We start from the raw sequence: 55,882 nt of genomic DNA on the forward strand, positions 1-55,882 counted from the left end.
AGGCTCAGGCAGCGGTACGGCGGGTGTCGAACCCGTGCCGCCCGTGGCGGGACGGCCGCTGGTCGGGTACGCCCGTGACCGCGGGCCGACCCGCCGCAGGATCCAGCCAGACCTGCACGGTGGAGGGCTTTCCGTCGGGGCTCGACAGACCACCGTGGTCACGGCGGGTGAGCATGGCGACGTCCACGCTGAACTCGAAGAGCCGCCAGTCGACCCGGGGTGCGGCCCGGCCGATCGCGGCCACCAGCTCCACCCGCGCCGGGTCGGTCACCGGCTCGGCCCGGCCTGTCACGTACGCCTCGTCGTCGGTCTCCTCCGACGGGAACGAGTGGAGCGCGTAGCGGCCGTCGCGTTCGAGGTCACGACGCTTGGGCGAGTCGACGACGAAGCAGAAGAGCCCGCCGTCGGTGACCAGCGGGCAGACCGGGTGGACCCGGGGGCCGCCGTCGGCACGGACAGTGGCCAGGTAGCCGAAGCCCGGCCCGTACTGCTGGAGGAGAAGGCGGATCCCGTCGGCGAGTCGGGGCTCGTCGGCGGCGAATGCGGACCAGGATGCCATGCCGTAACCCTATCGAACAGGCGTTCTAAAATCAGTCCGACACGCAGGTGGAAAGGCCCCTCTTTGGCCGGGCTGCCGGTCCCGCCCGGACCGCACCGGGCCGAGGGCACGGGCGACGCGACCATCCCCGGGCCGGGGTAGACGGGCGACCACGCTGGGTCACCAGTTCGCCCTCAGGCCGCGGTACGCGGCAGCCTTGGTGAATCGTCTACGTCATCAGTTCGACAGCGGCCGGACCAGTATCTCGTCCCGCCCCGACGATCCGGGCGAGCAGCACCCTGGACACCTCCAGCCCACCCCACCGCCGCGCCTCGGCCCCGACGAGCCCGCCCCGCCCTCGTACCCCCTCGGCAGCCGGGGCGGGCGTCGACGGCCCGGCCGGCGGGTCGGGCCGGGACGCTCGATATGGTGGTCCGATGCTGCTCTCCGACCGGGACCTGGTCTCCGAGATCAAGGCGGGCGCGCTGGCGCTGGCGCCGTTCGAGCCGAGTCTGGTGCAGCCGTCCAGCATCGACGTGCGTCTCGACAAGCTGTTCCGGGTCTTCAACAACCACCTCTACACCCACATCGACCCGGCCGTGCAACAGGACGACCTGACGTCGATGGTCGAGGTGCCGGCGGGCGAGCCGTTCGTGCTGCACCCGGGTGAGTTCGTGCTCGCCTCCACGCTCGAGGTCATCTCGCTCGGCGACCAGCTCGCCGGCCGGCTGGAGGGCAAGTCGAGCCTGGGTCGGCTGGGCCTGCTCACCCACTCGACCGCCGGTTTCATCGATCCGGGCTTCTCCGGCCACGTCACGCTGGAGCTGTCGAACGTGGCCAACCTGCCGATCACGCTCTGGCCGGGCATGAAGATCGGCCAGCTCTGCATCTTCCGACTCTCCTCGCCGGCCGAGCACCCCTACGGCTCCGAGGTCTACGGGTCGCGCTACCAGGGTCAGCGCGGGCCGACCCAGAGCCGGTCCTGGCAGAACTGGCGCACCTGGCCGACCCGCTGAGCGCACCCTGACCGGGGGCACGCCACGTCCGGGCCCTGGCGGGGGCCCGGACGCGAGTGGGATCAGCCGGGGCGGCCGTAGCTGTGGACCGGTCCGTCGTCTACCCGCTTCATCTTGATCGGCTGACCTGACTGCGACGCGTGCACGACCCAGCCGTCCCCGACGTACATCCCGACGTGGTGCAGGTCGGCGTAGTAGAAGACCAGGTCGCCGGGGCGCAGGTCGGCCCGGCTCACCCGGTCGGTCACCTGGCGCTGCTGCCGGGCGTTGTGCGGCAGCGACACCCCGGCCTTCGACCAGGCGGCCATGGTGAGCCCGGAGCAGTCGAAGTTGTTCGGGCCGGCCGCACCCCACACGTACAGCTTGCCGATCTGGGCGCAGGCGAACTTGACTGCTGTGCCGGCCGGGCCACCGGGGTAGCCGGCCGGGCACGGGGCCGGGCGCAGCGGCCCGCCGCCGCCGTTGCCGTAGACCGTGAGGCGCAGCTTCTGCAACCTGTCGATCTCGGTGTTGATCTGCTTCTTCTTCGCCGCCAGCTGGGCTTCGGTACGGGTCAGCTGGACGACCATCTCGTCCAACGGCGCCTTGGTCGCGGCCAGTTCGTCGCGCAGTTCGGCGACGGCCCGCACCTCGCGCTGCTGGCGGCTGGCGAAGCGGTCCAGCAACCCCAGCTGCTCGACCACCTGGCTCGGGTCGTGGCTGCCCAGCAGGGCGTTGACAGTGGACATGTTCTCGCCCTTGTACGCCTGGACGGCGAGGCCGCTGACCTGGTTCATCGCCTGGTCGACCCGGCGCTGCAACGGCGCGATCCGCTTGCCGAGCGCGTCGGCCTGGCGGCGCTTGGCGGCGAGGTCGGCGCGGGTGGCGTTGTGTTGCTCGATGACGGGTTCGAGCTTGTTCCAGTCCTGGTCGATCTGTCGTTCGATCTCGGCGACCGAGGGGTCGGCGTGGACGGGCGTGGCGCCACCGGTCAGCACGACCAGGGCAGCGGTCAGGGCGGTGAGAGTCGTGGTGAAGCGGGACCAGCGTGGGCGCGGCGCGACCGTCTCCCGGACGACCTGGGTCGACCGGCGCGACGGTGGCCGCGGGGCATGGTGTGCCACCGAGCTCGGGGCTCCTTCTTCCTCGACCGCCTACCGGGTTAGCTGACGGGTTCGGGCGGGAAGGGAGCGCCCTACCGCGGTGGTCGCGGATTCACCCCGGCGTACCTGGGTCCCCGGCTCGCCCGGAGGCGACTCGGCGGTGCCGGCCGACGCCACCCCGGGTGGGGCGGACCTGATGCCGACCGACGATTGACCAGAGTAGAGACGGTCGTTATCGATCCGCAACCCGCCGGGCCGGCACACTCTCCGTCCGGAAGCACGCAACCCCCGGCCCGTCGGGGCCGGGGGTTGCGTCTGCGCTGGTCAGCCCGGTCGGCGGAAGCCTGCCACCGGCATGTAGTTGATGCTGGTCACCTGGACCGGCTTACCGGTCCGTGGGGCGTGCACCATCATGTCGTTGCCCAGGTAGAGGCCGACGTGGTGCAGGTCGCTGAAGAAGAAGACCAGGTCACCGGGGCGGGCCTCGGAGCGCGGGATGGCCTTGCCCTCGTTCCACTGGGCGCCGGTGAAGTGCGTGAGCGAGATGCCGGCCGCCTTGTAGGCGAACTGGGTGAGCCCGGAGCAGTCGAACGAGTTCGGCCCGGTGGCCCCCCAGACGTACGGGTCACCGACCTGCTGGCAGGCGACCTGGATCGCGGTACGGGCGGCGGAGCTGACCACGCCGTTGATCGTCGGGCAGCCGTTCACCTTGACCGTGGTCTTCGGCATAGACGCCTGGAGCCGCTTGATCTCAGCGTTGATCTTGGTCTTCTTGGTCGCGAGGTCCTTCTCCTGCTGCACCTCGGCGGCGATCAGGGTGTCGAGCTTCTGCTTCTCGGCGTCGTACTTGCGACGCACCACGAGCACGGCCTCGACCTCCTTGCGCTGCTCGGCGGCGAGGCGGTCCAGAATGGTCAGCTGCGCGGCGAGGGTGCCCGGCTTGCTGGTGGTGAGCAGCGCGCTCAACTCCTGCGAGGGGCCGGACTTGTAGTAGCGGGAGGCGAGGTCACCGACCCGGCCGAGGGCCAGCTCGCTCTGCAGGGCCAGCGGCTCGATCTTCTTCTGCAGTTCGGCCGACTTCTTGCGGTTGACCTTGAGCTGGGCCCGGACCTTGTTGTAGCTCTCGATGGTCGGTTCGAGCTGTTCCCACTGCTTGTCGAGGGCCGCCTCGATCTCCTCGGGTGTCGGCGCGGCATGCGCCGGCGCGACGAGCATCCCGGCACCGACGGCGACCGCCGCGACCACGGTGAGCAGGCGGCGGGCGACCCGCCCGAGGGCTGCCGGGCGGGCGGGCGACTGGCCCTGGACGTGACGGTGAGGGGGCATGGTTGCCACCGGCGTCGACTCCTTTGCAACCGACCGCCGGGTGTCTCGCTAAGGGGAAGAAGGAGACAGACATCCCACAGCGGCCGGTGCAACATTAGGGGCAGTAGCGGGATGGAATCAAGGCGGGTCGACACTCCATCACATGAGTGCAATCGCTTGCACACAAAGGGTGTTCGCTCAATTTCCAACTATCGCAGTCAATACATCGTCGAGGGTGACCACACCGAGGGGACGACGACCGTCGCTCACCAGCACCATGTGCCGCCGCTCGCGCCGCATCGCCAGCAGCAGATCGGCAAGCGTACGGTCCGGCGGCACCACCGCCAGCGGCCGGTAGACCTCGGCCGGCACCGGTGCCCGGCGGGACGCCCCGGCGTACCCGAGGACGTCCTTGACGTGCACGAAGCCCAACACCCGCCGGGAGGAACGCTGCACCACCGGGAACCGGGAACGGCCGGTGCTGGTCGCCAGCACCTCCAACGAGGCCGGTGAGACGTCCTCGGCCACCGTGGTCACCGTGGACCAGGGTTGCAGCGCGTCCGCCGCCGTCCGGTCGTGCAACGCCAACGCCCCGGTGATCCGGGCGTGCTCCTCGGCGTCGAGCAGCCCCTCGGTGCGGGCCTGGGCCACCAGACCGGCCAACTCCTCGGCGGTGAAGACCGTCTTGACCGCATCGGTGGCCTCCACCGCCCACAGCCGCAGCACCTGCCGGGCCGCCCACTTCATCGCCAGCAGCAACGGCTTGGTGGCCAGGCAGAACGCCAGCATCGCCGGCCCCAGCCAGAGCGCCGACGGCTCCGGGCCGGCCAGCGTGATGTTCTTCGGCACCATCTCGCCGACCACGGTGTGCAGGAAGACCACCACGCCCAGGGCGATCAGGAAGGAGACCGGATGCACCGCGCCCGCCGGCAGCAGCACCGCGTGGAAGACCGGTTCCAGCAGATGGGCCAGGGCCGGCTCGGCGATCGCGCCCAGCCCGAGCGAGCAGACCGTGATGCCGAGCTGCGCCCCGGCGATCATCAGCGGGATCTGGTTCATCGCCGACAACGCCCACCGGGCCCGCTTGGAGGTGGCGGCCAACGGCTCCACCACCGTACGACGGGACGCGATCAGCGCGAACTCGCTGCCCACGAAGAACGCGTTGCCGAGCAGCAGCACCACCGCGACCAACAACTCAGTCATCGTCGTGCGGCTCCTCGGGGCGGACCACCCGGACCTGCTCGATCCGGTGCCGCTCCACCTCGACGACGGTGAACTCGTAACCGTCCGCCCGGGTCGTCTCACCGGGCAGCGGGATGTGCCCCAGCCTGGCCATCAGGAAGCCCGCCAGCGTCTCGTACGGCCCGTCGGGGAACCGGAAGCCGGTCTGCTCGAACAGTTCGTCCTCCCGCAGCACCCCGTCGACCAGGACGGTCCGTTCCCCGCCCGGCACGGTCAGCCCGGTGTCGTGGGCCTCGTCCACGGTGGCCGGATCGAACTCGTCAGCGATCTCCCCGACCAACTCCTCGACCAGGTCCTCGACGGTCACCACCCCGTCGGTGCCGCCGTACTCGTCGACCACGATGGCCAGGTCGGCCCCGGCGGCCTTGAGCGCGGCCAGCACGCCGTCGAGGTCCAGGCTCTCCGGGACGTACACCGGCTCGCGGGCGACCGAGGCGACTGTGGTGCCGGCCCGCGCGGCCAGCGGCACACCGAGCGCGTCGGGTACGGCCGCGACCCCGGTGACCAGGTCGAGGGTCTCCTCGTAGACGGGGAAGCGGGTCCGGCCGGTCCGGCGGGACAGGTCCAGCAGCTCGGCGACGGTGGCGGTGGCCCGCAGCGCGATCACGTCCACCCGGGGGGTCATCGCCTCGGCGGCCCGCTTGTCGCCGAAGCGGATGGTGCGGCGCAGCAGCATGGCAGTGTCCGGCGGCAGCGCGCCGGCACGGGCCGAGATGGCCGCGAGCAGGCCCAGCTCCTCCGGGGAGCGGGCGCTGGCCAACTCCTCCTGAGGCTCCACCCCGAGCTGGCGGACCAGCCGGTTCGCCGAGTTGTTCAGCCCTCTGATCAGCCAGCCGAAGGCCCGGGAGAAGGCCCGCATCGGCCCGGCGGTGGCCAGTGCCGCCGGCATCGGTCGGGCCAGCGCCAGGTTCTTCGGCACCAGTTCACCGAAGAGCATCGAGAGCAGGGTGGCCAGCGCCAGGGCGAGCAGCGGGCCGAACCGGTCCGCGCCGCCCAGCGGGGCCAGCAGCGGGGTGAAGAGCCGGGACAGCGCGGGCTCGGCCAGGTAGCCGGTGAGCAGCGCGGTCAGGGTGATGCCGAGCTGCGCCCCGGAGAGCTGGAAGGAGAGTTCACGCACTGCACGGCGAACCGTGACGGCGGCGGCGTCGCCGGACTCCGCCCGCCTGTCGATCTCCGACCGGTCGACGGTGACCAGGGCGAACTCGGCCGCGACGAAGAACGCGTTGCCGGCGGTCAGCAGTACGAAGCCGACCAGGGGCAACAGCGTGCCGAGCAACACACCGTCGATGGGCATGATTGTTCCACGGCCGCGCCCGGCGGTCACCGGCGCGTGGCGCACGGTCACCACGGTCGCTGTCGGGCCGGCAACCGGATCCCGGCCGGGCCGGTGCCGGCCGGGATCGGGTCAGCGGGGCACGGTCTCAGCCGGCGGTCGGCGCGGTCTCCCTGGCACCCGGGGAGGCGTCCGGCCGGACCGAGCGGAGCAGCACGCTCGCCACGTCGACGACCTCGACCTGCTCGCCGGCCCCCTTGCCGTTGACCCCGTCGTTGAGCATCGTCGAGCAGAACGGGCAGCCGACGGCGACGGTCCGCGCCCCGGTGGACATGGCCTCCTCGACCCGGTCCACGTTGATCCGCTTGCCGATCTTCTCCTCCATCCACATCCGGGCGCCGCCGGCACCGCAGCAGAAGGAGCGCTCGCTGTTGCGCGGCATCTCGATCAGGCCGCTCCCGGCGGTGCCGCCGCCGTTGATGGCGCTGCCGAGCACCTCCCGCGGCGGAGCGAAGACCCGGTTGTGCCGGCCCAGGTAGCAGGGGTCGTGGTAGGTGACCCCACCGTCGACCGGCTGCACCGGGGTGAGCTTCCCGGTGCTGACCAGGTGGGCCAGGAGCTGGGTGTGGTGGACCACCTCGTAGTCGCCGCCGAGCTGGCCGTACTCGTTGCCCAGGGTGTTGAAGCAGTGCGGGCAGGTGGCGACGATCTTGCGGCGGGGCTGTTCCCGGCCCTCGAACGCCTCGTTCAGGGTCTCGACGTTCTGCTGGGCGAGCATCTGGAAGACGAACTCGTTGCCGATCCGGCGGGCCGGGTCACCGGTGCAGGTCTCGCCCTCGCCGAGGATGGCGAACTGCACGCCCGCCTCGTGCAGCAGGGTGGCGACCGCCCGGGTGGTCTTCTTGGCCCGGTCCTCGAACGCGCCGGCGCAGCCGACCCAGAACAGGTACTCGAAGTCGTCGACCTCGCCGACCCGGGGCACCTCGAAGTCCAGCCCCTTGGTCCAGTCCTCACGGGTGTTCTGCGGGGCACCCCACGGGTTGCCCTTGTTCTCCAGCTTGCGCAGCATGACCCCGGCCTCGGACGGGAAGCTCGACTCGATCAGCACCTGGTAGCGGCGCATGTCGACGATGTGGTCGACGTGCTCGATGTCGACCGGGCACTGCTCGACGCAGGCTCCGCAGGTGGTGCAGGACCACAGCACGTCCGGGTCGATCACGCCGCCTTCCTCGGCGGTGCCGATCAGCGGCTTGTCCGCCTCGGCGAGGGTGAGCACGTCGAGGTGTGCGAGCTGCGCCTGGGTGGCCTTCTCCTCGCCGGTGAGGTCCTTGCCACCACCGGCCAGCAGGTAGGGCGCCTTGGCGTACGCGTGGTCGCGGAGGCTGAGCACGAGCAGCTTGGGTGACAGGGGCTTGCCGGTGTTCCAGGCCGGGCACTGCGACTGGCAGCGACCGCACTCGGTGCAGGTGCTGAAGTCGAGCAGGCCCTTCCAGGAGAACTGCTCGACCTGCGCGACGCCGAACTGGTCTTTCTCCGGGTCGGCCTCCTCGAAGTCGAGCGGCTTGCCCTGGCTCGTCATCGGTCGCAGCGGGCCGAGCCCGGAGCCGGCGGGCCGGGCCGGCTCGCGCTTGAAGAAGATGTTGAAGAAGGCCAGGAAGCGGTGCCAGGCGACGCCCATCGTCACGTTCAGCGCGATGACGATCAGCCAGGTCATCGAGATGACGATCTTGACGAGGGCGGCGACGCTCACGCCGGCCGGCCAGGCCGGCAGCAGCGCGCCGACGGCGTGGCTGACCGGGGTGGCCCAGAGCGGGTACTCGAAGTGGTCGGTGGCGACCTTGAAGCCCCGGATCACGAAGCCCATGACCAGCACGGCGAGGACGACCGCCTCGACGAAGTAGCCCTGCCACATGGTCGAGCCGGTGAACCGGGAGCGCCCACCCGGACGGGTCGGCCGGTTGCGTACCCGGATCGCGATCAGCACCAGGATTCCGACCACGCCGAGCACCGCGATCACCTCGGTGACCAGGCCGTAGACGGCGAGGCCGCCGATCAGCGGCAGGCCACCGGTCGGCGAGACGACCTCGAAGTACGCCTCCAGCACGAGCAGCGACAGCACGATGAAGCCGACCATCACGAACCAGTGCGCGGCGCCCACCACGCCCCACCTGAGCATCCGGGTGTGGCCGGCCGTCTCGACCAGCATGGTCTTCGCCCGGGCGCCCTTGTCGGCGAACCGCTCCGGCGCGGGTTGCCCGAGCCGGATGACGGCCACCATCTTCCGCACCGCACGTACCGCGAGCCACACCGCCACGGCGGTGATGGCGGCGGCGAGGATCGTGGTGACGATCTGGACGCTGCCCATCGAGTCGGCCTCCCGGTCTGCTGCCTGTCGAGCGGCTCGGCGACCGGAGTGACCGGCTCAGGGCGGCGGGACCGGCGGGACGCCGCTGCCGCACCTGTGACCGGGCCGGTCGATGACCTCGCTCCGCTCGGTCATGCAGTGCAGCCTACCCGAAAGTTACTCAACGGTAACGTGAGTCTTCTCGCATCAGGCCACGCCGCCCTGCGGACACCATAGGTCCCCCCACGTCGAAGCGCCGGGCTGGGGCCGTACGGGGTGACCTGGGTCGTGTCGCGGAGCGCGCCGGAGCGCCCCGCTCAACGCCAGCGGGAAAGCAGGATCAGCGAGCCCACCATCGCGCCGAACCCGACCGCGAGGTTCCAGTAACCCCACGAGGCGACCGGGTACTCCTGCTCGGAGAGGTAGTAGACCACCAGCCAGCCGATGCCGCCGACGATCAACGCGACAGCGGTAGCCGGCAGCCACACCGGGCTAGGCTTGCGCGTCGCCGCCGTCGTCGTCGTCGGACGAACGTCCGTCGGCGGGGTGTACACCTTCTTCTTACGGACCTGAGACTTGGGCACGACGCTCTCCAGAGGGGTGACGACCTCGTCCGGCCTGACAACCGGGCGCGGGGGCGACGGTCCATGGCCAATAATGTTCGACAGTCAGCGTAGTCCGGAAGGCCGGTTCAGGCCATGAACGGGGTCGATCCGGTGCCCACGGTGACCGGAATCGGGCGGGTCGACGCGGTGTCGACGACCCGTTCCGCGTGGTGACGGGAGTCACCAGACGACGGGAGAGGAACGCGCGGTGGAGTACACATCCGGTGCGGCATCCTGGCAGAAGGCCCTGCGCCGGGCGGTCGCAGCCTTCCTGCCCCGACGCCCCCGGCAACGCCGGCCGGGCTGGTCGATCGGCGTACCGCTGATCGCCGCCGCGGCCGGACTGCTCTTCACCACCACGGCGAGCACGGCGGGCGGCACGGCCCTACGGGAGGACCGCCGGCCCCAGCTCACCCAGCTCATCGAGGACCGTCGGGAGCAGGTGGCCGCCAGTGAGCTGCGGGCCGCCCGGTTGCGGGCCGACGTGGAGGGCGAGACCGAGACCCTGGCCGACACCGACGCGCCGATCAAGGCGCAACGGGACCGCGCCCACGGCTTCCAGCAGTCCGCCGGCTTCACCGCGCTCACCGGCTCCGGGGTGACAGTCGAGCTGAACGACGCCCCCCGCCGCGGCGACGGCACCCTGCCCAAGGGCGCCACCAACGACGACCTCGTCGTCCATCAGGGTGACGTGCAGGCCGTGGTCAACGCGCTCTGGGCCGGCGGCGCGGAGGCCATGTCCATCATGAACGTCCGCGTGCTCTCCACCAGCGCGGTACGCTGCGTCGGTAACACCCTGCTGCTGCACGGCCGGGTGTACTCGCCACCTTTCAAGATCGTAGCAATCGGCGATCCCGCTGCCCTCCAGCAGGCCCTCGCCGGCTCGCAAGGAGTCGGGTTGTTCAAGCAGGCGGTCGATCACTACCAGCTCGGCTACTCCGAACACGTCGCCACGGTCACCGTGCCGGCGTTCGAGGACTCGACCGCGCTGCGATCGGCGACGGTGCCGCGATGACCGACCAGGGCGGGGACCCGCGCCGCAGCGACCCGGACGACGAACCGACCGCCTTCCTGCCCAGGATCGACCGGTCCACGTCGTCGTCGCCCCCCGCCCGCCCGGAGACCGCCCGCCCGGAGACCGCCCGCCCCGGGAGCGCCCGCCCGGAGACCGCCCGCCCCGGGAGCGCCCGCCCGGGGCCGACCGGCCCCTGGCCCGCGCCGGCACTGCCGTCGCGTCAGCCGCCGCCCGTCTGGCCGGGCCGCCCCACACCGGCGACGACCGAACGGCAGCAACCGGAAACGCCCCATCGCCAGCAACCGGCGACCGCCGAGCGGCAGCCACCGCAGCCGCCGGTCCGCCCCACACCGGCGTCGGCCGCGCACCAGCACGGTCCCGATTCCCCCGGTGCCGCCCCGCGTCCGGTGCCACCCGTCGAGACGGGACGGCTCCGGGCCGCCGCGCCGGACGGGACGCCGCGCCCGTCCGGCGCCGGAGGCGACCGCCACCCGGGGTCCGCTCCCGGGCCGGAGGTTCCGCGCGGGGGCGTACCCGAGGTTTCCCGTCGGGACGTACCCGGGAACGGGCCGGTGGAGCACGGCCGGCCGGCGCCGGCCGGCGGGCCGGACCGGGCGGCCGACCCGGCGGCGACCACGGTGCTCCCGGTGCTGCCGGCCCGACCGACCAACCCGGTGTGGGACTCCACCGCCCTGATGGGTGCGGTGCCGCCCGCACCCGAGGACGCCGGGGCCGGCGGCCCGAGCGAGCCACCGCCGCCGCCCCGGCGCGGCGAGCGGGTGGTGCAGCTGCGCCCGGAGCAGACCGGTGAGGGCTACAAGAGCGTCTACTCGGAGCTGACCCGGCCGACCTTCGGCTCCCGGCTGCGCACCGGCGTACGGGTCAGCGGCGAGCTGCTGATCACCTTCGGCCTGGTGGTGCTCCTCTTCGCCGGGTACGAGATCTGGGGCAAGTCCGCCCTCGTCGACGCCCATCAGAGCGACCTCAACCAGCAACTGGCCCAGGCGTGGGGCCCCACCGGCGACCCGACGGTCAGCCCGAGCGCGTCGGCCAGACCGGTGGCTCCGGCCGAGGGCAAGCCGATCGCCGGGCTCTACATCCCCAGCCTCGACAAGAACTGGGTCGTCGTCGAGGGCGTCACCCAGCAGGACATCAGGTACGCCCCCGGCCACTACCCGAAGAGCGCGCTCCCCGGCGAGGTGGGCAACTTCTCGGTGGCCGGTCACCGTAACCGGGCCACCTTCTGGCGGTTGGACGAGCTGGAGGTGGGCGACGCGATCATCCTGGAGGGCAAGCAGGACTGGTACGTCTACAAGGTGTACCAGTCCCGGATCGTCCGCCCCGACCAGGTCGAGGTGGTCGCGCCGGTGCCCGGCCAGCCGAACGCGAAGGCCACCCGCAAACTGCTCACCCTGACCACCTGCAACCCGAAGTTCGACAACTACCAGCGGCTGATCGTCCACGCCGAGTTCGACCGCGCGCAGCCCAAGTCCGAGGGCCCACCGCCGGAACTGCGAGGCTGACCACGGTGTACTCGTTCATCTGGCGAAAGCTGCCCTTCGGGCTGCCCGGCAAGCTGATCGGCTCGGTGCTGCTCGCCACCGCGACGGTGGCGCTGCTCTGGTACGTGGTCTTCCCCTGGGCCGAGCCGCTGCTGCCCTTCGACGACGTCCAGGTCACCCAGGACTCCGGCAACCCCGGCGGTGACTCCGCCGTCGACCCCGACGCGCCGGCCGGCGACGGACACGACCTGCCGTACGACACCGACCGGAACAACACCCCACCCGCCCCCTCCCCGGACCGGTGAGCCCATGCGTGTCCTCGTGATCGACAACTACGACTCCTTCGTCTTCAACCTCGTGCAGTACCTGGGTCAGCTCGGGGTCGAGTGCGAGGTCCGGCGCAACGACGAGATCGACGTCGCCGAGGTCGGCCGGGTCGGCGCGGCGGGTGTCCTGCTCTCGCCGGGGCCGGGCAGCCCGGACCGCGCCGGCATCTGCCTCGACGTCATCCGCCGGTACGCCGGCGAGCTGCCGATCTTCGGCGTCTGCCTCGGCCACCAGGCGATCGGCGAGGCGTTCGGTGCGACAGTCACCCGGGCGCCGGAGTTGCTGCACGGCAAGACCTCCGAGGTGCGCCACCACTCCGTCGGGGTGCTGGCCGGCCTGCCCGACCCGTTCACCGCCACCCGCTACCACTCGCTGGCGGTGCTGCCCGAGACGCTCCCCGACGAGCTGGAGGTCACCGGCTGGACGGAGTCCGGCGTGGTGATGGCGATGCGGCACCGGACCCTGCCGATCGAGGGGGTGCAGTTCCACCCGGAGTCGGTGCTCACCGAGGGCGGCCACCTGATGCTGGCGAACTGGGTAGCCGCCTGCGGCCACCGGGAAGCCCTGGAACGCGCCCCGGAGCTGGCCGCCGAGGTCGACGCCCGTCGCCGGGCCGCCTTCGCCACCGGCTGACCCCACCGCCGTACGACACAGGCCCGGTCCAGGTGGACCGGGCCTGCGCGTCACCTCGGGGTACGGGTCACTCGTCCTCGACCCGGAACGGCGGGGTGGGCAGCGGGAACCCGCCACCCGTACCGTCACCGGGCGGCGTGGTGGTCGGCACCGGCGTGGTCGGGGTCGGCGGGGTCGGTGACTCGGTGACCTCCGGCACGCTGACCACGATGGTGACCGTGGTGTTCTTCGCCTTCTTGGTGCCACCCTTCGGGTTCTGGCTCTGCACCTTGCCGGCCTCGTCCGCCGGCACCTCCGAACCGAGTTCGGCGTTCACCTTGAAGCCGGCGTTCTGCAGGGCCCGGGTGGCCTCCGTCTGGCTGAGGTCCTTGACGTTCGGCACCTCACGGACGTTGCCCTTGGAGACGGTCAGGGTCACCTCGGTGCCCTCCGGCACCTTCTCCCCCTCGGGCGGGGAGACGTCGAGGACGATGTCCTCGCTCTCCTCGCTGTCCTTCGTCACGACCTTGACGCGGAACTTGTCGTTCGTGAGGCGGGTCTCGGCGCTCTCGACCTTGCTGCCCTTGAGGCCGGTGGGGATGCTGACCTCGGGCTTGCCACCGCAGATGTTCACCGTCACCTGCCGGTTCTCCTCCAGCGCGGTGCCGGCCGGCGGGTCCTGCTTGGCGACCGTACCCACCTTGCAGGTGCTGTCGAAGACCTGGTCGCCGGTCGCCGGCACCAGACCGAGGTTGCGGATCTCGGTGAAGGCGGCGTCCTGCGTCTTGCCCGCCAGGTTGGGCACCGGGCTCGTCTTGGTCTCGTCTCCGGCACCGTTCATCAGCAGGGCCGCCACCAGGGCGATCACCGCCAGCACGCCGACCGCCGCGAACGCCGCGATCACCCAGGCCGAACTCTTGCGCCGCTGCGGGTCGCCGACCCGGGCCGGGATCTGCCGGGTCTGCTGACCGACCACCTGCGTCGGGTAGCCGGACGACGCCGCCGCCATCGGGGTCGTCTCGTCCTGGGTCATCACCGGGGTGGCCATCACCGGTCGACCGGCGGCGGCACGGAGCAGGTCGGCCCGCATCTCGCCGGCGCTCTGGTAGCGGTTGAGCGGGTTCTTCGACAGCGCCTTCAGCACGATCGCGTCGATAGCCGGGGTGACGTCCGGGTTGATGTCGCTCGGCGTCGGCGGGGCCTCCCGCACGTGCTGGTACGCCACGCTGACCGGGCTGTCGCCGACGAACGGCGGATGACCGCAGACCAGCTCGAACAGCACGCAACCGGCGGCGTACACGTCGGAGCGGGCGTCGACGGCCTCACCGCGCGCCTGCTCCGGGGAGAGGTACTGGGCCGTGCCGATCACCGCACTGGTCTGTGTCATCGTGGTGGCGCCGCTGGCCAGCGCGCGGGCGATGCCGAAGTCCATCACCTTGACCTGACCGGTCTGGGTGAGCATCACGTTGCCGGGCTTGATGTCCCGGTGGATGATCCCGTGCCGGTGGCTGAACTCCAGGGCCGCGCACATGTCGGCGCAGATCTCCAGCGCCCGGCGCGGCTGGAGCCGCCCCTCGACGCCGAGGACCTCCTTGAGGGTCCGCCCGTTCACGAACTCCATCACGATGAACGGGAGGGTCTCGCCGGTCGGGGCGGTCTCCTCGCCGGTGTCGTAGACGGCGACGATCGCCGGATGGTTGAGCGACGCGGCGTTCTGCGCCTCGCGGCGGAACCGCATCTGGAAGGTGGCGTCCCGGGCCAGGTCTGTCCGGAGCATCTTGATCGCGACGTCCCGACCGAGCCGGAGGTCCCGACCGCGGTGCACCTCGGCCATGCCGCCGTAACCGAGCAGCTCGCCGACCTGGTACCTGCCACCGAGCAGGCGGGCCTGGGCTGTCATCGCGTTCGTCGTCCTTCGCTCGTCGTCGTCTCGCCGGCACCTGGTCCGGGCCGTACCACCCGACGGTACGGTGTTCCGACCGGATCGTCGCGTCCGTGGGCACTCAGCGCGCCGGACGTCGTGCGCGGAGCCCCCGGATCACCGTTCAACAGGTTGTTCCGCGCACTGTAGGAGAGCACGCCCGAACAGACCAGGATCAGCACGGCCAGCAGGATGGCCAGGGTCACCATGCCGGACCGGGAACGGGGTGGCGGGGCGGGGGCCGGCAGCGGCTGCCGGGCGTACCCCATGGGTCGGTCGGACCGGAGCTGGGCCGGCGGGACGGACGCGGCACCCCGGGGCTGCTGGTAGGGGACCATCGGGGCGGCCTGGGCCGCCGGCCGCTGGACCTGCTGCGGATGCCGGGCCTGGACCGGTGGTCGGGCCTGACCGCTGGCCGGTGGTCGGGCCTGACCGGCGGCCGATGGACGGGCCTGCCCACCGGCGGGCGGGCGGTGCTGGTGGGACAGGGCGGCGGGCTGCTGTCGGGACGCGGCGGGTACCTGCGCGCGGGCCATCGGGCCGGCCGGGGAGGCCGGCGCCCCGGAGACCGGACCGCCGGAGACCGGACCGGGGTGTCCACCACCGCCCCGGGCCTGCTGGGAGAGGGCGAGCTTGGCCTGCCGGGCGACGGCGGCCAGGGCGGCGGCGCTCGGCCAGCGGTGACCGGGCTCCTTGGCCATGGCCCGCTCCACTATCGCCTTGACCTGCGGCGGAATGTCACCGGGCAGCGCCCGGGGAGTGTCCCGGACGTGCTTCATCGCGATCTCGAGAGGATTGTCACCCTCGAAGGGCCGCCGCCCGGCCAGACACTGGTAGGCCACGACGCCGAGCGCGTACACGTCGGACGCGGGGGTGGCGACCGCACCGGTGGCCTGCTCGGGGGAGATGTACGAGGCGGTGCCGAGCACCGACCCGGCGGCGGTGAGCTGGCCGACCAGCTCGGACCGGGCGATGCCGAAATCGGTGAGCACGAGCGTCCCGTTCGGCCGGACGAGCAGGTTGCCCGGCTTGACGTCCCGGTGCACGATGCCCTTCTCGTGCGCGGCGTGCAACGCGTCGGCGGCCTGGGCGAGCAGCGCCATCGTCCGGGCCGGGGTGAGCCGGCCGACCCGGCTGAGCGTCGACGACAGGGCGTCGCCCTCGACGTACTCCATCACCAGGAAGGCGATCTGCTGGTCGCTGCCGAAGTCGTAGACGTCGACCACGCCGGGGTGGTTGATGGTGGCCATGGTGCGCGCCTCGCCCCGGAACCGTTCGGCGAAGCCGGGCTCGTCGAGCAGCGCCGGGAGCAGGCTCTTCACCGCCACCGTACGGCCCAGCACCTGGTCGGTGCCGCGCCACACGTCACCCATGCCGCCGCTGGCGATCCGCTCGTCGAGGCGGTAGCGGTTGCCGAGCTGCACCCCGGGGCTGAGCATGTCAGCGGCCCCCCGCATCGGCGATGGCCGCCTGCATGATCTTGCCGCCGATCCGGGCGGCCTCGGCGCTGCCGCCGCTGCCCGCCTGCTCCAGCTCCACGCAGACCGCCGAGACGGCGTTGCCGTTCTTGTCCAGCGCGAAGCCGATGAACCAGCCGTGGTCGGGCCGGTCCGGAGCGGACTGCGCGGTGCCGGTCTTGCCACCGACGGTGTAGCCGTCGATGTCCGCCGAGCTGCCGGTGCCGTTCTTCACCACGCTGACCATCATGTCCCGCAGGTCGTCGGCGACCTGACCGCTGACCGGCTGACGCAGCTCCCGCGGCTGGGCGTTGTAGTAGCTGGTGGTGCGGTCCGGCCCGAGCAGCTGCTTGACCAGGTAAGGACGCATCTGCCGGCCCTTGTTGGCCACCGAGCCGGCGATCAGCGCCCCCTGGAGCGGGGTCATCCGGACGTTGTTCTGGCCGATCGACGACTGCGCGAGCGCGGCGGGGTCGGTGCCGCCGTCGGGGTTCTGCATGTCGCCGGTGCGGCTGGCCGCCACCGGCAGGCCCCCCTCGCCGAGCTGCCCGACGGTGAGGTCGTCCTGCTCGAAGCCGAACTGCCGGGCCTTCTCCTTCACCGTGTCCGCCCCGAGCCGCACACCGAGCTGGGCGAAACCGGTGTTGCACGACTCGGTGACCGCGTCCATCAGGGTGACCTGTGCCTCCGGGCAGATCGACGCGGCGGCGTTCTTGATCGGCGTGCCCGACGTCGGCGGGGTCCAGCTCGCCCCGGCCGGGATCTCGGTGTCCTTGCCGACCCCGTTCTCCAGAGCGGCGGCGGCCACCACGATCTTGAAGGTGGAGCCGGGCGGCAGGGTCTCCGACAGCGCCCGGTTCTTCAGCGGGCCGTCCGGGTCCTGCTCGTACTTGTTGTAGGCGGCCGACGCCACGTTGGTGTCGTGGTCGGCAAGCGGGTTCGGGTCGAAGCCGGGCATCGAGACGAGCGCCTGCACCGCACCGGTACGCGGGTCGATGGCGATCGCCGCGCCCTTCTTCACCCCGCTGCGGTTGTTGCGCAACTGCTCGAAGGCGGTGTCCTGGGCCCGCTTCGAGATGCTCAGCAGCACGTTGCCGCCGCTGGTCTCGTCGCCGGTGAACATGTCCTTGATCCGGTTGCCGAGCAGCGCGTCGCTGGTGCCGGCGAGGAAGTCGTTCTCCAGCCGCTCGATGCCGGTGTCGCCCAGGTTGACCGGCTTGTAGCCGAGCACGTGCGCGTACTTCGACCCGCCGGGGTAGCTGCGCTGGAACTTCAGCTTGCCGCCGGTCTCCTTGCTGGTGGCCACTGCGGTGCCGCCGGCCTCGATGTTGCCCCGCCGACGCTCGTACTCGGCCACCTGGACCCGACCGTTGTAGTCGCTGTTGCGGTATTCGTCTGCCTTGTAGGCCTGGATCCAGTTCAGGTTGGCGAAGAGCAGCCCGAACAGGACCATGACGACGACGCCGACGCGGCGCAGAGGCGCGTTCACGGGCGGATCACCTCCGTGGGAGCACCGTGCAGCTGTTCCGGCGGACCGCCACCGGGTCGGGCCGCCGGGCCGCCGCCCTGGTTGACCGGCCGCCGGGCGGCGTCGGAGATGCGCAGCAGCACCGCGATGAGCAGCCAGTTCGCCATCAGCGACGAGCCACCGGCGGAGAGGAACGGGGTGGTCTGGCCGGTCAGCGGGATGAGCTTGCTGATCCCGCCGACGATCACGAAGACCTGGAGCCCCAGGGTGAAGGCGAGGCCACCGGCGACCAGCTTGCCGAACGAGTCCCGCACCGCCAGCCCGGCCCGCAGCCCCCGCTCCACGATGAGCAGATAGACCACCAGCAGCGCGGTCAGCCCGAACAGGCCGATCTCCTCGCCGATGCCGGCGAAGATGAAGTCGTTCTGCACCTCGGGGATCTCCAGCGGCTCCCCGGCACCCGGACCGGAGCCGAACAGACCACCGCTGCCCAGGCCGAGCAGCCCCTGCACCAGTTGGTAACCCCGGTCGTACGGCTCGGCGAACGGGTCGAGCCAGATCTCGGCGCGGGTGTAGAAGTTGGCGAACGGGCCACCCACGGTGCCGCCGAGCACGTACGCGAGGTAGGCGCCGCCGAAGAAGAGGACCAGACCGATCAGCAGCCAGCTGACCCGTTCGGTGGCGATGTAGAGCGTCACCACGAACATGCCGAAGTAGAGCAGCGAGGTGCCGAGGTCCTTCTCGAAGACCAGGACCAGCAGACTGATCAGCCAGACGCCGAGCACCGGACCGAGGTCCCGGCCGCGCGGGAAGTCGATGCCGAGGATGCGGCGGCTGGCCAGCGAGAGCACCTCGCGCTTGCGGACCAGGTAGTAGGCGAAGAAGACGAGCAGCGCCAGCTTGGCGAACTCACCGGGCTGGATGCTGAACCCGCCGACCCGGATCCACAGCTTGGCACCGTTGATCTCGGAGAACCGACCGGGCAGCACCGCCGGGATCATCACCAGCACGATGCCGGCCAGCCCCAGGGTGTACGCGTACCGCGAAACGGCCCGATGGTCGCGCATCACCACCAGCAGCCCGGCGGCCAGGATCACCGCGGCCAGCGTCCAGGCCAACTGGCGGCCACCGGTGCCGGCGAAGATGGCAAGCGTCTCCCGGTCGGCGGGGGCGGCCTTGGCCAGGTCGAGCCGGCGTAGGAAGCCCACCCCGACGCCGTTGAGCAGGGCCACCGCCGGCAGCAGGGCCGGATCGGCGAACGGCGCGAGCCAGCGGATCACCAGGTGCATGCCGAGGAAGACCAGCCCCAGCGCGGCGGCCGGCATCCAGAAGTCGCGGGTGACGGTGTCGAGCAGGTTGGCCTCGACGATCGCCCCGTACGCGGCCACCAGCACCATCGCCAGCAACAGCAGGGACAGTTCGGCGTTGCGCCGGGACCGCGCCAGGCGTATGCCGGGCCGCTCGCCCGTCGTGGCGGGCGAGACTACCGGGTTGGCCGCTGCGGTCAAGGAGGTGTCCCTCGGATCTCAGCCGACCGTCACTCGGGCGACCGGCAGCCCGCCGGGTCTCCGGCCGGCGGAACCGCGTCGGAGGCCGAGGCGTCGGGTGTGGTGGGCGGCGTGAGGGTCCCGGTGACACCGGGAACGCCGGTCGTGCCGGGACCGGGGTTGCCGGGGCCGGTCGCCCCGGGGCTGGGCGTGCCGGGGCTGGGTAGTACCGGGGACGTCGTCGACACCGGGGAGCCGGTGACGAGGGACGGCACCGGCGGGCAGACCGGCTTCAGGTTCGGGTTGGCCGGGTCGTCGCTGGTCAGCTCGGCCAACCTGCGCTGCGCGTCCGTCTGGCTCTTGGCCTGGATGCCCTGCTTGACCTGCTCCTGGGCGGCCAGGGTGAGGTCGTCGAGCTTGGCCTGGCTGATCGAGTGCACGTTGGACAGGTCGAGGCCGGCGACCTGTCCGGGGACCCCCCGGAAGACCGCGAGCTGCCCGCTGTCGGTGGCCCCGACGTAGTACTGCCGCTGGGTGTAGCTCCAGCCGGCGAAGAGGCCGCCACCGAGGATGACCAGCAGGGCCACCAGCATCGCCACGGTGCGTAGCGGCCGGCGGGGACGGTCCGGGTCGTCGTCCCGGTTGGCCGCCGGTTCCTCCGGGGCGGGTGGGCGCGGCGCGGAGAGCGCCGACGCGCGGGCCGCCGGGGTCGAGTCGTCGGCCGCGGTGGCCATCCCCCGGTCCCGGGCCGCGGCCCCGCCGACGATCGGACTCGCCTCGACGATGTCATGGTCGGTGGCGTCCGCGATGATCACGGTGATGTTGTCCGGGCCGCCACCGCGCAGGGCGAGCTGCACCAGCCGCTCGACACACTGCTGCGGGTCGGTGTACTCCCGGAGGCTGTCGCCGATGGTCTCCGCGCTGACCACGCCGGAGAGGCCGTCGCTGCAGATCAGGTAGCGGTCACCGGGCTGCACTTGCCGGACGCTGTATTCCGGGTCGATGTCCCGGCCGTCGAGGGCCCGGGTGAGCAGCGAACGCTGGGGGTGGCTGCTCGCCTCCTCCGCGCTGATCCGCCCCTCGTCGACGAGCATCTGGACGTAGGTGTCGTCCTTGGTGATCTGGGCGAACTCGCCGTTGCGCAGCAGGTAGGCCCGGGAATCGCCGATGTGGACCATGCCGAGCTTGCTGCCCGAGAAGAGGGTCGCGGTGAGCGTGGTGCCCATCCCCTCCAGCTGCGGGTTGGCGTCCACGGTGTCGCGGAGCTGCTGGTTGGCGGTGCCCACGGCCGATCGCAGCGCATCGACGAGCGCGTCCCCCGGGACGTCCTCGTCGAGCGGCGCCATGGCACCGATGACGATGTTGCTGGCGACGTCACCGGCGGCCATGCCGCCCATGCCGTCGGCGACGGCGAGGAGCCGCGGCCCGGCGTAGACGGAGTCCTGGTTTCCGTCTCGGATCAGACCGCGGTCGCTGTGGGCCGCATAGCGCAGGGTCAGAGTCATGGCCGTAATTCGAGAGAGGTGCGGCCGATTCGGATCGGCACGCCGAGGGGGACGGGGGTCGGTCCGGTGACCTTAGCGCGATCGAGGTACGTGCCGTTAGTCGAGCCGAGATCCTCGACGAACCACTGTCCGTCCCGGGGCACCAGCCGGGCGTGCCGGGCGGAGGCGTAGTCGTCGGTGATGACGAGGGTGGAGTCCTCCGCCCGACCGATGGTGATCTGCGCTTCGCCGAGGGTGATCCGGGTACCGGCGAGCTGGCCGGCGGTGACCACCAACTGGTGGGCCGCCCGGCCCCGCTTCACCTTCGCCGGCTTCGCCGTCTGCTGCTGGGTCGAGGCCCCGACCGCGCGGGGCGCGGCCACCAGCCGGCCCGACCGGGCGCCCGCGAAGAGATCCCGACGGATGACACCGACCACCGTGAACACGAAGATCCACAGCAGGATGAGGAACCCGAACCGGGCGACGGTGATGACGAGTTCCGGCAAGGCGGGTCAGCCGTCCACGCGGAAGGTCAGCGTCGTGGTCCCGAGCTGGATCATGTCGCCCGGGTTGAGGGCGACGGCCGAGACCCGCTGGCCGTTGACCATGGTGCCGTTGGTGGAACCGAGGTCGGTCAGCACGACCTGGCCGCCGTCGAAGTCCAGCCGGGCGTGTCGCCGGGAGATCCCGACGTCCGGCAGGCGCAGGTTGGCCTGGTCGCCCCGGCCGATCACGGTCGAGCCCATCTGCAACGGGTAGGTCCGACCGTCACCGGAGACCAGCCGGACGTTGCGGGTGCCACCACCGTGCCCCGGCGGGGGACCGTAGCCGCCACCCTGGTCGTAGGACGGGTAGCCGGGCGGTCCGGGGTCGTAGCCGCCCGGCGAGGACACCGGGGCGACCTCACCGCCGGTGTAGACCTCGGCGGTGACCCGGAACATCCCGGTGTCCAGCCCCTCGCCGCGCTCGACCTCGACGATCACGTCGCCGTAGACAGTCCACGCCTGCTCGCCGATGAACTCCGCCTGCGACTGGGCCAGTTCCTGGGCCAGCGCGGCGGCGTACGGCGCCAACCGACTGTGGTCGTACGGGGAGAGATCGATCACGTAACGGTTCGGCACCAGGGTGCGGCCACCAGCGAGGATGGCCTTGTGCGCCTCGGCCTCCCGCTGCATGGCGTTGAGGATCTCCACGGGGTGGACCACCCCTTTGAAGACCTTGGCGAAGGCCCCTTCGACCAGGCCTTCCAGACGCTTCTCGAAGCGTTGCAGCACGCTCACCGGCTCCTCCTCGGGTCCCGAGGACATGATGGTATCTGGACGGCGCGCATGCAGCTCGCGCGCCGCTCGGCCACCGCGCGGCGGCCCGTTCGGAGCGGGCCCGGCGACCGTGCTACTCTTTCGTCCGCCACGAAGGGTGACCGCTCGCAAGAACGGTAACCGGTCGAGGCGAGACCGCAGGACCCGGTAGGATGTTCGGGTCCCGCCGGAGACGGCGGGACCGACGCGCACCACCGCGTTCGAGGGTCGTGCCACGGGGATGTGGCGGAATGGCAGACGCGCACGGTTCAGGTCCGTGTGTCCGAAAGGACGTGGGGGTTCAACTCCCCCCATCCCCACCAGATCGCCGAGGGCTCCGCAGAATGCGGGGCCCTCGCTTCGTATCGGGGCGTACCGGACGTCAGGCTATGCTCCGGTGGTTTTTTCCAGCTCCCAACTTGACCAGGAGTGTCGTGTGAGCGTCGCGTTGGTGACCGGGTCGGGCGGTCTGATCGGTTCCGAGGCGGTCCGGCACTTCGCTGGGCTCGGCCTGGACGTGGTCGGCATCGACAACGACATGCGGCAGGAGTTCTTCGGCGCCGAGGCCTCTACCGCGTGGAACGTCCGGCGGCTGACCGACGAGCTGGGGTCGGCGTACGCGCACCACAGCATCGACATCCGGGACCGGGACACCCTCGGGAAGCTCTTCGCCCGGTACGGCCGGGACATCGCGGTGGTGATCCACACCGCCGCCCAGCCGTCGCACGACTGGGCGGTGCGGGACCCGTTCACCGACTTCGACGTCAACGCGGTCGGCACCCTCAACATCCTGCAGAACGTGCGGGAGCACTGCATCGAGGCGCCGCTGATCCACTGCTCGACCAACAAGGTCTACGGCGACCGCCCCAACAGCCTGCCGCTGGTGGAGCAGGAGACCCGGTGGGAGATCGCGCCGGGGCACCCGTACGAGCAGGGCATCCGCGAGGACATGTCGATCGACGCCTGCCTGCACTCGGTCTTCGGCGCCTCCAAGGTCGCCGCCGACGTGATGGTGCAGGAGTACGGCCGCTACTTCGACATGCGGACGGCCTGCTTCCGGGGCGGCACGCTGACCGGCCCGGCGCACTCGGCGACCGAGCTGCACGGCTTCCTCGGGTACGTGATGCGGGCCAACATGGAGCGCCGCACCTACAAGATCTTCGGCTACCAGGGCAAGCAGGTCCGGGACGCCATCCACAGCTCGGACGTGGTGTCGGCGTTCGAGGCGTTCTTCCGCGCCCCGCGCTCGGCGGCGGTCTACAACCTGGGTGGCGGCCGGCACTCCAACACCTCCAACCGGGAGGCGTTCGCGCTGGCCGAGCAGATCACCGGCCAGCAGATGATCACCGAGTACGTCGAGGCGAACCGGATCGGCGACCACAAGTGGTGGATCGGCTCGAACGAGGCGTTCCAGGCCGACTACCCGGACTGGAAACAGGTCTACGACGTACCGATGATCATGCGGGAGATCCACCAGGCCAACGTCGACAAGTGGGTGCCGGGAGCATGACCGCACAGGGCAAGCGGAACGTCCTCGGCGTCCTTGTCGACGCCACCGACTACGCCTCGGCGACCGAGCAGGTCGTCGCGGCAGCCCGGGACCGCCGACCGCTGGCGCTGACCGCGCTGGCCGTGCACGGGGTGATGACCGGCGTGCTCGACCCGGCGCACAACGCCCGGCTCAACTCCTTCGACGTGGTCACCCCGGACGGGCAACCGGTGCGCTGGGCGCTCAACCTGCTGCACCACGCCGGCCTGTCGGACCGGGTGTACGGCCCGACGCTGACCCTGCACGTGCTGCGCCGGTTCGCCGAGGAGGGCCTACCGGTCTACCTGTACGGCTCGACCGAGGAGACCCTGGCGAAGCTGATCCCGGCGCTGGAGCGGATGTTCCCCGCCCTGAAGATCGCCGGGGTGGAGCCGTCGAAGTTCCGTGCGGTCCAGCCCGGCGAGGACGTCGAGATCGCCGACCGGATCCGGGCCAGCGGTGCCCGGCTCGTCCTGGTCGGGCTGGGCTGCCCCCGCCAGGAGGTCTTCACGTACGCCATGCGGCCCCTGCTGGACATGCCGCTGATGGCCGTCGGCGCGGCCTTCGACTACCACGCCGGCCTGCTCCGGCAGCCGCCGCCGTGGATGCAACGGGCCGGGTTGGAGTGGTTCTGGCGACTCGGCCTGGAGCCGAAGCGGCTCTGGCGGCGGTACGTCATCCTCAACCCGGCCTACCTGGCCCGCCTCGCCGGCCAGAAGACCGGCCTGTGGAAGGCCCGGCCCCCGGCACCGGCCACCGAACGACCGGCCACCTTCGCGGTCTGAGACGTCCTGCGGACGACCGGCCGGTGACAGCGGGTCGGTGTGACAGCGGGCCGGTGACGACCGGCCGGCTGGCGTGCCGGGCGATGGACCGACCGCCCCCCTACGGGACGCTTCGGGGTGGATCAGGGGCCGTCCCGGATTCGCCGAACGCCGTTCTGGGCAAGGCTGTGTCCATGGATGGGCATCTCATCGTGCTGCTGTCGATCGCCGCCGTCTGGCTCGCTGCCGGTGTCGTGGCGGACGGGCTCCCCCGGCTCGACCGGGCCCGGGCCCTGCGCCGGCGTACCGGATGGTTGCTCGTTCTCTCCCTCGCCGGCCTCGGCCTGACCATGACGGTGCTGGCTGCCGGCCTGACCAGCGCCGGGGACACCCCGGTCGACCGGGCCGCCGGCCAACTTCCGCTGGTGGCCGTCCCGGCGCTCGTGGTGGCCACCAGCACGGTGCGCCGGGTCCGCCGGTTGCGGGCCGGCGCGGGCGCGTTCGCCGCCGCACCGGAGACCCCCGCGCCGTACGGTCTACGGGCCGCCGCCGGGCATCCGCTGGTCGGCCTGCCGCTGCAGGTGACCGCGCTGGCCACCGTGCCGGGCCTGCTCCGGGCCGCCGGGCTGGACCTGGGCGTCGACAACGGGGTCGCCGGGGTCGCGCTCACCGCCGGTGGGCTGGCCGTCCTCGCCATCGGGGTACGCCACGGCCTGCGGCACAACCGGCTCGCCGAGCGGACGCTGCCGACCGCCGCCCCTGCCCTGGCCGGGCTGCCCGCCTCACCGGCCGCGGCCGGCTCCCTGCACGTATAGCAGTTCCAGGATCGCCCGGGTCGCCTCGAACCACCTGTCCAGCCACCCGGGCGGCGGGACGCTCCCCTTCGGCGGCAACTCCAGCAGCAGGCCACGCAGCAGCGGATGGTCGACAAGCGACTCGGGCGGCTCTGCCGGCCAGCCGGCAGGCGGGAACGACGGCTCGGTGAGCGGGTTCGGGTCGAGCGAGGGCAGCGACAGCGGCGACCCGGCCTGCTCGGGTGCGGGGACACCGTCGCGGCCCAGTTCGGTGTCGGTGGCACCGACCTCGGTGAGCACGGTGTCGCGTCGCGCGCCGCGGTACTTGCCGCCGAAGCGTTCGGTCTTGCCCGGACCGTTGGTGAGGTTGTCTGAACCGATCGTCGTCATCTGCGTATCGCCTGCCTCGCTCGGTTGCCGCTGCGCGCGGCGGGTCGTCGACCAGCGCCGTACCGAGGGGTTCAACGAGGCGGGACGGAAGTGGCGACGGGCCGGCCGGGGAGTGTCCCCGACCGGCCCGCGGTCAACGCCACGCTGCGTTGGTCAGTGTTGGCCGAACGTGCCGTTTCGAGCATCGGCGACGAAGGCGTTCCATTCCCCGGGGGCGAAAACGAGGGCGGGACCTGTCTTGTCCTTCGAGTCCCGTACCCCGACCGCCCCGATCACGTAAGCCACCTCGACGCAGTTGTCACAGTTCGGCCCGCTTTTCGAGCTCTTGAACCAGGTTGCCTGCGTCAGGTCCTCGGGGAACCTCTTGGTCGCCATTTCCACAACGGCTCCTCTGCCAGTTCTGCGATGTGTGCGATGGACTCCTCCGGTCGCCTGGCCGTTGCTTGAATTTGATCGAAGATGGCTTTGTACTTCTGTAGTTCGTCGCTCTTCTCGAGGAAGAGCCCACCCGTGGCGTTCTCCGCGTACACGACATCCGGATCCACCGAGTCGGGGAAACCGAGAATCGTGAAGGGCCCGTCCATGCCGGCGTGCGCTCCCACCTCGAAGGGCAGGACCTGCAACGTCACGTTCGGCAGTTCGGCCACCTTCACCAGCCGCCGGAGCTGACCACGCATCACCGCGTCGCCGCCCACCGGCCTTCTCAACACCGCCTCGTCGAGCACCACCCACAGATCGACCGGATCGTCCTGGGTCAACAACGACTGACGGCCCAGTCGGACACGCACCCGCCGTTGCACCTGGTCGGCGGTCAGGTCCGGACGGGCCGCCTGGATCATCGCGGTGGCGTACTCCTCGGTCACCAGCAGACCGGGGACGACCTGCTGCTCGTACGTGCGGATGGAGCCGGCCGCCGCCTCCAGACCGACGTACGCCCCCACGAGCACCGAGCGGTGGGGGTGCCACCACCCCTTCTGCCGCGCCTCGCGGGCGATCTGCACCAACTCTTCGCTCTCCGTGCCCACCACCCCGTAGATGCGGAGCATGTCCCGGACGTCACGCGGGGTCGCCGAGGTGTGACCGGTCTCGATCCGGGAGACCTTGGAGGCGGAGCACTCCAACTGCTCGGCGACCGTCTCGATGGTGATGCCGGCACCGTCGCGCAACCGGCGCAGCTCGGCCCCGAGTCGGCGACGTCGGATGGTGGGGCTCCGCCGCTCGCTCATCGGGTCACCCCGGGTGTCGCTGACGGGGAAAGCTGGCGCCTCGCGCTCACCCGTTACCTCCGGTCGATCGCGCCTGCGTCCACACCCGCCGGGGGGCGCGACCGACGAGCGGCGGGCGATCGTTCGCGGCAGGGGTGGAGCCCGGTCGTCGACCGGCCGCGTCGGGCGGAACCGGCGTCCAGTGTGCAGCCCGGGGGACAGCGTGATCAAGCGCCCGATTCATGTGTCGGGGTTCCCGTATCGGCAAATTCGACGTGCAACTTGCATCCCGCACGACGCTGATGCAGGCTGTCCGCATGGTTCGAGTCACTCACCGTTTCCGGTCGATCTCCCGGTGTGATCGTCGCCCCGGCATCGGCCGGGTGGGCAGGTGCCCCGGCCCAGTTGCGTCATCGAAACCTGCCTCGGGTCGATGACCCCGCCGCTGCACGCCCGGTGGCTGCGGCGGTGGGAGCGATAGCACCCGTGAGCAGCGGGTGATGGTCGGGTGACGGTCCACCACCAGCGGATACGGCCCGACCATCGCCACACCGAGCACCGGCCCCGCGAGGCACGACCCCGTCGCCGGCCCCGGACCTCGTCCTCAGTTTCCGTACCGGTCGGCCCGCCACGCCGGCCATTCCCTCCCAGGAGCCCATGTGCTTCCCCGCTCCGGTGATGTTCTGCACGTCACCCGTGCCGCGAGTGTGCAGTTCCTCCGACCGATCACCTTCCGGGTGATCCGGGTGCTCGACTGGCCGACGTACGACGGCTGGCTCTGGCTCGACGGCTACCAGATGAACGCGTCGGGAGACGCGGTCAGCCGCAGGTCGATCTTCGTCCAGCAGGACGGGCTGATCCAGCTCCGGGCCGCGGCCGTGCCACGTCAGCACACGGCACGATCGCGACGGCCGGTCAACCGCGCTCGGATCGCGGTGGGCTGACTCCCCGATAACCCGGCCGAGGGGCGTGCCGCCGCCATAGAATCGGTACGCCCACCCCGGCGAAAGTCTCCACCCCGCGCGTACCGGCCCCTGAACCTGGGATGGCCATGGTCAATCTGCCCGCCGCGCGGCGGCACCACAGGTCCCGGGTCAGCTACGCCTTCGGGTTGCTGGCCCTGATCGGCGCGGTCGTCACCCTGGTGGTGGTGGCGCGCTACCCGGCCGAGTCGGCCACCCGGCTCGCCGAGCCGGTGCCGGCTCCCGAGATCACCGTGGTCGAACGGGGTGCCGCCCCGACCGACGACCCCGACGGTACGCAGCTGGACCGGGCACTCCCCGGCCCGGACCGGGACGCGACGCCCGAGGACCACGGCGCAGCCGGCTACCCGGACACCGGGCGGTCGGGCCGGGAGGCGACGACCGACAGTCATGGCACCGCCGGCGACCCGAACACCGGGCAGGCGGGCGTCGGTGGTGGTGCGTCCGCGTTCGCCGGCCCCCGGCACCCGGCAGGCGACCCGCGGGCCGTCGCCCGGTCCCTCTTCTACTCCGGTCTGCTCGGCCTGGCCATCTCCCTGGCCGGTCTGGGCCTGGTCGGCACCAGACGCCGGATGTGGTGAGCCTCGGTGCGCCGTCCGGGGACCGGCCGGCGCGTGGCGACGACGGAGCAGGTCAGGGTCGGACCCCGACGAGGCGGTGACGGAATCCGTCACCGCTGGCCGTCGGCATCCGTCAGCCGGTGGGGCTGACCGCTGGCGTGGAGGTGCCGGCCCCGGTCGGCGACGCCGACGCCTCGGCGGCCACCACCAGGGTCACCTCGTCACCCGGCGAGACCAGTTCACCCCGGTCCGGATCGGTGGCCAGCACGGTGCCGGGCGGCCGGTCCGACTCCCGCGTCTGCACGCGGGAGGACAACCCGAGCCGACCGAGCAGGGTCTCGGCGGTCTCCTGGGAGAGCCCGACCAGTGGCGGTACCGGAATGCCGGCGGGGCCGGTCGTCGGGGCGGCGGTCGGCGGAGTCGTCGGGGGCACGGTGGTCGGGGCGGCGGTGGTCGGGGCGGCGGTCGTCGGGGCGGCACCCGTCGTCGGCACGGCGGTCGGCGGCGGGGTCGGTGTCCCGTCCGACGGGGAATCCGCCGCCCGCAGGGCCAGCCAGATTCCCACCCCGACCAGCCCGAGCAGCAGCAGCGCGAGCACGCCCAGCAGGATGGGCGTCCACCAGCGGCGGCCGCGCTGCTCGTCGCCGTACCACTCGGCCTGCTCCCCGGCGTCGTCCGAGCGTGGCGGTGGCACCCCGGCCCGGCCGGACCACACCGGCGAACCGACCGTTTCGGCCGGGGTCGTCCCGGCGGTCGGGGGCAACGGTCGGGTCGCGTCCACCGACTCCTGCCGGGCGGTGACGTCGGAGGGTGGCGGTGGGCCAGCGGCGGGTCGCCCCCCGCTACCGGGCCGGTCCGGCGGCAACGGGCGGGTCGCGTCGTCGGCGGGTGGCTCCTGGCGGTCGTCGCTCATCGCACGTCCTCTCGCCAGCCGACCGGCGTCGGGGCCTCGACCCACCACGTCGGGCCCTGCGCCGGCCAGGTGGTCGTGGCCTCGGCCCCCCAAAGGTAACTGTCGGGGTCCTCGTCCACCGGTACCGGAGCGACGACCCGCCCGTCACCCCGTCGGCGTCACCTCGGGAGCCGACGTCGCCGGGCCACCGCAGGAGATGGAGACCTGGTCGTTCCAGTGCGCGGTCGTGTCGGCGGCAGGCACCTGGGTGGTGACCTCACCACGGTTGCCGGTGGGGTAGCGGGGGAACAGCCCCAGGTCACCCAGTTCCTCGGCCGCGTCGTCGCAGTCCTCGCCGACCAGGTCCGGCACGTCGACCTCGGGGGCCGGGCCGCTGACCTCGACCCGCACGGTGGTGCCCGGCCGGACCGAGGTGTCCTGGGCGGGCACGGTACGGGTCACCGACCGGCCGGAGCCGGTGCCGAATACCAGCCGCCAGCCGAGCTTCCGGTCGTGCAGCTCGTCCCGCGCCTTCTCGAAGTCGAGGCCGACCAGCCGGGGCACGGGCAGGCCGCCGCCCGTGGTGGCGGGCGGGGGTGGCGTGGTGGTCCGCGCGGGCGCCGGCCGGGCGGTGGTCGGCACGTCGCGCGGGCTGGCCGATCCGGTGGGCGCCGCCGCCGGGGTGGTACCGGTCTGCGGGGCACCGGGGTCGGCCAGTACCCACCCGACGGTGCCACCGACGGCGGCCAGCAGGACCGTCGCCAGGGTGCCGCCGAGCACAAGTCGGCCCCGGCCCGGCCGGTCGCGCTCCGCGCGGTCCTGTTCGGTGTAGTCGTCGTCCATCGTGCTCCCGCCTCGTCCCCGAGACGGTACCGGCCGCTGCCCACCGGTCACCGGGCGTGCTCCGGTGGTCGTCCGACTCGCCGCCCCGACCATGGGACGCTACAGTCCCCGGCATGGCGGGACGGGGCTGGGGAGGATCGGTGCTCACCGCGGTCGGCGTGGCCGCCGGGGTGGGCGCCGCACAACTGGGCTTCGGCTACGGCCTGGGCATCATCAACTGGGCTCCGGTCGACGCCGGGGCCACCGAGCCGTCCTGGTTCGCCAGTCTCGCCTGGGCGACCTGGATCGCCGCCGTGTCCACCGTCGCCGGGGCGGTCTGCGCCCAACGGCTGCACGAACGCGGGGGCGAGGACGTCGCCGACGGCACCCTGCACCGGGTGACCCTCGCGGTGGCGGGCGCGGTCGGTGCGTTGATCACGGTGCTGCTGGTCGCGGTGCCGTCCCGGGCCGCCTCCGTACCGGACACCTTCTCACCGCAGACCGTCGCGGCCGGTTACGCCGGGGTCGGCGTGCTGGTCGGGCTGGTGGTGGCGGTCTGGACGCTGCAATCCCGGGCCGCCGCGACGAACGTGATCGTCACCGTCGGCTGGCTCTGGCTGCTGGCCGTGGTCTCCGTCGTCGACGGGGTGCTCGCCGGTCGGGGGCTGACCAGCGCCCAACTCGGCATCTGGCAGATCGCCCAGGACAGCCCCCGGTTCTGGTTGCGGGACCACCTCTACTGGCCGGGCGCGCTGCTCGCCCTCGGCTCGGCGCTGCTGATCGGCGCGCTGGCCGCCCGGCGGGCCGCCCGGACGGCGGAGCTGCGACTCGGCGCGGTGGTCTCCGGCGCGGCCGGACCGCTGCTCGTCGCGGTCGCCTACTTCCTCGCCGTGCCCCGACTGGCCACGATCTCCCCGGCCCAGGTCTCGGCCCACCTCGTCGCGCCGTACGCGGTGATCGTCGGGGCGGCGGGGTCGGTGCTCGTCGCGTCGCTCGCCCAGCGGGCCGAGCGACGCGCCACCGCGCGGTCGACGCCGCCGGTGCCCCACCCCCGCACCGGCGAGTTGGACGACCGGCCGGCCGCCACCGACCCGGTCCCGCCGGCCGCCACCGACCCGGTCCCGTCCGACCCGGTCCCGCCGTCCGGTCGGGATGCCCGTGCCGACTTCCCGGCCGCCCCGGCGGATCTCCCGGCCACCCGGACCGACGCCTCGGGTGGGATGCCGACGGATCCGCCCGCCGTGCCCAGGCCCCGCGCCGGACGCCGCACCCCCTGACCTCGCCGGATGCGCTGATCCTCGCCGGCCCGCGCACCCCTTGCGGACTCGTCGGGGGGACAGACCTTCCCCGCGTCGGGACACACCTCCCGCACAGCGGGTATGACACTGCGGCATGAATATGCCGGTCCGGCATACGCCCTGGGCGATGAACGGTCTCCACCAGCCGACGGGTCGACAGCGTTCGCCCGGCGCGGCGTCCGGGGCGGGGCGGGGTGGATCAGTCGACCGGCCAGGTGTGCACCGGCTCGTTGCTGCGCTGGAGTTCGGCGTACCGGTTGGCCATGTGGTGCAGGGCCGCGTCCCGGTCGAGGTTGCGGTGCCGCTCGGCGGTCCACACCGTCTCGGTCTGCCAGACCGCGCCGTTGCGGCCGGTACGGCAGCGCTGTTCGATGATGCCGAGCAGCCGGTCCCGTTCGGCGGGGGCGACGCCGAACCGGTCCAGCCCGGTGGCCGCCTTCGGCAGCAGGGTGTCGAGGACCAGCCTGGTGACCGGCACCTGACCGAGCCGGGGCCAGTGCAGCACCGCGTCCATGCCCCGTCGGGCAGCCGCGTGGAAGTTCTCCTCGGCAGAGCTGAAGGTGAGTTGGCTCCAGATCGGCCGGTCCGACTCGGCCAGCCCGCGCGCCAACCCGAAGTAGAAGGCGGCGTTGGCAAGCATGTCGACCACGGTCGGGCCTGCCGGCAGCACCCGGTTCTCCACCCGCAGGTGCGGGCGGCCGTCCATGATGTCGTAGACCGGGCGGTTCCAGCGGTAGACGGTGCCGTTGTGCAGCCGCAGCTCGGAGAGTTGCGGGACGCCGCCGGCGTGCAGCACCTCGACCGGGTCCTCGTCGGCGCAGATCGGCAGCAGTGGCGGGAAGTACCTGACGTTCTCCTCGAACAGGTCGAAGATCGAGGTGATCCAGCGTTCCCCGAACCAGACGCGGGGGCGCACCCCCTGGGCCTTCAGCTCGTCCGGGCGGGTGTCGGTGGCCTGCTGGAACAGGGCGATCCGGGTCTCCGCCCAGAGCTGCCGGCCGTAGAGGAACGGTGAGTTCGCACCCACGGCGACCTGGACACCGGCGATGGCCTGGGAGGCGTTCCAGTAGTCGGCGAAGCTGTCCGGCGCCACCTGGAGGTGGAACTGGAGACTGGTGCAGGCGGCCTCGGGGACGATCGAGTCGGTGTGCGTCCGGAGTTCCTCCACCCCCCGGATGTCCAGCTCGATGTCCTCGCCCCGGGCGCCGACGATCTGGTCGTTGAGCACCCTGTACCGCTCGTTGGTGGAGAGGTTGTCGGCCACCAGGTGCTGCTCGGTGAGGGTGGGCAGGATGCCGACCATGACGATCCGGGCGTCCGACTTGGCGGCCCGTTCGTCGGCCCGGGTCAGGCTGCTGTGCAGGTCGCTCTCGTAGTCGGCGAAGCCGGCCCCCTCGATCAGCCGGGGTGCCGCGTTGAGCTCCAGATTGAACTGCCCCAGCTCGGTCTGGAAGAGCGGGTCGGCGATCGCGGCGAGGATCTCGTCGTTGCGCATCGCCGGTTCCGCGTCCGGGTCCATCAGGTTGAGTTCGATCTCCAGGCCGGTCATCGGCCGGTCGGCGTCGAAGCCGAAGTCGTCGAGCATCAGCGCGAAGACGTCCAGACAACGCCGTACCTTCTGCCGGTAGCGAACCCGGTCCTCCCGGGAGAACGCGCCCTGCTCGACGTCCCTACCCATGTTTCCTCCAGGCGTGAGACGCGCGGGACGGTGAGCGTCCCGGCGCGCAGTGTGAACCACCATAGGAGCGCCCACGCGCCGGGGCCAGTGCCCACCGGGTATGCGCTTACCGCTTCTCTACCCAGCGGCGCTCCCACCCGCACCGGTGGCGCTGTCGTCGGACAGTGACAATCCGCACCCGTACGCGTCGAGGCCCCCGCTCGCGGGGAGCGGGGGCCTCGACGGCGGGTGGCTCAGGCCTGGCGGACGGCCTCGCCCTCGATCTCGATCTTGATCTTCTTGCCGACCAGCACGCCGCCGGTCTCCAGGGCGACGTTCCAGGTCAGGCCGAAGTCCTCGCGGTCGATCTCGGTGCTGGCGGTGAAGCCGAACACGTCGGTGCCGAACGGGGTACGGCCGACGCCCTCGAACTCGACCTCCAGCTCGACCTGGCGGGTGACACCCTTGATGGTCAGGTCACCGAGCAGGACGAACTCGTTGCCGTCGTGGGACTTCACCGCCGTGCTGCGGTACTCCAGCGTCGGGAACTGCTCGACGTCGAGGAACTCGGGGCTGCGCAGGTGACCGTCCCGGTCGGCCTGGGCGGTGTTGATGCTGGCGGCCTGGATGGTGGCGGTGACCGCGGACTGCAACGGGTCCTCGGCGACGGTGACGGTGGCCGTCGCGTCGGCGAACTCACCGCGCACCTTGCTGACCATCATGTGGCGGGCGACGAAGCCCACCCGCTTGTGCGCGGCATCCAGCAGGTAGGTGCCGGCGGCGGGAATGGTGAGGCCGTCCCAGTCGCGGGTAACCGATTCGGTGCTGGTCATGTAACTGCCCTCCGGGGAAGATTGTGAGGAGCCCAACGACTGCCTGAGCAACTATAGTCGCAGCAATATTCCCCATGTCAAGCACTGTTAGGATGACCAGGTGGACGACAACGTGTTCGACGACCCCCGGATCACCGCCGTCGGCCTGCTGGTCGAGGCGCACGCCGGGCTTACCGCCCGCTTCGCCGCGCAGTACGAGGAACACGGACTCTCGGCTGTCGAGTTCGAGGTGCTGATGCGCCTCAGCCGATCACCCGGCAACCAACTGCGGATGACCGACCTGGCCGCGCAGACCTCCCTGTCCACGAGCGGCGTCACCCGGGTGGTGGACCGGATGGAACGCGACGGGTTGCTCCGCCGCCGGGCCTGCCCGTCCGACCGGCGCAGCTCGTACGCGGTGGTCACGCCCGCCGGCCTGCGGCGGTTGGACGAGACACTACCGGGCCACCTGCGGATCATCGAGCAGTGGTTCACCGGCCAACTCGCACCCGGGACCCTCGCCGCGATGCTGGACGGCCTGCGTCAGGTGCGTGACGCCGTCCACCCGGGAGCCACCGCCGGCAGCACCGACCGGGCACCGACCGACGAGCCGCCGCTCCACTGCTGAACCACCGCCGGGAGCCCGGCCTGTCCGCCGTACGGAACCCCGCCGATCCGCCGTCGGGAACCCGTCACCCACACCGGCAGAAAAAGCGGCAGAACCCAACGGACCCACCGGACGCACACCCGCCGATGCCCACAAAAAGGACGGTCACCCTGGCTAGCCTTCATCGCGCGGGGGAGCACCGGGGGGTGCCGGCGCGAGCGATTGAGCGAGGGGTTTGACCAGGGGGCTTGCTCGCTCGCGCCACCCCCGCGCCTATCCCAACAGGCGCTCCTCCATCGGCAGCAACCGGATTCCGCCCTGCCGGCACACCTGCGTCAACCGCTCGCGCACCTCGGTCGAGCCGGTGTTCGCGGCCAGCCCGACCAGGGCCTCGATCACGTCCCGCCGGTCCTGGCCGACCGCCCCGGCGGCCACCGCCACCGCGAACCACTCCGCCGCCAGCTCCCGGTCCCCCCGATGCTGCGCCACGGTGCCCTCGATCAGCGCACACACCCCCTCCTCCACCCGGACCGACCCGCCTCCGGCCGGATGAGGCCCGAACAGCCCCGCCTCCGCTCGGGACGGGAATGCCCCCGGGCGGCCGTCGCAGCGCAGCTCGGCCAGGACCTCGGCGGCCTCATCCGCCCGGCCCGACCGGGCCAGCGCCAGGCCCACCGTGCCGAGCACCCGCCACCGCTGCCCGGGATCACCCACCCCCGCCAGCGCGGAGACCACCCGCCGGCCCTGCTCCACCGCGTCGCCGTACCGGCCCTCCAGCCGGGCCACCTCGGCCAGGTCGGCGCGGGCCAGCAGGCGCAGCCGGGGCTCCCCGCACTGGGCGGCCAGCCGGTCCACCGCGGCGAGTCGACGCCGGGCGGCCGGCAGCTCGCCGAGACGGATCTCGTGCCAGGTCAGCTGGTGTTGGGCGACTGCCACGTCGCGGGTCCGGCCGTGCCGGGTGGCCAGGGTCAGCACCGCCTGCGCCTGCTCGGCCGCCTCCTCGTATCCACCGGTGGCGACCAGCAGGGTGCCGAGGACGAGCCGCGCCGCCAGTTCCCCGGTCACGTCGGCCTGCCCGGCCAGCACCGCGAGCGCGGCGCGGGCGGCGGGCAGTTCGTGCGCCGCCGCACCGTGTTCGGCGGCGAGCCGGGCCACCCCGAGCAGCGCCCATGCGCGCAGCGCCGGATCAGCATCTGCGGTACGGGGGTCGGCGAGCAGCCGGCGCAGCCACTGCCGACCACTGACGTCCCGCCCCCGCATCCGCCACCACCGGGGCAGCGCGGCGGCCAGCCGCAGGGCGGTGCCCGGGTCGTCGCGGGCGGCGTGTGCCAGCGCCGCGCCGATGTCACCGGTCGCCTCGTCGAGCCGACGTACGGCGGCGGATCGTCGCGCCCCGACCAGCTCCGGAGCGGTACGGGTCGCCAGCCGGGTGACCACCACCGCGTGCCGGCGTCGGGCTGCGGTCAGTTCGCCCCGGCCGGCGGCCTGCTCGATGGCGTACTCGCGGACCGCGTCGAGCAGGCGGAACCGCAACGGACCGGCACCCCGGACACTGACAAGTCCCAGCTCGACCAACCGGTCCAGCAGGGGCACCGGATCGACCACCACCGCCGGCTCCCGGTCGGCCTCGTCGGCGAGCAACTCCTCGGCCAGTTCCACCGACCACCGGTTGGCGAAGACCGAGAGTCGACGCAGCGCGGCCTGCTCCCCGTCGTCGAGCAACCGGTAGCTGGTCGCCACCGCCTCCCGCAGCGTCACCGTCGCCGCCCGGGTCGGCTCGGCGGTACGCCCCGGCGGCGCGGCCTCCCAACCTCGCCCGCCGAGATCCGGGCCAGCCAGGTCGAGCACCCGGTCGCCGTACCGGCCGAGCAGTTCGGGCAGGTCGAGGATGCGCCCCCGGGCCGCCATCAGCTCGATCGCCAGCGGCAGACCGTCGAGCCGCCGGACCAGCGCGGTGAGGGCGGGTAGCTCGTCCGGGCCGGGCGGTTCCGGGCGGACCCGGGTGAGCCGGGCGGTGAACAGGGCCGCCGCCGGCCAACGGGCCAACCCGGCCGGGTCGACCACGTCGGCCGGGGGCACCTCCAGCGGCGCCACCGGGCGGACGATCTCGCCGGGGATGCCGATCGGATGCCGCCCGGTCACCACCACCCGCAGGGTCGGCACCGCCGCGACGAGCAGGTGCAGCACCTCGGCCACCGGGTCGGGCGCCCGCTCGACCGCGTCCACGAGCAACAACGCCGGCCGGCCCCGGAGCCGGGCGGCCAACTCGGGGAGCCGGGCCGCGCCGAGCACCGCGCAGGCCGCGGCGAGCACGTCGTTGACGTCGGATCCGACGCCGATCAGCACCCCGGCCACCCCACCGGGATGCGCGTCGGCCACCGCGTGCGCCACGGCCAGGGCCAGCGCGGTCTTGCCCACGCCGGCCAGACCGACCAGGCTCAGCACCGGCGGCCAACCGTCGCCGGTCAGCAGCCCGGCCAGCTCGTCCAGTTCCCGTTCCCGACCGATCAACTCGACCGCCGGGGGGAGCGCGATCGGCGTACCCGGGAGGTCGGGGTCGCGGTGGGTGGTGCCGGCGAGGGTCGGGCGGTGCGGGAGCCCGACGGCCGCCGGGACCGCCGGGTCGGCGTTGGCCCGGCCGCGAGCGCTGGCGAGGAAGCCGGACCGGGCCGCGCCGGTCAGGCCGAGCGCCCCGGCGATCAGCTCGGCGGTGGTGCGCTGCGGCCGCTGCGACCGGCCGCGTTCCAGGTCACGGACGGTCCGCACCCCGACCCCGGCCCGCTGCGCCAGGTCGGCCTGGGTGAGACCGGCGGCCAGGCGGTGGGCCCGCACCAACTCCCCGATCGGGGTACGACCACCCGCGTCGGCCAAGTGATCATGATCCGGGGTCATGGGCAGGAAGGGTACGGACGGGATACGACGCCGAGCAGCCCTTCGTCGGCCTACCGACGAAGGGCTGCGGATACCCGACAAAACGCCGTCGCCGTGCTGCGCCCGACCCGATCGGACGGTACGGTCACATGCCCAGATCGCGGGCGATGATCATGCGCTGCACCTCGGAGGTGCCCTCACCGATCTCCAGGATCTTGGCGTCCCGCCAGAACCGGGCCACCGGGTACTCGTTCATGAAGCCGTAGCCGCCGTGGATCTGGGTCGCCTCCCGGGCGTTGTCCACCGCGATCGTGCTGGCGTGCAGCTTGGCGATGGCGGCCTGCCGCTTGAACGGCTCACCGGCGAGCATCCGCGCGGCGGCGTCGTAGTAGGCCAGCCGGGCGGTGTGCGCCTTCAGCTCCATGTCCGCGATCTTGAACTGGATGGCCTGGTAGTTGCCGATCGGCTGGCCGAACGCCTGGCGTTCCTTCGCGTACCTCACCGACTCGTCGACGCAGCCCTGGGCGAGGCCGACCGCCAGGGCGGCGATCGCGATCCGCCCCTCGTCGAGGATCCGCAGGAACTGCGCGAAGCCCCGGCCCCGCGCGCCGAGCAGGTTCTCCGCCGGCACCCGGCAGTCGTCGAAGGTCAACTCGTGGGTGTCCGAGGCGTTCCACCCCACCTTCGAGTACGCCGGCGCGACGGTGAAACCGGGCGTCCCGGACGGCACGATGATGGTGGACAGTTCCTTGGAGCCGTCCGGGTTGGTGCCGGTGACCGCGGTGACGGTGACCAGGGCGGTGATGTCGGTGCCCGAGTTGGTGATGAACGCCTTCGACCCGTTGATCACCCACTCGTCCGTCGCGGTGTCCAGCACCGCCCGGGTCTGGGTGCCACCCGCGTCCGACCCGGTGCCCGGCTCGGTCAGCCCGAACCCGGCCAGCGCCTCGCCGCTGAGCAGCCTGGGCAGCCACCGCTCCTGCTGCGCGGCGGTACCGAAGCGGAAGATCGGCATCGCACCGAGGGAGACCGCCGCCTCCAGGGTGATCGCCACGCTGGAGTCGACCCGGGCCAGCTCCTCCAGGGCCAGGCAGAGGGCGAAGTAGTCGCCGCCCATCCCGCCGTGCTCCTCGGGGAAGGGCAGGCCGAACAGCCCCATCTTGCCCATCTGCCGGACGAGCCCGTAGGGGAAGGTGCGCCGCTCGTAGTGCTCGGCGATCACCGGGGCGACCGCCTCGCGGGCGAAGTCCCGCACGCTCTCCCGCAGCGCCTCTTGCTCCTCGCTGAGCCGGAAGTCCATCGGTTCCTCCTGTACGGGTGCCTCCCCCGGGCGCTCGTGACGCCGGGGGCGGCGGGTCGGGTGGACGACCGGTCGGGCCGGTCGACGGTGATGGCGGATCGGTGACGGCCCGTCGGGCCGGGCCGGTCGACAGCGGCGGTGGCGGATCGGGGCGGCCGGTCAGACCGGGGTGACGCCGTGCCGGCGGCGGGAGAAGTGCCGGTCCTTGCTCCGGGCGGCGGCGAACCGGCGGACCAGTTCGGCGCGCAGCTCGTGCGGTTCGACGATCGCGTCGATCACCAGCTCGCTGGCGAGCCGGACGATGTCGATGTCCTGCTCGTACTCGGCCCGCTTCGCGGCGACGAAGGCGGCCCGCTCGGTCTCGTCGGCGATCGCCGCGATCTTGTTGGCGTAGACGGCGTTGACCGCCGCCTCGGCCCCCATCACCGCGATCTTCGCGGTGGGCAGCGCGATCGTCGCGTCCGGCTCGAAGCCGGGACCGGCCATCGCGTACAGGCCCGCGCCGTACGCCTTGCGCACCACCACACAGATCTTGGGTACGGTCGCCTCGGAGATCGCGGTGATCATCTTGGCCCCGTGCCGGATGATGCCCTGCTTCTCCACCGCGCTGCCGACCATGAACCCGGGCACGTCGCTCAGGAACAGCAGCGGCACGTTGAACGCGTCGCAGAGCTGCACGAACCGGGTCGCCTTGTCGGCCGAGTCGACGAAGAGCACCCCGCCCTTGAACATCGAGTTGTTGCCGACCACGCCGACGACCTCGCCGTCCAGCCGACCGAACCCGATGGTCAGCTCCTTCGCCCAGAGCGCCTGGATCTCGAAGAACGAACCCTCGTCGAGCAGGCCCTTGACGTACCGGCGCAGGTCGAACGCCTGCCGCTCGCTGGCCGGCACCAGCGCGGCCAGGTCGGCCTTCTCCGGCGCGGCGACGGCCGGCGCGCTGGGCGGCTGCTGCTGCCAGTTCGACGGCAGGTAGGACAGGTAGGTCTTCACCACGTCGAGCGCGTCGGCCTCGGTCCTGCACAGGAAGTGGCCCACGCCGGACTCGGCGCAGTGCACCCGGGCCCCGCCCATCGCTTCCAGGGTGGTCTTCTCCCCGGTGACCATCTCGACCATCCGGTCGGAGCCGAGGTACATGCTGGCGTTGCCGTCGACCATGGCCACCACGTCGCAGAACGCCGGGATGTACGCCCCACCGGCGGCGCTCGGCCCGAACAGCGCGCAGACCTGCGGGATCGCCCCCGAGGCGCGGACCTGGTTCCAGAAGATCTTCCCGGCGCCGCGTCGACCGGGGAACAGGTCGACCTGGTCGGTGATCCGGGCACCGGCCGAGTCGACCAGGTAGACCATCGGCACGCTCGTCGAGTAGGCCCGCTCGATGATCCGGATGATCTTCTCGACGGTGCGCGCACCCCAGCTGCCGGCCTTCACGGTGGAGTCGTTGGCCATCAGGCAGACCGGCCGACCGTCGATGGTCGCGGTGCCGGTGACCACGCCGTCGGCGGGCAGCCCCTCGGCCAGGGCGTTGGCATAGAGCCCGTCCTCGACGAACGAACCCTCGTCGACCAGGAGCGCGACCCGTTCCCGGGCGAAGAGCTTGCCCTTGCCGGCGTTCGCCGCGTGGTATTTGTCCGCACCGCCCGCGCGGGCGCGCTTGCGCAACTGTTCCAGTGCCGCATCGTCGAGCGTCACGCCGACCCCCTCGCCCCGCGCCCCGTGGACGCGCCGACCGCCGTGCCGCGCCTACGCCGTCGCCGCGCCGACCGGCCTGAACGATCGTTAGGCTAGCGCATCCGGACCCCGCCCGACCACCCGACCGACTTCCGTTCAAGATATTGATAGTTGGCTATCAGTCTGGCTACGCTCCTGACACCCCCTCCGGATTGGAGTGAGTCATGAACTCACGCATCGGCCGGTTCGCCGTCGCCGCCCTGGCGACGGCCACCGCCACCCTCGGCATCACGGTCGCCAACCCTGCGCCCGCCTCCGCCGCGATGACCATCTGCTACAACACCAGCCAGGCGCCGAGCTACGCGGGCATCGCCAGCCAGTCCGCCTCGATCTGGAACAACGCCACCACCAACCTGACGCTGACCGCGAACTGCGGCAGCAACCTGCGGATCTACCAGATCACCGGCGGCGGCTCGTACGCCCAGCGCACCAGCCTCGGCAACGGCCGGGTCTACATCGACACCCAGCAGGCCGCCCAGTACAGCCCGTTGCGGATCCTCACCCACGAGATCGGGCACATCCTCGGCCTGCCCGACAACTACAACGGCAACTGCGCGATCCTGATGTCCGGCGGCAGCGCCGGCACCAGCTGCACCAACCCGTACCCGAGCACCGCCGAGGCGAACCGGGTCAGCAGCCTGTTCGCCGGCACCCTGAGCGCCACCGAGCGCAGCAGCGGCACCGGCAGCCAGGTCTTCCGGGACAGCTGGCCGGCCCTGCTCACCGTGGGCTGAACCACCGCACGATCCGACGGAGGGGCCGGCACCACGCCGGCCCCTCCCGCCGTCCGTCGCGCGCCGGCCCGTCCCGACGCCCGGGCAGCGGTGCCGCCCGCAGGCCGACCCCGCCACCCCGGCGCCACCGGGTCGTCAGGGCCGGGCGGTCAGCCGGGTACGCGGGCCGGCCCGCAGCACCCCGGAGGGCAGCCGCTTGCCCAGCAGGTCCTCGGCCAGCTCGGCGACCGCGATCAGGGCGTCCAGGTCGATGCCGGTGTCGATGCCCATGTCGTGCAGCATGTGCACCGCCTCCTCGGTGGCCAGGTTCCCGCTCGCCCCCGGCGCGTACGGGCAGCCGCCCAGGCCGCCGACGCTGGCGTCGAACTCGGTGATCCCCAGCTCCAACGCGGTAAGCAGGTTGGCCAACGCGGTGCCCCGGGTGTTGTGGAAGTGCAGCAGCACCGGCACGTCCGGGGCACGGTCACGCACGGCGGTGACCAGCTCCCGGACCCGTCGGGGCGTACCCATGCCGGTGGTGTCGCCGAACGCGACCCGGTCGGCGCCGTCGCGGACCACCCGCTCGACGATCCCGGCGACCCGCCCGGGGTCGACGTCCCCCTCGTACGGGCAGCCGAAGCTGGTCGCCACGATCACCTCGGCGCGGGCACCCGCCCCGTGCAGCAGGTCGACCAGCTCGGCGATGTCGTCGAGCGACTCGGCGGTGGAGCGGTTGACGTTGCGCCGGTTGTGCGTGTCGCTGGCCGAGACCACCACCTCGATCTCGGTGAAACCGGCGGCCAGTGCCCGCTGCGCGCCCCTGGTGTTCGGCACCAACGCCGAGTAACGCACCCCGTCGGCCTTCCCGGCCCGCCGCCACACCTCGTCGGCGTCGGCCATCTGCGGGATGGCCAACGGGTGCACGAACGACACCGCCTCGATCCGGCGCACGCCGGTGCCGGACAGGGCGTCGAGCAGCCGCACCTTGGCCTCGGTGGGAATCGGCTCCTCGTTCTGGAGGCCGTCGCGCGGCCCGACCTCGCGGATCGACACCGCCGCTGGCATCTGACTCATGGTCACCTCGCTGTGACGTGGGGTCGCCGGAGCGTCGTCCCGTGCCGTCGCCCCTCGTGGGAACGACGACCGGGCGACGCCGGACGACAGGTGGTCCCTCCAGGGAACACCACGCCTGCCTCCGCCGCCACGCTGCCCCGGGTGTCGGGGGCCGGGACCGACCCCCGCCACCCGGGAGATCAACGCTGCGCCGGGCCTTCCACCAGCTCGGCGGCGCTGCGCAACACCGCCGCGACGGCACCCGCCCAGCCGACGACGTCCTCGCGGCCCAGCACCAGCGCCATCGCCGCCGCCCCCTCCGCGAACAACGCCGTCGACCGCAGGCGCCGGCCCACCCGACGACGGTCCAGGCGCGGGCGGGCGCCCCCGATCGATCTTCCGCTTCCCATGTCTCCACCCTTGAGGACGCAGTACCCGCCGATGGAACCCATCGGCCGGGGTGTGTGCCCGGCCGGCCGTCCCACACGTCGACGGCCGCCCCCGCACGCCAGGCACAACGACCGGTCGGGCCGCCCAGCACGCCCTTCTGGCCGGGCAGCACGCGGTGCCACCCGGCCAAAGTGGAGCGTGGCCGGGCGCTTCCGGGGCAACGGATACCGGGACCACGACCGCAACGTCCTACCCGGACAACCACCCGGCCAGAAACCGACCACGGGCATTGATGGAGGCGGTCATCATGGCTGGGTACGGGTACGAACGACCACCCGATCCGGCAGCTCTGCGAAAGGTCCGCGCATGACCTCCGACACCAGCACGCCGACCCCGCCGACGGGACGGCATCAGCGGCACTGTCTCGTCCCGCGCGAGCAGTTGGCCGCCGACTACGAGTCCCGGTACGGCTCGAAGGCGGTGTCCGAGTACGCGCTGACCGTCCGCGACCTCGTCGAGCTGTCCCCGGAGATCGGCGCGGTCGACACCTGGAGCCGGCTGGCCGCCCGGATCTGCGACAGGCGGTCCGGCCGCACCTGGGCCACCTGGCGCAAGCGGCTGTCCCGGCATTTCACCACGGAGACGAAGGGGCCGCCGTGGCAGACCGTCGTGCTGGTGGTCGACCACACCGTCGCCGAGACGGACCGGGCGGCGACCCTGCGCCGGCTCGAACGGCTCTACGAGGCGGCCCGGGGTGAACCGCCGACGAAGCGCCGACCGGCCACCGACGACCCGGTCCGGCCCGGGGGCGTCGACCCGGGGGCCACGCCCGACGGGGTGGACCCCACCGGGGACGACGCCCACCGCATCATCGCCCAGCTCCGCACGGAGAACGCCTCGCTCCGCACCGAGAACGCCTCGCTCCGCCGCACGTTGTCCGCGTGGAAGGCCCGGAACGACCTGCTACGCGCCACCGTCGAGGCGACCCGGACGGGACGCCCGCGCTCCGGGCCGCTCGACGGCGGCAGCCGCCCGGGGGACGTACCGCGACCACGGGAGACCACCCTGCTGGACGGGCTGGCCCGCAAGGACCGCAACCCCGGGCACTTCCCGGCCGGCCCGGCCCCGACCAACGACGCCCCGGCCGGTCGGCACCGCCCGCCCCGGATCGACACGGTGTCGCTGCCGCCCCGGATCGACGTCGTCGGCACCCCGACGCACCGACCGGTGCCCCTGCCGTACCCGTCGGATGGGGTCCGGCGGGTCTGACCACGCCGCCCGCGTGGTCAGACCAGCGCGGTCAGGCCCGTCCGGGTCAGCGCATCCGACCGACGATGCCGGTGTCGTAGTCGCCCGAGACGAACTCCTCGTTCGTCAGCAGCTCGGCGAAGAAGGGCAGGTTGTTCTTCGGGCCGACCAGGGCGAAGGCGGCCACCGCCGTCCGCGCCCGGGCCAACGCCTCGGCCCGGTCCACGCCGGTCACCACGAGCTTGGCCAGCAGGCTGTCGTAGAACGGGGTGACGGTGTTGCCGGCGACATACCCGGAGTCGACACGTACCCCTTCGCCGGTCGGCTCCACCCAGGTGCTGATCACCCCGGGGCCGGGCAGGAACCGCTTCGGGTCCTCCGCGTTGATCCGCAGCTCGATCGCGTGCCCGCGCGGGGTCAGCGCCGCCGGGTCGAAGGTCGGCGGCAGGCCGGCGGCCACCCGTAGCTGCTCCTCGACCAGGTCGACGCCGTAGACCAGCTCGGTCACCGGGTGCTCCACCTGGAGCCGGGTGTTCATCTCCAGGAAGAAGAACTCCTGCGTGGCGGGGTCGAGCAGGCATTCGACGGTGCCCGCGTTGCGGTAGCCGACCGCCTCGCCGGCCCGCACGGCGGCGGCCAGGAAGCGCGCCCGCAGCTCCGGGGAGACCGCCGGGGAGGGGGACTCCTCGACCAGCTTCTGGTTGCGCCGCTGCACCGAGCACTCCCGCTCGCCGAGCGCCACCACCCGACCGTCGGCCAGGCCGAGGATCTGCACCTCGACGTGGCGTACCCGGGGGAAGTAGCGCTCGATCAGCACCGACGGATCGCCGAACATCCGCTCGGCGAACGCGCGGACCCTGTCGTACTCGGTGCGCAGCGCGGCCTCGTCGGCGGCCACCGCCATGCCCATCCCGCCGCCACCGGCGGCGGCCTTGACCATCACCGGGTAGCCGATCTCCGCAGCGGCGGCGACCGCCGCGGCCAGGTCGGCGGCCGGCTCGGTGGTGCCGGGCGCGACCGGCACCCCGGCCGCCGCCATCAGGTTCCGCGCGTTGATCTTGTCGCCCATCGCGGTGATCGCGTCCGCGCCGGGCCCGACCCAGATCAACCCACGGGCCTGCACGGTACGGGCGAAGTCGGCGTTCTCCGACAGGAAGCCGTAACCGGGGTGGACGGCCTGCGCACCGGTGGCCTCGGCGGCGGCGAGGATCGCCTCGACGTCGCGGTAGCTCTGGGCCGGGTTCGCCGGTCCCACGCACACCGCCTCGTCGGCCTCGACCACGAACGGCAGGTCGACGTCGGCCTCCGAGTGCACCGCGATCGCACGGACACCGAGCCGCTTCGCGGTACGGATGATCCGGCGGGCGATCTCGCCCCGGTTGGCGACCAACAGCGACTCGATCATGTTTCCTCCAGCGTCCAGGGGTGGGGACGGATGTTCAGCGTCCAGGGTGGGGACGGATGCTAGGGAACCACGGCCGGGTCGTCGGCATCGAGTCGGGCGGGAGTGTCACCCGACCGCCCGGCGCGTCGGGGCGGGCGGTGTCGCCGGGCATCGGGGACGGCGGGCGCGCGGGTCAGCGGGCCGCCCGGGTGCCTCGGGCGCGCGTCACCCGGGGAGACGTCGGGCGGGTGGGGTCAGGAGTCGGTCTCGGCCAGCAGGGCGGCCAGCGCGGCGGCCCGCAGCAGTGCCGCGCGACGCCGCCGGTCGACCTCACCGCCGAGGAACGGGGTGGAGTTCATCAGGCCGAACGCGGCGTGTGCCAGCACCCGCGCCTCGCCGTCGGGCAGCCCCGGGTGCAGGGCGGTCAGCACGGTCACCCACTCCTCGACGTACATCCGCTGGAGCTTGCGGATGCGGCGACGCGGCTCGTCCGGGAGGCGGTCCAGCTCGTGCAGGTGCAGGGCGATCACGGCCGGGTTCGCCAGCGCGAAGTCGACGTGGAAGTCGATAAGCGACTCCAGCGCGCCGCGCGGGTCGCCGGGACGGCCGGCGGCCCGGTCCCGGCCGCCGTCGAGCAGCCCCTCGCTGACCGGGATCAGCGCGGCGGCCAGCATCGCCTCCTTGCCGGCGAAGTGGTGGTAGAGGGCCGGGCCGGTCACCCCGGCCGCCGCACCGATGTCGTCCATGGAGACCCCGTGGTAGCCCCGGGCGGCGAAGAGCCCGACCGCGATCTCCAGGATCTCGTCGCGCCTCGACCGGCGCCGGCCTGCGCTGCCTGCGCTGCCCCTAGCCTGCTGCCCCACAGTCACCTGGCAAGCGTAGACCTCGGTCCGGACACCGGGTGCCCTCGGTTACCCGCCGGTTCACCAGGCGGACGGTGACCCGGTCGGCGCGCACCGACGTTGATCGCCGGACGGCACGGCCCACCGCCCCTAGCCTGGAAGGGAAGACATGCCGGAGGGAGGGCGCGATGACGGTACGGCTGCCGGACCGGTCGCTGCTGCTCGCCGGGGGCCTGCTGGTCGGTGCCGGGATCTTCGACCTGCTGGCCGGGATCGGCGACGTCGGCAGCGGCGACGTGTACGCCTCGCTGCACGCCGACGGGCTGGTCTTCTACGACCTCACCGGTTGGGCCTGGCTGCACGTGGCGAGCGGGGTGCTGCTGGTGCTGACCGGCCTGGTCAGCGCGCTCAGTCGACGCCGGTGGGTCAGGGCCGCCCTGGTGGTCGGGGTGGCGGTCGTCGTCGTCCACCTGCTGTTCGCGCCGTACCACCCGATCGAGGCGTTGATCGTGGTGGGGCTGACCCTGGCCGCCGTGCGGCTGGTCGTCCGGCACCAGCGCGACACGCGGGTCAGACCGGCTGGCAGACCCTCCCGGTGAAGGACGGGTCCGGTTGGCGTCTGTCGTGCCAGGCCGGATTGATCCCGATCGCCAGCGGAGGCGCCTGCCAGGCCGCACTCAGCTGCTGGAGCAACGGATACTCCCGACGTTTCCGGCTTTCCGGCACCCCGGCCAGGAAATGGATCAGACGGTCCTGGACCAGCGACCGGCCCAGCAGCCCGCCGTGCACCCCGGGCGTCTGGAAGACCGGAATGCCGGTGTAGTCGCCGGGTGGGGCTTCGGTGGCCGTGGTGGTCGGCAGGAAGGCCACCATCCGGACACCCGGCACCGGGCACATCAGCTGGTTGCGGTAGAAGGGCGCGTTGTCCAGCAGCGACCGGATGAACGGTTCGTCCGGGCCAGTCCCGGTCCCGCCGAACACGTCGACCACCCCGAACAGGGCGCGCAGTTGCCAGCCGGTGACCACTCCCCAGCCGTGGGGCGTCCCGGGCGGCGGGTAGTAGGCCCGCCCCGCATTGATCAACGGGCTGAACATGACCAGGGTGTCCACCGCCGCGTGCGGTCGCTGCGCGAGATAGGTGCGGGCCAGCATCGCCCCCTCGCTCTCCCCGATCAGGGCGACCGGCCGACCGGTACGGCGGTGCAGCCGGTCCACCTGGGTCTCCAGCAGGGCGGCCCCGCTCTCCAGTGACCGGACGGTGTCCCCCCGCTGGTAGGGCAGCGGCCGACCGTCCCCGGCCAGCCCCCGGTAGGAGAAACGTTCCACGTTCGGGTCGACGGGCGGGGTGCCGTCGTAGGCGGAGCCGTGGCCGGCGAGGACGATCACCGCGTGCGCGACGTCGGCCGGCAGCCGCTGCCCGAGCACCACCTGCTCGATCGTCACCCCGGCCGGGACGACCTGCACCAGCGGGGGGATCGCCAGCGGCACGGCGAGGGCCAGCAGGACCGCGATCGGGGTGGCCGGCACCCGCGCCCAGCGCACCCGGGGAGCCAGCACGGCGACGTGCACGGTGCGTTCCCAGAGCAACCCGTTGGCCACCCCGGCGAGCGCCGCCACCGGCACCGTCCACCAGCCGGGGACGCTCCAGCAGAACGCGCCGGCCACGGTGATCACCACGAAGTTCAGCAGCGACCAGCCGACCAGGGCGATCGACGGCAACCCGCGCCACCAGGGCCCGACCACGGCGGCCCGTTGCAGGAGCGGGGCGAGCAGGAACATCGGCAGCAGCGAGGCGAGCAGCACCCAGGAGAGCGCGACCACCGAGGCCGCCACCGAGATCAGCGCCCACGGCGAGACCAGCACGGTGACCACCGCGGACAGCCCGAGGTTGCGCCCGAGCAGCCAGCGCAGGCCGGGGCGGTCCACCTCGGCGGGCCAGGCGAGCGCGACCAGCCCGGTGGTGAGCACCCCACGGAACCCGATCACCACCAGCAGCCCGACCAGGAAGTCTGGCCACGAGTCGTGATAGACGTACAGCCAGCGCAGGTCGTGGTAGGTGTCGTACGGCCAGACGGCGGTGACCTGGGAGGACAGCCCTTCGGCCGCGATGAACCCGATATGGACCAGCAGCACCGCCTCGATCGCCGGTGGTACGGCGGCCAGGGCGCACAGCGCCAACAGGCGGGGTTGCGGTCTGCGCACGCCCTCTCTCCTCACCGGTTGACTGGGGCTCCACTAGCAGGTTCCCCTGCCCGACGACCGCATGTCGGGATTCCCGCCGATCCACCGTCGATCCGACCTGCCGAGCGGTGTGCCGCCCCGGCGTGACGCCAATTGGCGGATGTTGCGGTATCCCGGGGCCGGGATACCGCAACATCCGCCCGAGCGTGACCGATGCCAGGCGCGGCCCGGCGGGTGGTGATCAGCCGGCCAGGCCGCCGGGCTGGTCGCCCCTGACCACGGGAGCCCGGACCAGGTTGCCCCACTCGGTCCACGAGCCGTCGTAGTTGCGCACCTGCGGGAAGCCCAGCAGGTGGTGCAGCACGAACCAGGTGTGGCTGGACCGCTCGCCGATCCGGCAGTACGCCACCACGTCGTCGGCCGGGCTCAGCCCGAGCTGGTCGGTGTAGATCGCCCGCAGCTCGTCGGCCGACTTGAAGGTGCCGTCGTCGTTGGCGGCGGACTTCCACGGCTTGCTCACCGCACCCGGGATGTGCCCGCCGCGCAGCGCGCCCTCCTGCGGGTAGTCCGGCATGTGCAGCATCTCGCCGGTGTACTCGCCCGGCGAACGGACGTCGACCAGCGGCCGACCCGCCGCCACGTGCGCCATCACCTGCTCCCGGTACGCCCGGACCGGCGCGTCGTCGCGCTGCGGCACCGGATAGTCGGCACGCGGCCGGGCCACCTTGTCCCGGGTCAGCTCGCGCCCCTCGGCGACCCACTTCTGCCGGCCACCGTCGAGCAGCCGGACGTCGGGATGCCCGAACAGGGTGAACACCCACAGCGCGTACGCGGCCCACCAGTTGAAGTTGTCGCCGTAGAAGACGACCGTGTCGCCCCGGCCGATGCCCTTGGCCGCGCACAGCTCGGCGAAGCTCTCCGCGTCCAGGTAGTCCCGGGTGACCTGGTCGTTCAGCTCGGTGTGCCAGTCGACCTTGACGGCCCCCGGGAGGTGACCGGTGTCATAGAGCAGCACGTCCTCGTCGGATTCGACCACGACGAGACCCTCGTCGCCGAGGTGCTCGGCCAACCACTCGGTGGTGACCAGCCGCTGCGGGTCGGCGTACGACTGGAGGCGGGGATGCGGATCACTCGGCACAGACATGAGCCCCAAGTTACGCCGGAATCCGGGGCGCCGACCGCCCAACGGCACCGGACCGGCGTCGGCCGACCCGCCCGGACGCGACCGTGCCCCACCAGCCGACGCACCCGTCGAGCGGGCCGGGCAGACGATCCCCGAGGAGCCGGTCAGGATCGCGTCGCGCTCCACCGACCAACCTGATCAGGCCCGGCGGTGGACCAGGCGGCCAGCGACGACGGTGGCGAGGCAGCGGCCGTCGTCGGCGAAGACGGCCAGGTCGGCCCGGCCGCCGACAGCGAGAACGGGAGGCCGCGCCGCGTCGAGGACCGCGACGTCGTTGCGGGCCACCGCCGCCCGTACCGCCGGGTCGGTGAGGTGTGCGGCGAGCACCGCGCCGACGCCCGACCGCAGCAGCGCGTGCACCCGTTCGCGCGGGCTGGGGGCCGGCGGCAGCGGCCCGTCGTGCACCAGCGCCGGCCCGAGGGTGCCGGGCCACCGCCGCACCCGCACCATCGGGTACGCCTGCGTCAGCTCCCCGATCGGGCCGACCGCCTCGATCCGGTCACCGTCGACAAGCACCGCCCAGCCCGACCGCGGCCCCCCGTCGCCCGAGACCGGCTGGTCCGGCGGCGGCTCGGCGGAGAGTGGAGCCGGCTGGTCCGACGACGCATCGTCGTCACCCGGCACCAGCCGGACCGGCGGCGGCTCGTTGTCGTGGGTGAGGCGCAGCAGGGGGGCGGTGTGGAGGGTGCGCACGGTCAGTCGGCCAGCGGGCCGAGGACCGGCCGCTTCGCGGTGACCGTGTCGCCGGAGGACCGGCCGGTGAGCCGGCGGGTGATCCACGGGGCCAGGTGCCGGCCGGCCCAGCGCAGGTCGGCGGCGCGGGCGGCGAGCCACGGGGTGGCGGCCGGGTGCTCCGGCACCATCAACCACTCCTCGTCGCAGCCCACTCCGAGCGCGGTCAGCACCTGGGCGGCGACCCGCCGGTGACCGGCGGCGGACAGGTGCAGCCGGTCGGTGCTCCAGAGCATCGGATTGAGCCGGAACGTGTCGTCGGCGTAGAGGTCGACCAGGATCGCGCCGTGCCGCGCGGCGGTCTCCCCGACGGCCCGGTTGACCAGCTCGATCCGGGGCGCGACGAGTCGCTGGCCGGGCAGCCGGGTCATCACGTCGGCGAACCGGAAGAGGATCACGTCGGCACCGCCGGACCGCAACCGGGCCACCACGGCGTCGAAACGGGTGGCCAGCGCGTCCGGATCGAAGGTACGCCGCAGCACGTCGTTGCCGCCGGCCGCGAAGCTGATCAGGTCAGGCTTCATGGCGAGCGCGGCGGGCACCTGCTCGGCGACGACACTCGGGAAGAGCCGACCCCGGATGGCCAGGTTCGCGTAGCCGAAGTCCGGCCCGGCCTCGGCGGCCAGCCGGGTCGCCACCAGGTCCGCCCAGCCCCGGTAGGTGCCGTCCGGGTACGCGTCGTCCATGCCCTCGGTGAAGCTGTCCCCGACCGCCACGAAGCTCCGCCAGCGCACGCCGCCCCCTGATGCCCTCGTTGCCTGCGGCGCCCAGTCTGTCACCGGCCCGCCCCCGGGTGCCGGCACCCACCACCCGAACGTGGCGGAGGTCATCGGCCGCCACCCCGCGCCCTTGATCTATTCACTTTGCCGCGACGTGGCGGTGTCTCCTGCCTCCGGACACCGCCACGGGTGCCGCCGCCCGGCCCCGGCCGCCCCCGCCCGGCCCCCGGCCTACCGGCCCCGCCGCCCGGCCCCGGCAGGCGGTCCGGCTACGGCAGCCGGTAGACGGAGACGTGGGAGCGGGATTCGGCGGTGAACTCGCTGCCGGCCCAGTCCGCGTGCCGGCTCTCCAGGGCGAACCCGGCGAGCTGCGCCATCAGGTCCAGCTCGGCCGGCCAGATGTAGCGGTGCGGGGTACGGAACAGCTCCGCCCGCCGGCTGTCGTCGAACCTGAAGTGGTGCGACACCACGTGCTGCGCCAGCACGTCGTAGGTGTCCAGGCCGAGGTAGCCGGCTTCGGAGTGCCAGACGACGGCCTGCTGCCCGGGTGGGAGTTTGCGCAGCTCGGGCACCCACAGCTCGATGCCGGTGACCGGCACCCCCCGGCTCCCGCTCTCGTCGTTGGTGATCAAGAGGTTTGGGCGCCCACGAGCTCGAAATCCGACGCAAACTTCTTGATCAACGCGGCGAGGCGTCCAGGGGCGGGCGGTGTGGTGTGAAACGGGTCGCTGGGCGGGGGGCGGGGTTCTAGGCTGCGCGGATGTTGCTTCGTACGTCGACCACCCTGCTGCGGACCCTGCGCGAGGATCCGGCGGATGCGGAGGTGCCGAGCCACCGGCTCCTGCTGCGTGCCGGTTACATCCGTCGCGTCGCCCCGGGCGGGTACGCCTGGCTGCCGCTGGGCAAACTGGTGCTGGACCGGGTCACCGAGATCGTCCGGTCGGAGTTGGCCGCGATCGGCGACCAGGAGGTGCACTTCCCGGCGCTGCTGCCGGCGGAGCCGTACCGGACCAGCGGCCGGTGGGCGGAGTACGGCGACGACATCTTCACCCTCGCCGACAGGCGGGGCGCCGAACACCTGCTCGCCCCGACCCACGAGGAGATGGCGACGCTGCTGGTAAAGGATCTGGTTTCGTCCTACCGGGACTTCCCGCTGACGATCTTCCAGATCCAGACGAAGTTCCGCGACGAGGCCCGACCCCGGGCCGGCCTGCTGCGCGGACGGGAGTTCCTGATGAAGGACGCCTACTCGTTCGACCTGGACGACGAGGGCCTGCGCGAGTCGTACGCCCGGCACCGGGCCGCGTACCGGCGGGTCTTCGACCGGTTGGGGCTGGACCACACGGTGGTGCAGGCGGTCTCCGGGGCGATGGGCGGGTCGGCCTCGGAGGAGTTCCTGGCCACCACCCCGGTCGGTGAGGACACCTACGTCGGCTGCACGGCCTGCGACTACGCGGCGAACACCGAGGCGGTAACGACCCCCGCCCCGCCCGCCGGTGACCCGGATTCGCACCAACCCGCCGAGGTGCACGACACCCCGCAGACCCCGACCATCGCCGCCCTGGTGGCGCTCGCCAACGACCGGAAACTCGCCGGGCGGCACGACTGGACCGCCGCCGACACCCTGAAGAACGTGGTGCTGACCGTACGCCGGCCCGGCGCGGAGGCAGCCGAGGTGCTGGTGATCGGGCTGCCCGGCGACCGGGAGGTGGACCTCAAGCGGGTCGCGGCAGCGCTGCACCCGGCCGCCGTGACGGTCTTCGACGACTGGGCCGCCCATCCCGGGCTGGTCCGGGGCTACCTCGGGCCGCAGGTGCTGGCCGGGCTCGGCCTCCGCTACCTGGTCGACCCCCGGGTGGTCACCGGCACCGCCTGGCTGACCGGGGCCAACGAGCCGGGGCGGCACGCCACCGACGTGGTCTGCGGACGGGACTTCGCGCCCGACGGCACCATCGAGGCCGCCGAGGTGCGCCCGGGTGACCCCTGCCCCGCCTGCGGCACCACCGGGACCACCGGGACCACCGGGACCACCGGAGCCGGCGGCGGCGGCGGCGAGCTGACCATGCGGCGGGGCATCGAGATCGGGCACATCTTCCAGCTCGGCCGCCGGTTCACCGACGCGTTCGCCCTCGACGTGCTGGGCGCGGCGGGCAGACCGGTCCGGCCCACCATGGGCTGTTACGGCATCGGGGTGTCCCGGGCGGTCGCCGCGATCGCCGAACAGCACCACGACGAACGGGGGTTGGTCTGGCCGGCGGCGGTCGCGCCGTGCGACGTACACCTGGTGGTGGCCGGGAAGGGGCCGCAGCTCGACGCGGCGCTCGACCTCGGCGGTCGGCTGTCGGCCGCCGGCCTGCGGGTGCTCGTCGACGACCGGGCCAACGTCTCCGTCGGGGTGAAGTTCACCGACGCCGAGCTGATCGGCATCCCCCGCGCCGTCGTGGTCGGCCGCCGACTTCCCGAGGGGTACGTCGAGCTGCGTGAGCGGGCCACCGGCGTGCACGAGGAGGTCGCCTGGGACGGCCTGGTCGACCAGCTCCTGCGTCGGGTTCGCGGCAACGGGGTGTAGCGGACGCGCCACAGGGTATCGAAGTTGGATCGTCCAAGGGTGTTTGTTGTGCGGAGGGCTCTCATGTACCGGGTCAGTGACGTGATGACGAAACAGGTGGTCTATCTGTCGGCGGAGACCACCCTGGACGAAGCGGCCAGGGTGATGAAGGAGGCCGACATCGGGGACGTGGTGGTCACCGACGGCTCCACGCTGGCGGGCCTGCTGACCGACCGGGACATCGTGGTGCGGGCGGTCGCCGAGTGCAGCGACCCGGCCAGCACCTCGATCGGCTCGATCACCACCCGGGAGGTGGTGATGATCGAGCAGCACGCCACGGCCGGCGAGGCGGTGGCGTTGATGCGCGAGCGCAACATCCGACGCATCCTGGTCTGCGACAACGAACGCAAGCTCGTCGGCATCGTCTCCCTGGGCGACCTGGCGATGCAGCTCGACCCCAGCTCGGCGCTCGCCGACATCAGCGAGGGCGCACCGAACAACTGACCCGCCCGGGGCGGGCGACCCACGACCGGTGTGGTCGCCCGCCCGACACTCCCTCGTCCCGGCTCCTTCCGGCCCGCACCCGGGCGGTACGGCAGTCTGGTGGCAGACCCGCGCCGGGTGCGGCGGTAGCCTGGCGGGATGTCCGAGATGCCGACGAGGCTGGCCGAGATCGTCGGGGAGTTCGCCGACGCCCCCCGCGACGTGGTGCTGGAGATGCTGCTGGAGTACGCCGACGTGATCCCGCCGCTGCCGGCCGGGGTGGACCGCGACGACCTGGAGCAGGTCCCCGAGTGCCAGACGGCGTTCTTCCTGCGTGCCGAGGTCAACCCGGACCGCACGGTGACCACCCTGTTCGACTGCCCACCGGAGGCGCCCACCACCCGGGCCTTCGCCGGCATCCTCGCCGAAGGGCTGGCCGGGGCGAGCGCCACGCAGGTGCTGGACGTGCCGGACGACCTCTACCAGCGGATGGGCCTGGCCCAGGTGATCAGCCCGTTGCGGGTGCGCGGCGGCACCGCGATCCTGGCCCGACTCAAGCGGCAGGTGCGGGAACAAGCTGGCTGAGCTGGGGGTTGTCTCCGATCATGGAGATCGAGATCTACGCCGACGTGGTCTGCCCCTGGTGCTACATCGGCAAGCGCCGCTTCGAACAGGCCCTGGCGTCGTACGACGGCGAGGTGACCGTCCGGTACCGGCCGTTCCAGCTGGACCCGACGCCGGTGACCGCGCCACAGCCGCTGCTGGACGCGCTGGCCGCGAAGTTCGGCGGCCGGGAGCGGGCCCAGTCGATGGCCGGGCAGGTGACCGAGGTGGCCGCCGAGGTGGGGCTGACCCTGAACTTCGACCGGGCGGTGAGCGCCAACACCTTCGACGCGCACCGGTTGGTCCGCTTCGCCGACGAGCGCGGGCTGGCGGGCGAGCTGGTCGAGGCGCTCTACCGGGCGCACTTCACCGACGGGGTCGACGTCGGCTCGCCGGAGGCGCTGGTCACGCTGGCCGCCTCGGTCGGGCTGGACGAGACCGAGGCGCGCGAGCACCTGGCCTCGAACGCGGGCCGGCGCGAGGTGGCCGCGGATCTGACCACCGCCCACCAGCTCGGGGTGACCAGCGTGCCGACCTTCGTGCTCGCCGGCAGGTACGGCGTCACCGGGGCGCAGGAGCCGGAGACGTTGCTCGCCGCCCTGACCGAGGTCGCCCAGCGCGAATCGGCCGGCTGACTCCGACCCGGGCCGAAACCCGGTCGCGATGTTTCACGTGCAACAACATCGATGAACATGATTGGTTAGGCGGGTCGGGCCAGGCCCTCCACCACCCGCGCACCGGGCAGCGCGCCGAGCGCCGGCCCCGGAAGGGCGATCTTGCTGTGCCGTACGCCGGAGCCGATGATCACGTGCGGGGTGGCGATCACCCGGGCGTCGACCAGGATCGGCCAGGACTCCGGCAGCCCGATCGGGGTGATCCCGCCGTACTCCATCCCGGTCGACTCGACCGCCTCGGCCATCGGGGCGAAGCTCGCCTTGCGGACGTCAAGCGCCCGGCGGACCACCCCGTTGACGTCGGCGCGGGTGGTGGCGAGCACCACGCAGGCCGCGTACCGGATCTCGCCCTCCCGCTTGCCGGCGATCACCACGCAGTTCGCCGACACGTCCAGCCCCACCTCGTACGCGGCACAGAAGGCCGCCGTGTCGGCCAGCGTGGCGTCGATCGGCGCGACCAGGACGTCATCGACGTCGACGGGCGCCTCCGCCGGCCACTGCGCCAGCGCGGCGGCCACCGGCGGGGCCAGCAGGTCGGGTCGGGTCCGGGCGGGCTCAGTCTGCAACGTTCCCATCACGGCAGCGATCCTCGCACCCCACGCCGCAGGTCGCCCGCCGACCCCGACGGGTCAGTTGCCCCCGAGGAAGGAGTTCTCCCGCAGGAACGCCTGGTCGTCGACAGTCGCCGAGCGGGCCACCCGCAGCGCCTGTGGCCGACGGGCCTCCAGATCCTCCATGCCGTGCCGCACGGCGAGGCGGATCACCCCGTAGAGGAAGACCAGACCGAAGACGTAGAGCAGCACGGTGACGACGAAGAGCAGCATGCCGTCACGGTAGGCAGCGGGCGAATCAGAGTTCGGCTCATCTTCGTCCGGGTCCCCCGTACGTGTCGGCCAGGTGGTCGGCCCAGGTCCGTCGTCCGGTCGGTACTGCTGTCGT

General features: G+C 72.4%; 55 protein-coding genes, 1 tRNA gene and 1 riboswitch (1 of these 57 only partly in view). Of the genes, 20 read left to right on the top strand and 36 right to left on the bottom strand.

Annotation, left to right across the window (positions count from 1 at the left end; all coding sequences use genetic code 11):
- Positions 1-4: 4 nt before the first annotated feature.
- Positions 5-559, bottom strand: coding sequence for a pyridoxamine 5'-phosphate oxidase family protein (locus OHQ87_RS24545; protein WP_328341558.1), 555 nt, complete (start codon positions 557-559; stop codon positions 5-7).
- 416 nt (positions 560-975) lie between these two features.
- Between OHQ87_RS24545 and dcd the strand changes: the two genes are divergently transcribed.
- Entirely contained in the window at positions 976-1,554 is a 579-nt protein-coding gene (dcd, locus tag OHQ87_RS24550; RefSeq protein ID WP_328341560.1) for a dCTP deaminase, read from the top strand.
- 62 nt (positions 1,555-1,616) lie between these two features.
- Here the strand turns inward: dcd and OHQ87_RS24555 are convergent, their stop codons facing one another.
- From OHQ87_RS24555 to OHQ87_RS24580, 6 genes are all read right to left on the bottom strand, one after another.
- A complete protein-coding gene (locus OHQ87_RS24555; RefSeq protein ID WP_328341562.1) occupies positions 1,617-2,657 on the bottom strand; it encodes a C40 family peptidase in 1,041 nt (346 codons plus the stop codon).
- A gap of 12 nt (positions 2,658-2,669) precedes the next feature.
- A riboswitch (cyclic di-AMP (ydaO/yuaA leader) is annotated at positions 2,670-2,806 on the bottom strand.
- Positions 2,807-2,960: 154 nt separating this feature from the next.
- Complete coding sequence (locus tag OHQ87_RS24560) at positions 2,961-3,962, bottom strand: C40 family peptidase (protein ID WP_328341564.1); 1,002 nt, start codon at positions 3,960-3,962, stop codon at positions 2,961-2,963.
- Between the two features lie 177 nt (positions 3,963-4,139).
- Entirely contained in the window at positions 4,140-5,144 is a 1,005-nt protein-coding gene (locus OHQ87_RS24565; RefSeq protein ID WP_328341566.1) for a hemolysin family protein, read from the bottom strand.
- Positions 5,137-6,477 (bottom strand): hemolysin family protein, encoded by a 1,341-nt coding sequence (locus tag OHQ87_RS24570; protein ID WP_328341568.1) that lies wholly within the window; start codon positions 6,475-6,477, stop codon positions 5,137-5,139. The genes OHQ87_RS24565 and OHQ87_RS24570 overlap by 8 nt, the downstream gene beginning before the upstream one ends.
- Before the next feature lie 127 nt (positions 6,478-6,604).
- Positions 6,605-8,821 (bottom strand): (Fe-S)-binding protein, encoded by a 2,217-nt coding sequence (locus tag OHQ87_RS24575; protein ID WP_328341570.1) that lies wholly within the window; start codon positions 8,819-8,821, stop codon positions 6,605-6,607.
- Between the two features lie 296 nt (positions 8,822-9,117).
- A complete protein-coding gene (locus tag OHQ87_RS24580; RefSeq protein ID WP_328341572.1) occupies positions 9,118-9,384 on the bottom strand; it encodes a cell division protein CrgA in 267 nt (88 codons plus the stop codon).
- 229 nt (positions 9,385-9,613) lie between these two features.
- On the opposite strand from OHQ87_RS24580, the gene OHQ87_RS24585 reads away from it, so the two are divergent.
- From OHQ87_RS24585 to OHQ87_RS24600, 4 genes are read left to right on the top strand one after another with little or no spacing between them, the layout of a single operon-like run.
- A complete protein-coding gene (locus tag OHQ87_RS24585) occupies positions 9,614-10,420 on the top strand; it encodes a DUF881 domain-containing protein (RefSeq protein WP_328341574.1) in 807 nt (268 codons plus the stop codon).
- Positions 10,417-11,943, top strand: coding sequence for a class E sortase (locus tag OHQ87_RS24590; RefSeq protein WP_328341576.1), 1,527 nt, complete (start codon positions 10,417-10,419; stop codon positions 11,941-11,943). The genes OHQ87_RS24585 and OHQ87_RS24590 overlap by 4 nt, the downstream gene beginning before the upstream one ends.
- A gap of 5 nt (positions 11,944-11,948) precedes the next feature.
- The gene (locus OHQ87_RS24595; RefSeq protein ID WP_328341579.1) at positions 11,949-12,227 is read left to right on the top strand and encodes a hypothetical protein; all 279 of its coding nucleotides are present in this window, start codon (positions 11,949-11,951) and stop codon (positions 12,225-12,227) included.
- Positions 12,228-12,231: 4 nt separating this feature from the next.
- Complete coding sequence (locus OHQ87_RS24600; RefSeq protein WP_328341581.1) at positions 12,232-12,882, top strand: aminodeoxychorismate/anthranilate synthase component II; 651 nt, start codon at positions 12,232-12,234, stop codon at positions 12,880-12,882.
- A gap of 67 nt (positions 12,883-12,949) precedes the next feature.
- On the opposite strand, the gene pknB is transcribed toward OHQ87_RS24600, so the two are convergent.
- The 7 genes from pknB to OHQ87_RS24635 form a co-directional block, all read right to left on the bottom strand.
- Entirely contained in the window at positions 12,950-14,761 is a 1,812-nt protein-coding gene (gene pknB / locus OHQ87_RS24605; protein WP_328341583.1) for a Stk1 family PASTA domain-containing Ser/Thr kinase, read from the bottom strand.
- A complete protein-coding gene (locus OHQ87_RS24610; protein ID WP_328348982.1) occupies positions 14,758-16,221 on the bottom strand; it encodes a serine/threonine-protein kinase in 1,464 nt (487 codons plus the stop codon). Before OHQ87_RS24610 ends, pknB begins: the two co-directional genes overlap by 4 nt.
- 1 nt (position 16,222) lies before the next feature.
- Positions 16,223-17,728 (bottom strand): peptidoglycan D,D-transpeptidase FtsI family protein, encoded by a 1,506-nt coding sequence (locus OHQ87_RS24615; protein ID WP_328341585.1) that lies wholly within the window; start codon positions 17,726-17,728, stop codon positions 16,223-16,225.
- Positions 17,725-19,104: an FtsW/RodA/SpoVE family cell cycle protein gene (locus OHQ87_RS24620; RefSeq protein ID WP_328348983.1), complete on the bottom strand. Its 1,380-nt coding sequence runs from the start codon at positions 19,102-19,104 to the stop codon at positions 17,725-17,727. Before OHQ87_RS24620 ends, OHQ87_RS24615 begins: the two co-directional genes overlap by 4 nt.
- Before the next feature lie 140 nt (positions 19,105-19,244).
- Positions 19,245-20,699 (bottom strand): PP2C family protein-serine/threonine phosphatase, encoded by a 1,455-nt coding sequence (locus OHQ87_RS24625; RefSeq protein WP_328341587.1) that lies wholly within the window; start codon positions 20,697-20,699, stop codon positions 19,245-19,247.
- Entirely contained in the window at positions 20,696-21,184 is a 489-nt protein-coding gene (locus OHQ87_RS24630; RefSeq protein WP_328341589.1) for an FHA domain-containing protein FhaB/FipA, read from the bottom strand. Before OHQ87_RS24630 ends, OHQ87_RS24625 begins: the two co-directional genes overlap by 4 nt.
- Before the next feature lie 6 nt (positions 21,185-21,190).
- The gene (locus OHQ87_RS24635; protein ID WP_328341591.1) at positions 21,191-21,985 is read right to left on the bottom strand and encodes a DUF3662 and FHA domain-containing protein; all 795 of its coding nucleotides are present in this window, start codon (positions 21,983-21,985) and stop codon (positions 21,191-21,193) included.
- 228 nt (positions 21,986-22,213) lie between these two features.
- Between OHQ87_RS24635 and OHQ87_RS24640 the strand changes: the two genes are divergently transcribed.
- The 4 genes from OHQ87_RS24640 (at position 22,214) to OHQ87_RS24655 (ending at position 25,083) form a co-directional block, all read left to right on the top strand.
- Positions 22,214-22,299 (top strand) — tRNA-Leu (locus OHQ87_RS24640).
- 113 nt (positions 22,300-22,412) lie between these two features.
- On the top strand, positions 22,413-23,486 hold the full coding sequence (locus OHQ87_RS24645; RefSeq protein ID WP_328341593.1) for an NAD-dependent epimerase/dehydratase family protein: 1,074 nt from the start codon (positions 22,413-22,415) through the stop codon (positions 23,484-23,486).
- Entirely contained in the window at positions 23,483-24,289 is an 807-nt protein-coding gene (locus OHQ87_RS24650; protein WP_328341595.1) for a WecB/TagA/CpsF family glycosyltransferase, read from the top strand. The genes OHQ87_RS24645 and OHQ87_RS24650 overlap by 4 nt, the downstream gene beginning before the upstream one ends.
- Positions 24,290-24,462: 173 nt before the next feature.
- The gene (locus OHQ87_RS24655) at positions 24,463-25,083 is read left to right on the top strand and encodes a hypothetical protein (protein WP_328341597.1); all 621 of its coding nucleotides are present in this window, start codon (positions 24,463-24,465) and stop codon (positions 25,081-25,083) included.
- Here the strand turns inward: OHQ87_RS24655 and OHQ87_RS24660 are convergent.
- From OHQ87_RS24660 to OHQ87_RS24670, 3 genes are all read right to left on the bottom strand, one after another.
- Complete coding sequence (locus OHQ87_RS24660; protein WP_328341599.1) at positions 25,051-25,452, bottom strand: hypothetical protein; 402 nt, start codon at positions 25,450-25,452, stop codon at positions 25,051-25,053. The two genes, OHQ87_RS24655 and OHQ87_RS24660, sit on opposite strands and share 33 nt — an antisense overlap.
- A gap of 153 nt (positions 25,453-25,605) precedes the next feature.
- Positions 25,606-25,827, bottom strand: a complete 222-nt coding sequence (locus OHQ87_RS24665; RefSeq protein WP_328341601.1) for a DUF397 domain-containing protein — start codon at positions 25,825-25,827, stop codon at positions 25,606-25,608.
- Complete coding sequence (locus OHQ87_RS24670; protein WP_328341603.1) at positions 25,797-26,678, bottom strand: helix-turn-helix domain-containing protein; 882 nt, start codon at positions 26,676-26,678, stop codon at positions 25,797-25,799. The genes OHQ87_RS24665 and OHQ87_RS24670 overlap by 31 nt, the downstream gene beginning before the upstream one ends.
- 638 nt (positions 26,679-27,316) lie before the next feature.
- On the opposite strand from OHQ87_RS24670, the gene OHQ87_RS24675 reads away from it, so the two are divergent.
- A complete protein-coding gene (locus OHQ87_RS24675) occupies positions 27,317-27,601 on the top strand; it encodes a hypothetical protein (RefSeq protein ID WP_328341605.1) in 285 nt (94 codons plus the stop codon).
- Between the two features lie 101 nt (positions 27,602-27,702).
- Positions 27,703-28,221 carry a hypothetical protein gene (locus OHQ87_RS24680; RefSeq protein WP_328341607.1) on the top strand — a complete coding sequence of 173 codons (519 nt, stop codon included), beginning with the start codon at positions 27,703-27,705 and terminating at the stop codon, positions 28,219-28,221.
- A gap of 112 nt (positions 28,222-28,333) precedes the next feature.
- Here OHQ87_RS24680 and OHQ87_RS24685 read toward each other — a convergent pair whose 3' ends face one another.
- Both OHQ87_RS24685 and OHQ87_RS24690 read right to left on the bottom strand, forming a co-directional pair.
- On the bottom strand, positions 28,334-29,113 hold the full coding sequence (locus OHQ87_RS24685) for a PASTA domain-containing protein (RefSeq protein ID WP_328341609.1): 780 nt from the start codon (positions 29,111-29,113) through the stop codon (positions 28,334-28,336).
- Between the two features lie 144 nt (positions 29,114-29,257).
- A complete protein-coding gene (locus OHQ87_RS24690) occupies positions 29,258-29,935 on the bottom strand; it encodes a PASTA domain-containing protein (protein WP_328341611.1) in 678 nt (225 codons plus the stop codon).
- Positions 29,936-30,048: 113 nt separating this feature from the next.
- Between OHQ87_RS24690 and OHQ87_RS24695 the strand changes: the two genes are divergently transcribed.
- Positions 30,049-31,191 (top strand): hypothetical protein, encoded by a 1,143-nt coding sequence (locus OHQ87_RS24695; protein WP_328341613.1) that lies wholly within the window; start codon positions 30,049-30,051, stop codon positions 31,189-31,191.
- A 220-nt stretch (positions 31,192-31,411) separates the two neighbouring features.
- Here OHQ87_RS24695 and OHQ87_RS24700 read toward each other — a convergent pair whose 3' ends face one another.
- Both OHQ87_RS24700 and OHQ87_RS24705 read right to left on the bottom strand, forming a co-directional pair.
- Positions 31,412-32,890, bottom strand: a complete 1,479-nt coding sequence (locus OHQ87_RS24700; RefSeq protein WP_328341615.1) for a glutamate--cysteine ligase — start codon at positions 32,888-32,890, stop codon at positions 31,412-31,414.
- 233 nt (positions 32,891-33,123) lie between these two features.
- Positions 33,124-33,702, bottom strand: coding sequence for a YceI family protein (locus tag OHQ87_RS24705; RefSeq protein ID WP_328341617.1), 579 nt, complete (start codon positions 33,700-33,702; stop codon positions 33,124-33,126).
- Between the two features lie 100 nt (positions 33,703-33,802).
- Here OHQ87_RS24705 and OHQ87_RS24710 point away from each other — a divergent pair, with 100 nt between their 5' ends.
- The gene (locus OHQ87_RS24710; protein WP_328341619.1) at positions 33,803-34,309 is read left to right on the top strand and encodes a MarR family winged helix-turn-helix transcriptional regulator; all 507 of its coding nucleotides are present in this window, start codon (positions 33,803-33,805) and stop codon (positions 34,307-34,309) included.
- Positions 34,310-34,561: 252 nt separating this feature from the next.
- On the opposite strand, the gene OHQ87_RS24715 is transcribed toward OHQ87_RS24710, so the two are convergent.
- The 3 genes from OHQ87_RS24715 to OHQ87_RS24725 form a co-directional block, all read right to left on the bottom strand.
- Complete coding sequence (locus OHQ87_RS24715) at positions 34,562-37,180, bottom strand: ATP-binding protein (RefSeq protein ID WP_328341621.1); 2,619 nt, start codon at positions 37,178-37,180, stop codon at positions 34,562-34,564.
- 124 nt (positions 37,181-37,304) lie between these two features.
- Positions 37,305-38,459, bottom strand: coding sequence for an acyl-CoA dehydrogenase family protein (locus OHQ87_RS24720; RefSeq protein ID WP_328341623.1), 1,155 nt, complete (start codon positions 38,457-38,459; stop codon positions 37,305-37,307).
- A 159-nt stretch (positions 38,460-38,618) separates the two neighbouring features.
- A complete protein-coding gene (locus OHQ87_RS24725) occupies positions 38,619-40,151 on the bottom strand; it encodes an acyl-CoA carboxylase subunit beta (protein ID WP_328341625.1) in 1,533 nt (510 codons plus the stop codon).
- A gap of 203 nt (positions 40,152-40,354) precedes the next feature.
- Between OHQ87_RS24725 and OHQ87_RS24730 the strand changes: the two genes are divergently transcribed.
- Positions 40,355-40,924, top strand: coding sequence for a snapalysin family zinc-dependent metalloprotease (locus OHQ87_RS24730; RefSeq protein WP_328341627.1), 570 nt, complete (start codon positions 40,355-40,357; stop codon positions 40,922-40,924).
- Positions 40,925-41,059: 135 nt separating this feature from the next.
- Here OHQ87_RS24730 and OHQ87_RS24735 read toward each other — a convergent pair whose 3' ends face one another.
- Together OHQ87_RS24735 and OHQ87_RS24740 are read right to left on the bottom strand one after the other, a co-directional pair.
- Positions 41,060-41,977, bottom strand: coding sequence for a hydroxymethylglutaryl-CoA lyase (locus tag OHQ87_RS24735; protein WP_442930594.1), 918 nt, complete (start codon positions 41,975-41,977; stop codon positions 41,060-41,062).
- Between the two features lie 179 nt (positions 41,978-42,156).
- The gene (locus OHQ87_RS24740) at positions 42,157-42,312 is read right to left on the bottom strand and encodes a hypothetical protein (protein ID WP_328341629.1); all 156 of its coding nucleotides are present in this window, start codon (positions 42,310-42,312) and stop codon (positions 42,157-42,159) included.
- A 400-nt stretch (positions 42,313-42,712) separates the two neighbouring features.
- On the opposite strand from OHQ87_RS24740, the gene OHQ87_RS24745 reads away from it, so the two are divergent.
- Positions 42,713-43,615, top strand: coding sequence for a hypothetical protein (locus tag OHQ87_RS24745; protein WP_328341631.1), 903 nt, complete (start codon positions 42,713-42,715; stop codon positions 43,613-43,615).
- Positions 43,616-43,661: 46 nt separating this feature from the next.
- Here the strand turns inward: OHQ87_RS24745 and OHQ87_RS24750 are convergent, their stop codons facing one another.
- Entirely contained in the window at positions 43,662-44,999 is a 1,338-nt protein-coding gene (locus OHQ87_RS24750) for an acetyl-CoA carboxylase biotin carboxylase subunit (RefSeq protein WP_328341633.1), read from the bottom strand.
- 233 nt (positions 45,000-45,232) lie between these two features.
- Positions 45,233-45,847 carry a TetR/AcrR family transcriptional regulator gene (locus OHQ87_RS24755; RefSeq protein ID WP_328341635.1) on the bottom strand — a complete coding sequence of 205 codons (615 nt, stop codon included), beginning with the start codon at positions 45,845-45,847 and terminating at the stop codon, positions 45,233-45,235.
- A gap of 161 nt (positions 45,848-46,008) precedes the next feature.
- Between OHQ87_RS24755 and OHQ87_RS24760 the strand changes: the two genes are divergently transcribed.
- Complete coding sequence (locus OHQ87_RS24760; RefSeq protein WP_328341637.1) at positions 46,009-46,419, top strand: DUF7144 family membrane protein; 411 nt, start codon at positions 46,009-46,011, stop codon at positions 46,417-46,419.
- On the opposite strand, the gene OHQ87_RS24765 is transcribed toward OHQ87_RS24760, so the two are convergent.
- The 5 genes from OHQ87_RS24765 to OHQ87_RS24785 all read right to left on the bottom strand — a co-directional run bounded on the left by OHQ87_RS24765 (position 46,391) and on the right by OHQ87_RS24785 (position 51,234).
- Entirely contained in the window at positions 46,391-48,022 is a 1,632-nt protein-coding gene (locus OHQ87_RS24765; protein WP_328341639.1) for a hypothetical protein, read from the bottom strand. The genes OHQ87_RS24760 and OHQ87_RS24765 overlap by 29 nt on opposite strands.
- 220 nt (positions 48,023-48,242) lie before the next feature.
- Entirely contained in the window at positions 48,243-49,145 is a 903-nt protein-coding gene (locus tag OHQ87_RS24770; protein WP_328341641.1) for a sulfurtransferase, read from the bottom strand.
- A 177-nt stretch (positions 49,146-49,322) separates the two neighbouring features.
- Positions 49,323-49,877: an imidazolonepropionase-like domain-containing protein gene (locus OHQ87_RS24775; protein ID WP_328341643.1), complete on the bottom strand. Its 555-nt coding sequence runs from the start codon at positions 49,875-49,877 to the stop codon at positions 49,323-49,325.
- A gap of 2 nt (positions 49,878-49,879) precedes the next feature.
- Positions 49,880-50,650 carry an SGNH/GDSL hydrolase family protein gene (locus tag OHQ87_RS24780; RefSeq protein WP_328341644.1) on the bottom strand — a complete coding sequence of 257 codons (771 nt, stop codon included), beginning with the start codon at positions 50,648-50,650 and terminating at the stop codon, positions 49,880-49,882.
- 254 nt (positions 50,651-50,904) lie between these two features.
- Positions 50,905-51,234, bottom strand: coding sequence for a hypothetical protein (locus OHQ87_RS24785; protein WP_328341645.1), 330 nt, complete (start codon positions 51,232-51,234; stop codon positions 50,905-50,907).
- A gap of 161 nt (positions 51,235-51,395) precedes the next feature.
- Here OHQ87_RS24785 and OHQ87_RS24790 point away from each other — a divergent pair, with 161 nt between their 5' ends.
- The 4 genes from OHQ87_RS24790 (at position 51,396) to OHQ87_RS24805 (ending at position 54,904) form a co-directional block, all read left to right on the top strand.
- The gene (locus OHQ87_RS24790) at positions 51,396-53,204 is read left to right on the top strand and encodes a proline--tRNA ligase (protein ID WP_328341647.1); all 1,809 of its coding nucleotides are present in this window, start codon (positions 51,396-51,398) and stop codon (positions 53,202-53,204) included.
- A gap of 63 nt (positions 53,205-53,267) precedes the next feature.
- Positions 53,268-53,687, top strand: a complete 420-nt coding sequence (locus tag OHQ87_RS24795; protein ID WP_328341649.1) for a CBS domain-containing protein — start codon at positions 53,268-53,270, stop codon at positions 53,685-53,687.
- 138 nt (positions 53,688-53,825) lie between these two features.
- Positions 53,826-54,251, top strand: coding sequence for a SufE family protein (locus OHQ87_RS24800; RefSeq protein ID WP_219465416.1), 426 nt, complete (start codon positions 53,826-53,828; stop codon positions 54,249-54,251).
- A gap of 20 nt (positions 54,252-54,271) precedes the next feature.
- Positions 54,272-54,904: a DsbA family oxidoreductase gene (locus OHQ87_RS24805; protein WP_328341655.1), complete on the top strand. Its 633-nt coding sequence runs from the start codon at positions 54,272-54,274 to the stop codon at positions 54,902-54,904.
- 65 nt (positions 54,905-54,969) lie between these two features.
- On the opposite strand, the gene OHQ87_RS24810 is transcribed toward OHQ87_RS24805, so the two are convergent.
- The 3 genes in view from OHQ87_RS24810 to OHQ87_RS24820 are tightly spaced (at most 54 nt apart) and all read right to left on the bottom strand, a layout consistent with a single transcriptional unit that may run on beyond the window.
- Positions 54,970-55,518, bottom strand: coding sequence for a YbaK/EbsC family protein (locus OHQ87_RS24810; RefSeq protein WP_328341656.1), 549 nt, complete (start codon positions 55,516-55,518; stop codon positions 54,970-54,972).
- Between the two features lie 54 nt (positions 55,519-55,572).
- Entirely contained in the window at positions 55,573-55,767 is a 195-nt protein-coding gene (locus OHQ87_RS24815) for a hypothetical protein (RefSeq protein ID WP_328341657.1), read from the bottom strand.
- A gap of 37 nt (positions 55,768-55,804) precedes the next feature.
- A protein-coding gene (locus OHQ87_RS24820) for an SDR family oxidoreductase (protein WP_328341658.1) crosses the window boundary here: on the bottom strand, positions 55,805-55,882 show its end. It continues 708 nt past the right edge of the window; the window shows 78 of its 786 coding nt (coding positions 709-786); the start codon falls outside the window, past its right edge; it ends in the stop codon at positions 55,805-55,807.

Origin of the sequence: Micromonospora sp. NBC_00421 (assembly GCF_036017915.1) — a bacterium.
Classification (GTDB): domain Bacteria; phylum Actinomycetota; class Actinomycetes; order Mycobacteriales; family Micromonosporaceae; genus Micromonospora.

Coding starts and splice junctions, on each gene's coding strand:
- OHQ87_RS24695 (WP_328341613.1), top strand. CDS start 30,049: ATGGCGGGACGGGGCTGGGGAGGATCGGTGCTCACCGCGGTCGGCGTG.
- OHQ87_RS24745 (WP_328341631.1), top strand. CDS start 42,713: ATGACCTCCGACACCAGCACGCCGACCCCGCCGACGGGACGGCATCAG.
- dcd (WP_328341560.1), top strand. CDS start 976: ATGCTGCTCTCCGACCGGGACCTGGTCTCCGAGATCAAGGCGGGCGCG.
- OHQ87_RS24620 (WP_328348983.1), bottom strand. CDS start 19,104: ATGGTGCTGGTGGCCGCGTACGGGGCGATCGTCGAGGCCAACCTGCTC.
- OHQ87_RS24735 (WP_442930594.1), bottom strand. CDS start 41,977: ATGAGTCAGATGCCAGCGGCGGTGTCGATCCGCGAGGTCGGGCCGCGC.
- OHQ87_RS24805 (WP_328341655.1), top strand. CDS start 54,272: ATGGAGATCGAGATCTACGCCGACGTGGTCTGCCCCTGGTGCTACATC.
- OHQ87_RS24650 (WP_328341595.1), top strand. CDS start 23,483: ATGACCGCACAGGGCAAGCGGAACGTCCTCGGCGTCCTTGTCGACGCC.
- OHQ87_RS24610 (WP_328348982.1), bottom strand. CDS start 16,221: ATGCTCAGCCCCGGGGTGCAGCTCGGCAACCGCTACCGCCTCGACGAG.
- OHQ87_RS24705 (WP_328341617.1), bottom strand. CDS start 33,702: ATGACCAGCACCGAATCGGTTACCCGCGACTGGGACGGCCTCACCATT.
- OHQ87_RS24760 (WP_328341637.1), top strand. CDS start 46,009: ATGACGGTACGGCTGCCGGACCGGTCGCTGCTGCTCGCCGGGGGCCTG.
- OHQ87_RS24545 (WP_328341558.1), bottom strand. CDS start 559: ATGGCATCCTGGTCCGCATTCGCCGCCGACGAGCCCCGACTCGCCGAC.
- OHQ87_RS24810 (WP_328341656.1), bottom strand. CDS start 55,518: ATGGGAACGTTGCAGACTGAGCCCGCCCGGACCCGACCCGACCTGCTG.
- OHQ87_RS24575 (WP_328341570.1), bottom strand. CDS start 8,821: ATGGGCAGCGTCCAGATCGTCACCACGATCCTCGCCGCCGCCATCACC.
- OHQ87_RS24625 (WP_328341587.1), bottom strand. CDS start 20,699: ATGACTCTGACCCTGCGCTATGCGGCCCACAGCGACCGCGGTCTGATC.
- OHQ87_RS24770 (WP_328341641.1), bottom strand. CDS start 49,145: ATGTCTGTGCCGAGTGATCCGCATCCCCGCCTCCAGTCGTACGCCGAC.
- OHQ87_RS24590 (WP_328341576.1), top strand. CDS start 10,417: ATGACCGACCAGGGCGGGGACCCGCGCCGCAGCGACCCGGACGACGAA.
- OHQ87_RS24660 (WP_328341599.1), bottom strand. CDS start 25,452: ATGACGACGATCGGTTCAGACAACCTCACCAACGGTCCGGGCAAGACC.
- OHQ87_RS24715 (WP_328341621.1), bottom strand. CDS start 37,180: ATGACCCCGGATCATGATCACTTGGCCGACGCGGGTGGTCGTACCCCG.
- OHQ87_RS24635 (WP_328341591.1), bottom strand. CDS start 21,985: ATGTCCTCGGGACCCGAGGAGGAGCCGGTGAGCGTGCTGCAACGCTTC.
- OHQ87_RS24790 (WP_328341647.1), top strand. CDS start 51,396: ATGTTGCTTCGTACGTCGACCACCCTGCTGCGGACCCTGCGCGAGGAT.
- OHQ87_RS24720 (WP_328341623.1), bottom strand. CDS start 38,459: ATGGACTTCCGGCTCAGCGAGGAGCAAGAGGCGCTGCGGGAGAGCGTG.
- OHQ87_RS24655 (WP_328341597.1), top strand. CDS start 24,463: ATGGATGGGCATCTCATCGTGCTGCTGTCGATCGCCGCCGTCTGGCTC.
- OHQ87_RS24750 (WP_328341633.1), bottom strand. CDS start 44,999: ATGATCGAGTCGCTGTTGGTCGCCAACCGGGGCGAGATCGCCCGCCGG.
- OHQ87_RS24690 (WP_328341611.1), bottom strand. CDS start 29,935: ATGGACGACGACTACACCGAACAGGACCGCGCGGAGCGCGACCGGCCG.
- OHQ87_RS24670 (WP_328341603.1), bottom strand. CDS start 26,678: ATGAGCGAGCGGCGGAGCCCCACCATCCGACGTCGCCGACTCGGGGCC.
- OHQ87_RS24700 (WP_328341615.1), bottom strand. CDS start 32,890: ATGGGTAGGGACGTCGAGCAGGGCGCGTTCTCCCGGGAGGACCGGGTT.
- pknB (WP_328341583.1), bottom strand. CDS start 14,761: ATGACAGCCCAGGCCCGCCTGCTCGGTGGCAGGTACCAGGTCGGCGAG.
- OHQ87_RS24730 (WP_328341627.1), top strand. CDS start 40,355: ATGAACTCACGCATCGGCCGGTTCGCCGTCGCCGCCCTGGCGACGGCC.
- OHQ87_RS24795 (WP_328341649.1), top strand. CDS start 53,268: ATGTACCGGGTCAGTGACGTGATGACGAAACAGGTGGTCTATCTGTCG.
- OHQ87_RS24815 (WP_328341657.1), bottom strand. CDS start 55,767: ATGCTGCTCTTCGTCGTCACCGTGCTGCTCTACGTCTTCGGTCTGGTC.
- OHQ87_RS24560 (WP_328341564.1), bottom strand. CDS start 3,962: ATGCCCCCTCACCGTCACGTCCAGGGCCAGTCGCCCGCCCGCCCGGCA.
- OHQ87_RS24565 (WP_328341566.1), bottom strand. CDS start 5,144: ATGACTGAGTTGTTGGTCGCGGTGGTGCTGCTGCTCGGCAACGCGTTC.
- OHQ87_RS24680 (WP_328341607.1), top strand. CDS start 27,703: ATGGCCATGGTCAATCTGCCCGCCGCGCGGCGGCACCACAGGTCCCGG.
- OHQ87_RS24570 (WP_328341568.1), bottom strand. CDS start 6,477: ATGCCCATCGACGGTGTGTTGCTCGGCACGCTGTTGCCCCTGGTCGGC.
- OHQ87_RS24800 (WP_219465416.1), top strand. CDS start 53,826: ATGTCCGAGATGCCGACGAGGCTGGCCGAGATCGTCGGGGAGTTCGCC.
- OHQ87_RS24685 (WP_328341609.1), bottom strand. CDS start 29,113: ATGAGCGACGACCGCCAGGAGCCACCCGCCGACGACGCGACCCGCCCG.
- OHQ87_RS24600 (WP_328341581.1), top strand. CDS start 12,232: ATGCGTGTCCTCGTGATCGACAACTACGACTCCTTCGTCTTCAACCTC.
- OHQ87_RS24665 (WP_328341601.1), bottom strand. CDS start 25,827: ATGGCGACCAAGAGGTTCCCCGAGGACCTGACGCAGGCAACCTGGTTC.